The organism is Thalassospira sp. ABD4_177, assembly GCF_056160125.1.
On record NZ_JBSWWO010000003.1, the window covers coordinates 115343 to 173013 of the forward strand.

Below are 57671 nucleotides of genomic sequence, written 5' to 3' on the forward strand. Positions count from 1 at the left end.
GCATAACGTTGCCGTCGAAGGATCGTTCGATGATTGTCAGGATCTGGTCAAGGCGCTGTTTAATGATCATGGCTTCCGCGATGAAGTTGGTCTGTCGGCAGTGAATTCGATCAACTGGGCGCGCATCATGTGCCAGATCGCCTATTATTTCTGGGCGGGTGTGCAGCTTGGATCGCCGGAACGCGAAATATCCTTCTCTGTGCCGTCGGGCAACTTTGGCAATGTCTATGCCGGTTATGCGGCAATGCAGATGGGCCTTCCGATCAAACAGTTCGTGGTTGGCGCCAATCGCAATGACATTCTGGCCCGCTTCTTTGAGAGTGGCGTCATGAAGATGGAAGGCGTTGAGCCGTCTCTCAGCCCGTCGATGGATATTCAGGTCAGCTCAAACTTCGAGCGTCTGATGTTTGATCTTTATGACCGTGACGGTCTGGCAATTGCCGAGATGCTGACCAAATTCCGCGAGACGGGTGTTATGGAAATGTCGCAGGGCCAGTTTGGTCGCGCACGCGAACATTTTGATGGCTATCGCCTTGATGACGGAGAAACCAAAGCCGCGATCAAGGATGTATTGGCAACCAGTGGTGAACTGGTTGATCCGCATTCGGTGATTGGCATTGTGTCGGGGCGTCAATGCAACCGTGACAAATCGGTGCCGATGGTGGCGCTGGCAACCGCCCATCCGGCCAAGTTCCCGGATGCGGTCAAGCAGGCGTCGGGGATCTACCCGGACTTGCCGCCGCGTCTTTCCGATCTATATGACCGGCCTGAGAAGGTTGAACCCATGTCCAATGATGTGGCAGCCTTGATGGCGCATGTTCGTAAAAATCGACGTGCTGCCTGAGGCCCGCCATGGTTGGACCCGAAATACGAAACAGGAGTAATGCTATATGACAGTCGAGCTCACCCGGCTTGACAATGGAATGATTGTCGCGACCGACCGTCTGGATCACGTAGAGTCGGTTGCCTTGGGCACATGGGTTAATGTTGGGGCGCGTAATGAGTCGCCTGACATCAACGGCATTTCCCATATGCTTGAACATATGGCGTTCAAGGGCACGCGTCGGCGTTCGGCGCTTCAGATTTCCGAAGAAATCGAAGCGGTCGGTGGGCAGATGAATGCCTATACCTCGCGCGAGAACACGGCCTATTATTGCAAGGTCCTGCACGAAGATCAGGAACTGGCGATTGACGTGATTGCCGATATCCTGCAGCACTCGACACTTGATGCGAAGGAACTCGAACGCGAACGTCAGGTAATCCTGCAGGAAATCGGTCAGGCCAATGACACGCCCGACGACATCATTTTCGACTATTTCCAGGAGACCGCCCTGCCAAATCAGGCATTGGGGCGTTCGATCCTGGGGAGCCCGGAAAATGTATCGTCGCTGAGCCGCGATGATCTGTTCGATTTCATGTCGCGCCGCTATAGCCCGAAAAACATGGTGTTTTCGGCTTCCGGCAAAGTCGAACACGACCGTGTCGTCGATATGGTGTCGAAAAAGTTCGACAGCCTGCCCGCCCATGAAGAGCACGCGATCGAGCCCGCGAAATATGAAGGCGGCAGCCGGATCGAAAACCGCAAGCTTGAACAGGTCCATGTGATCATGGGGCTGCCGACGGTGTCCTACACCGATGACAGCTTCTATGACCTGCAGGTGTTTAACACACTGCTCGGTGGCGGTATGTCGTCGCGCCTGTTCCAGGAAATCCGCGAGAAACGCGGGCTGGTCTATTCGGTCTATAGCTTCTCGTCGCATTATGTGGATGGCGGCCTGTTTTCGATCTATGCCGGAACCGGGGCCAATGACATTGGCGAACTGATGCCGGTCATGTGCGATCAACTGGTACGCGCAACCGAAGACCTTTCGGAAGAAGAAGTCACCCGTGCGCGTGCACAGCTCAAGGCATCGGTGGTGATGGCGATGGAAAGCAATTCCGGTCGCTGCGAGACACTGGCACGTCAGATCCAGATTTTCGGCAAGCCGCAAAGCATGGAAGAAATCGTTGCCAAGATCGATGCGGTTGATCTTGAAAGCGTGCGTCGTTCCGGCAAGGCGTTGCTGGATGGCAAACCGACGATTACTGCCCTTGGTCCTGTGGATCAGATGCCGGGATATGACGATGTGGCGGCGCGCCTGCGCGGTTAATTTCCGACCCGTCGCCAAGAATTTGAACGGCACCTGCCAGCCCGGCAGGTGCCGTTTCTTTTTGCTGCGATCGTTTTGCTGGTGTATCCCGATAACAGGATGTTTAGGGAAAAGCACAGCATGCAATATGCCTTTGACATAGGTGGCTCGCATATCGAGTTCGGTGTTTTTGATGGGGATGGGGAAATGGTTCTTCATCGCAAGGTCGCGACACCGCGCGATGATCGGGATGGTTTTGTCAAAACGCTGGCCGCGTTTGTCCGGGAGGCCGATGCACAATACGGCCAATGTCCGGTGGGCATCAGTCTGGCGGGCGGGATAGACCCGAAAACCGGGGCGGTGATTTCGGCCAATATTCCCGCGATCCAGGGCTGGCCGCTCGCCGCCGGGCTTTCAGATATTCTGGATCGCACGGTTCTGGTCGAGAATGATGCCGATTGTTTTGCCCTGGCCGAGGCCACAACAGGTGCTGCCCAAAACGCCCGGACTGTCTTTGCCATCATCCTTGGCAGCGGGGTTGGCGGCGGCATCGTGTTTGATGGGCAGTTCGTCGGTGGCAACAGCGGTATTCGCGGGGAGTGGGGGCATGGCAATGATGTCAGTGGCGCGCTGATTCGCCATGGCCTCTCGTCTGTGGCCTGCGGCTGTGGACGGACAGGCTGCCTTGACAGTTGGGGCGGGGCGCGCGGGCTTGAGCGTATCTACTTGCAAATCCACGGCGCGGAGGCGGCCAGTCATGACATCACGACCGCATGGCAGGCGGGGGATGATCGGGCTGCGCGGGTCATCGATATTTATTGTGATCTGGTGGCCGGTGAATTGGCCCTGATGGTCAATGTTCTTGATCCGGATTGTATCCCGGTGGGCGGCGGGTTGGCATCCGAGGCAGCCTTGATCGCAGAAATCGACGCACGGATCCGGCACCAGGTTCTGGGGCGTTATGATGAACCATTGGTGGTGCCTGGTGCCTATGCCCGGGATGGTGGATTGCGCGGGGCAGCCTTGCTCCATCAGATGTCGGTGCGTGCGAAACCGGCTGATTGAATCCGGTCATATCAGAAAAATATTATCCAAGCAGAAGAATAGCCTATGCCTTGGTATGTGAAGGGTTTAGAATTTGCCTTTCGCGACCGAGGGTTTTAATTGTCGCAGTATAACAAGGCTTTATGACCGGATTTTCGTAGCAAAACCGTGCCGGTCAAATAATGGGAAACATCATGACGACCGAGTTTGAGACCGATCATCAGGCAGAAATGGCCAAAATGTTCGAACAGCGTGTTGAGGCAATCCTGAAGCTTGGCATCGAGCAGTTCGGTCTGCCTGTCGGAATTTTCAGCGCCATTGGCGAAGAGACCTATGAAATTCGCCAGGTCTTCCACCCGGAAAATGCCCTGACCCCGGGGATGGCGTTCGATGTGGATGATACGTTTTGCGCCCAGGTCATTGCCACCAAGGAAGTCCTTGCCGTGCATGATCTTGGTGAAACCGGATATAGCGAGCACCCGGCTGGCGAGAAATTTGGTTTTGCCGCCTATCTTGGTGCGCCGATCCTGGTAGAGGGCGAATGTATCGGTACTCTTGCCTTTGGCAGCGCATCACCGGTATCGGCTTTCCTTGCACATGATATCGAAATGGCCCAGCTTTTTGCTGACTCACTCGGTCAGGCGGTGGCGCATATCCATGATCTTAAGGAACTCGACAAGGTTCGCGCGGATCTGGAGCGATCAACAAACACGGATCCACTGACCGGTCTTTACAATCGTCGCTATATGGAAGGTTTGCTGCGTACCGAACTTGAGCGCGCAAACCGTTATGGCAATGCGGTTGTGGTCGGCATGGTCTTTTTCGACAATCTCAAGAAGCTGAATGAAAGCTTTGGCTACGATGCTGGCGATGCGGCGTTGCAGCTGTTTGGCGAAGTCGCATCCGAGATGATGCGCGAAACCGATGTAATCGCGCGCTGGAGTGATAAGGAATTCCTGATCCTGATGCCCGAAACCGGGGCCGCCGGGGCGCTTAATTACCTGCAGCGCCTGACGGAGCGTGTACGTGCGGAAGACTTCCATACTGGCAAGGAACAGCTTCACCTGACGCTTAGCGTTGGGCTGGGTATTGCGGAATCCGGTGATACGCTCGACAAGCTGGTATCTCGGGCCAGCATCGCGATGCACCAGTCAAAAGAAACCTGATCCAGTGTGGTTTGGTGGCACGTTTGCGTGCCACCTTTGTGCACCACCCTTGTGCACCCCTTTGGGCGCTATCAAACGCGTAAAAGAAAACCGCTTTGAGGAAAACCTCAAAGCGGTTTGTCTTGGCTGGGGCGGTAGGATTCGAACCTACGGTACACGATACCAAAAACCGATGCCTTACCACTTGGCCACGCCCCATCAGCGTGTGTGGCGCGGAAAATAGCGCCCTCATGCCAAGAGTGCAACCCTCTATTTGAAGGTTTTTTTATCCGGTCACGGCCCTGATGTTCAGTCGGGGAAGGCTGCACCGATTGTTGCCTGCTCGCGGGTCTTTTGCGTCAGGATATGCGTGGGCGAAATCCACCAGTCCGGGTTCTGCGCGGCAATGGCACGGGCTGCACGTTCGGCCTGATCATTTGTGTCGTAAATCCCAAAACACGTGGCGCCACTGCCCGACATTCGGGCAAGCAGGCAGCCTTCTTCGCGAGCCAGTGTATTGAGCACATCACAAATCTCGGGAAGGATACCGGTGGCAAGCAGGGTCAGGTCATTGCCGCAGTCCGAAAGGGCGTCTGCAAGGGCGGCACCACTTTGAAATGTCTGTTTGGGATCCCACGCGCCGGAGGGGCTGAAGCCTTCTTCAGCGCGGGCCTTGAAAATCTCGGGCGTTGAAACCGCCTTGCCCGGATTGATCAGGACCATCGGTACGGGGGGCAAATCGGGTAGTTCGGCGATTTCTTCGCCGATCCCCGACATCACACAGGTTTTGCCATGGACGCAAACCGGGACATCAGCGCCGAGCGACAGGGCGATGCGCGACAGGGTGTCTGGTTCAAGGTCAAGTTGCCACATCTCGCAGAGCAAGCGGATGGCTGCCGCCGCATCCGCCGATCCGCCGCCAATGCCCGAGGCAACCGGCAGGCGCTTATCGAGGATAAGGTCCGCACCCTGTTTGATCGAGCCTGCTTCCTGCAGCATCCGTGCGGCGCGCATGACAAGATTGTCGTCGGTGTTTTCGCCAGTGAGGGGGGCTGCCATCGGGCCGGTGATGGCAAGGGTGATCTTGTCATCATCACGTACTTCACCGGTCAGGACATCACCGGTCGCGGTAAAGCAGACCAGACTTTCAAGCAGGTGATAGCCGTCATCGCGTTTGCCGGTGACGTGTAAAAACAGGTTAACCTTGGCAGGTGCCTGCTGGCGATAGGTCGCAGACATGAACGTTTCTTCCCAAATGCGTCAGTTCACGACAATCGGGGCCACGCTTGGTACCTGGCCATTGATTTTGGCTTCTACAGTACTGCGCAGGTCTTCGGTCGGATTGAATGACAGGGCACGGTGCCACTGGAAGCGGGCTTCGTGATAGCGCCCGATCTGCCAATAGGCATCGCCGAGATGGTCATTGATTGTCGGATCGTCAGGTTTCAGTTCGACGGCCTTTTCAAGATGCTCGACTGCGTCTTCGAAACGCCCCAGCTTGTAATAAACCCAGCCCAAGCTATCGACGATATAGCCATCATCGGGCTGTAATTCGACGGCTCGTTTGAGCATGTCTTCGGCTTGATCGAAATTCATGCCCATATCCACCCAGCTATAGCCGAGATAGTTCAGCACATAAGGCTGTTCCGGTTCGATTTCGAGCGCCTGCAGGAAGTCGGCCTCGGCCCGGGCCCAATCACCGGCCCGTTCATGAGCAATGCCGCGACGATAAAGCAGGCGCCAGCCAACCTGGGTCTGGCCACCCAGGCGTTCGATGGCCTTGTCATAGGCATCGGCTGCCGGACCGTATTCCTGCTGAATGCGCAGGATATCACCCAACTGGATCAAGGCATCGGGACGATCGCGGCGTTCACTGACCATGTCTTCAAGGATATCAATCGCCTCATCGGCGCGACCGATTTGCTCCAAGCTGGATGCGATACGCAGCCGTGCGTTCCAGCTGTGCGGCGAAGAGACCGGAATGGCGCCGTAAACGTCAATGGCCGTTTCAAAGCGATCCTGGATTTCCATGACCTCGCCGACCAGAAGACGGGTAATATCATCATCCGGGCGCAGCGACATGGAATAGCGCGCCATCAGCAAGGATGGGTCAACGGCGTTTTCCTGACTGAGCAGGGTCGCAATATCAAGATAGGCTTCTGCCAGACCCTCGGCCGGGGTCAGCATGGTGGCAATCGGTGGTTCTTTGCGATCAAGGCGCGCCAAATGGAAAGGCATGGCAAGCGATTGCGGATGCCGGTCCATGTAGCTTTCATAAAGAAGCGATGCCTTTTGCACCTGTCCTTTGCGTTCATAAACTGCACCAAGAGCCTCGGCCGCGCGCAGCGGTGCATCGGCCGGATCGCCATAGGCACTGGCAAGGGCGCGTTCGGCGGCATCAAAATCGCTGAAATGCGCCAGGATCAATCCACGATGATATTCCGACAGCGGATTGAGCGACCCATTGCCCTGCATGCCATCAAGGGCGGTCATTGCCGGCGCTTTTTGATCCAGTCCGGTATAGAGCCATGCCTTTGCCAGGGGGGCAATCAGGGCATTGATGCCGCGTTCGGGCAGGCTTGAGACAATATCAAGCGCATCCTGATAGCGATCTTCGCGAATGGCGGCATCCATCACGGTCAGGGCCGCAAACAGGTCCTGATCATTTTCAGATTGCAGCTGGGTGGCAATACCGACCGCATCGCTGATGCGCCCGTCGCTGATCAGTGCGAGAAAGGCGCGACGGCGCAGTTCCGCATTGTCGGGATCAAGGTTATGGGCACGCAAAAGATATTGTGCGGCATAGTCCGACTGGCTTTCCATCTGTGCGGCTTTGCCAGCCAGGAAGTTACCCGAAAAACCGTTCGATTGCGGATACTCGAAAACGGCGTCATCACCATTCTGCGGCATGGTGCCACAGGCCGATAGTGCAATCGCCGTCATCGGGATGAGGAGGTGTAACAGTTTACGTTTCAAAGGCTTTTCCTGCGTCCGCAATTCGGGTTCGGAGATGCAAAGGTGCATGCATCGCCATAGTGAATTTCGGGTTTAGCCTACTCAGTCGGCAATTATAAGGCAAAGCATTTGCAACACGGAACCATGCGCAAAAGCCATCACAATAAAGTAATGAGCCGCAAAGCGCGGAAAGCAGCGGTCATGAGGCGCATTTAGGCTAGCAATAAAGCGGGCGCTTTGCCGGGACCTCAAGCTGTTTGCCAATGATTTCGCGGGCCTGCTTGGCATATTGCGAGCCTTGACCAACCGGCGCGACGGTCTCAAGGACCGCAATCGCCTTATCCAGGCCAACCGCCTTGGCAAGGAACCAGCCCGCAAGATAACTTGATGACAGGCAGCCGCCACTGGTGACGATATTGCCCTGTGCGACCAATGGGCGGTCTTCGATGACAGTATCGGTGCGCGCAATCAGCGGGCGGGTTTTGCTATCTGTTGTCACGGTCGCGGGCAGCAGCCCCATCCGATAAAGAAACAAAACGCCCGAGCATTGCGCCCCGATCAACTGGCGCGACGGATCAAGCGACAGGGGTTTCATGATATCCGGATCATTGATGTGATCGCGCGAATGAATGCCACTGCCCAGCAAGACCGCATCGGCATCCCGGGCAAAGGACAGGGGCTTTTGCACGGAAACGGAAACACCATTCATCGACGTGACGGTTTCGCCCGTGCCCGTGATTTCGGCATGGACACCATCGGCCTTGGCGCGGTTTAAAATCGACAGGGCGACGAAGCTGTCGAGTTCGTTGAAGCCATCGAGTGTCACGATTGCGATTTTCATGTCGATCTTGCCTGCGCGTTTAAAAGGGCCGGTATTGAACGCGCAGATTGAATTTGAAACAAGTAAAAACTGATATGCGGCTTTGGCGGGATAATAGCCAATCATCAGACCAAAAGAAAAAGGCCCGCATCAAGCGGGCCTTTTGTATGAGGAAAGCCGAAAGGCTTACATATTCGGGTAGTTGGGCCCGCCGCCACCTTCGGGCACGACCCAAACGATGTTCTGGGTCGGGTCCTTGATGTCGCAGGTTTTGCAATGCACGCAGTTCTGCGCGTTGATCTGCAGGCGGTTGCCACCGTTTTCTTCGTCTTCGACAAATTCATAAACACCGGCCGGGCAGAAGCGGGCTTCGGGCCCGTCATAAACGGCAAGGTTGGTGTTGACCGGAACGCTGTCATCTTTCAGCGTCAGGTGGATCGGCTGATCCTCACCATGGTTGGTGTTTGACAGGAAGACCGATGACAGCTTGTCGAAGCTGACTTTGCCATCCGGTTTCGGATAGTCGATCTTCGGCATGTCTTTTGCCGGTTTCAGGCAGGAATGGTCTTCGTGGTTTTTGAAGGTCCAAGGAGCCTTGCCACCGAACAGATAGGTATCAACCGCACTATAGGCCATGCCACCCCAGAAGCCCCATTTGGCGAAGCTCGGACGGATGTTACGCACCTTATGCAGTTCCGGATAGACCCAGCTGTCTTTGAGACGCTGCGGGTAGCTGTCCATCTGTGCCGGCGTTTCGTCCTTGGTCAGGGCTTCGAATGCGGCTTCGGCAGCCAGCATGCCGGTCTTCATTGCGGTGTGCGAACCCTTGATCTTCGGCACGTTCATGAAGCCGGCCGAACATCCGATCAGGCAACCACCCGGGAAGACAAGATCCGGGATCGACTGGAAGCCGCCTTCGTTGAGCGCACGTGCGCCGTACGAAATGCGACGACCGTTTTCAAAGATCTTGCGGATTTCCGGATGCGTCTTGAAACGCTGGAATTCATCAAACGGGCTGAGATGCGGGTTTTCGTAATCAAGACCGATCACGAAGCCGACCACCACCTGATTGTTATCGAGGTGATAGAGGAACGACCCGCCATAGGTGTCCTTGTTCAGCGGCCAGCCAACGGTGTGCTGAATAAGGCCTTCCTTGTGGACTTCGGGATCGACTTCCCAGAGTTCCTTGATACCGATGCCATAGGTCTGCGGATCGGAATTCTTGCGCAGATCAAATTTCTTGATCAGCTGTTCGGACAGTGAGCCACGGCACCCTTCGGCAAAGAAGGTGTATTTGGCGTGCAGTTCCATACCCGGTTCGTGGTTCGGGCCCGGCGTGCCATCACGCTGCAGGCCCATATCGCCAGTCGCGATGCCCTTGACCGAACCATCATCGTTGAACAGAACTTCGGCAGCAGCAAAGCCCGGGTAAACTTCAACACCGAGTGCTTCGGCCTGTTCGCCAAGCCAGCGGCAGACATTGCCGAGGCTGACGATATAGTTGCCCTTGTTGTGCATCTGCGGCGGGGTCGGCAGCTTTTTCGCAGCCGTCTCGCTCAGCATCAGGAACTGGTCTTCGCCTGCGGGCACATTCAGTGGTGCGCCACGTTCCTGCCAGTCCGGGAAAAGTTCATTGATCGAGCGCGGCTCCATCACGGCACCCGAAAGGGTATGTGCGCCGACCTCGGAACCTTTTTCAACCACACAGACGGTGATTTCTTTTTCCTGTTCCTGGGCGAGTTGCATCAGCTTGATGGCCGCTGACAGACCGGATACACCGGCGCCAACAACGACCACGTCAAATTCCATGGATTCCCGTTCCATTTGGCCTCTCTCCTTTGGCTGGCGACCGTATCGAACTGTTCCCGTTCGTTGGCCGTGAGCCGGTATTCACCGTTCAGGGTCTCGCCCAAGCCCTGAATTCTCAGATAATTCTTACTGGATAAAGCTATACCGATCATGGGATCGGTTGACAATCCATAGTCATGAACGGTGTCGCGTTTGTACTCTGGCACAAAGGACCCAAAATCGTATAAGGTCTTTCCAAGCAGTGCCCGCGATCCCGTTCGCGGTGCAACATACATCGCTTTTGTGTAGATGAGCAAACCAATTACAGACTTTGATGTAAATAATCTCGACCCGTTCGAGGCCCTTGTCTGGCAATTTGAAATGGGCGCGGACGAGGCCATCGCCGACGAGCCGCTTGACCGTTTCAAGGCGTCTGAAAGCCTGCGCCAGAACGCGGCCAACCGTCAGGGATTTGGCGCGAATGCGCGTCCGGGCGCACCGCGTCCGGCCGGTGGTCCAGCCCGTCCGGCACAGGCCGCAGGACCGGGGACGGCACCGATGCCAGCTGGTGCCGATGGCGGGTTTTTGTTGTCTGATACGCCGCACGAGGCCCGCCAATCCGCACGCGATGCGGCGGCTGCGGCAAACAGCCTTGACGAGCTCAAGGCCGCGATTGAAAAGTTTGAAGGCTGCGCGCTGAAGAAGTCAGCGAGCAATACGGTCTTTGGTACGGGCAATGTCGAAGCCAAGCTGGTCTTGGTTGGCGAAGCACCCGGGGCCGAAGAGGACCGTCAGGGCCTGCCTTTCGTCGGGCCGAGTGGGAAGCTTCTGGATGCGATGCTGCGTTCCATCGGGCTTGCGCGTGAAGGAGCCTATATCACCAATATTCTGCCCTGGCGCCCGCCGGGGAACCGCCAGCCGACCACGGCGGAAATCGCGGTGTGTGAGCCGTTCATTCGCCGTCATCTTGAGCTGATCGGGCCGAAGGTCGTTGTGTGCCTTGGCGGCAGTTCAGCCAAGACATTGATGGAAGAAGATCGCGGCATTACGCGTTTACGCGGCACATGGAAGGAAATTTCATTTGCCGATGGTAAAAATGCGGCCCTGACTGCGATGTTCCATCCGGCCTATCTTCTGCGGACACCGGAACAAAAACGCCTGGCCTGGCGTGATCTGCGCGCGATCTCGCACAAGCTTTAGATCTGCCCCTAAGGAATTGGCAATAAAGTCACTGTATGCATGGGAGACATGCATGCGTTTGGGCGGGTTTGTTTGGTTCGCGCCAAGTGATTGATTCCAGATAAATGATTTCGCGGTTTGGGTGTTTCCTGTTATAAGGAACGCCGTTGCACGAGGGGGAACACCGACGGCAACGGGTTGCGAGACCAAACTGCTTCGGGATAAACACGCGGCTTGAAAACAAGCCTCGTTGGGGAAACTGATTTTGATCGAAGCAATAAGAACACGCCTGCCGGGTGTCAAAAGCACCGTAAGGCAGGGACTCTTCTTCGCGTTTCTTGGCACCATGACGATTATGGGTGCCGCGTCACCTGCTGCTGCCAGCACGCAGGAACAGGCTGCGCTAAGCAATCCTGTGCTTGATGACGCGCTTTCGACGCTGATCCCAAAGCCGCTTTCCGAACGTGACGCCGAACTTTACGAACAGATTTTTGCTGTTCAGGAACAGGGCCGGTGGCAAGATGCCGACCGCCTGATTTCGCGCCTGTCCGATGATGTCCTGATGGGGCATGTGATGGCGCAGCGTTATCTGCATCCGACGGCGTATCGGTCGCGTTACAAGGAATTGAAGGGCTGGCTTGCCAAATATGCCGATCATCCGCAGGCACCGCGCATCTACAAACTTGCGCTGAAACGTCGTGGCACGGCCAACTATCCGAAAAAGCCGGTTGGCAGCTATGTTTCCGGTGCCGGATATGATTACGAGAACATCCGGCCTTATTATCACAAGTCGACCAAGAAGCTGTCGTCCAAGCAGCGTTCACGCGTCTCGACCCTGAAGCGTCGCATTCGCCATCGCATTGGCAATGGCTGGCCGACCGGGGCGCTTGAAGTTCTTAACAGCGACGAAGCACAGCGCATTTTTGACGCCTATGAGCAGGACTATGCCAAGGCGGCGATTGCATCGGGCTACTATTACTTTGGCAAACCGGACCTTGCGTTGAAATATGCCAGCGAAGCGGCCAAGCGTTCGGGCAAGCATCTGCCCCAAGCGCACTGGACAGCGGGCCTGACCGCGTGGCGCCTTGGCAAGATGGATGAGTCGCACGCCCATTTCGCAGCACTGAGCATCAACAAATACGCGTCAAGCTGGACCCGCACGGCGGGTGCGTTCTGGGCAGCGCGGATTGATCTGGCCGCAGGCCGGTTTGATGAAGCCGATGTCATGTTGAACCGGGCGGCGGAATATCCGCGCTCCTTCTATGGCCAGTTGGCAATGCGTGCGCTGGGGCGTGATGATGTCTTTGACTGGGACAGCCTTGAGCTTGATGAAAATCGTGCGAACAAGCTGAAACTTGATCCGCATGGGCGTCGGGCATTGTCGCTTATGCAGGTTGGTCAGCGCGATGAAGCCGAACGTGAACTGCGCAAGGCCGCGGCCAAGGATGACGATTCGCTGCGTCGGGCTGTTCTGGCCCTGACCGATACGGCAAACTTTGCGTCCCTTACCATGCGTCTTGGCAGCTATATCGCGCAAAAGACAGGCGATGTGTTCGTCAACGCGCTGTATCCGGTTCCGCCGTGGGCCCCGGAAGGTGGCTATGAAGTTGACCGTGCGGTGATCTATGCCTTCATGCGTCAGGAATCGGGTTTCAACACCGATGCACGCAGCCATGCCGGTGCACGCGGTTTGATGCAGCTGATGCCGGCTACGGCAAGCTATATCGGCAACACGCGCTATCGCGGTGCCAAACGCGCCGAGCTGTATCAGCCGGAAATCAACCTGTCGCTTGGACAGAAATATGTTGATCATCTGCTTGATCAGAATGGCGTTGATAACGGCTTCCTGCAGTTGATGGCGGCCTATAACGGGGGCATTGGCAATCTTGGTCGCTGGCAGAAGGCGCTCAAGGACAATGTCGATCCGCTTTATTTCATCGAAAGCATCCCGTCGCGTGAAACCCGTTTGTTCATCGAACGCGTGATGGCCAATCTTTGGATGTATCGTTCCCGGTTCGGTCAGGAAACGCCGTCGCTTGATCTTCTGGCAGCTGGCGAATGGCCAACCTATCAGCCCCAAGATCAGGACACGGACCGCGGCCTGACAGCGCAGCGCTAAGCGCAAGTCACCTGCGATGACAGCCCATAACGGCAATAGCCCGCAACAGCCCAAAACAGATCACAAGGACCGCGCCCCGGAACAGGGGACGGTCCTTGATCGTATCAAGATGCCACCCATGAGCGGCGAAGAAGCCCTGCGCCGGTTTGACGAGGGCCATGCATCCCAAACCGGTTCTGAAAACGCACGTCACACCGGGGAGCTTGAAAACCTGCATCCGGTCATGAAACTGGTCGCACTTGGCGGGACATTGTTGCTGATTGTGGGTGTGCTGCTTGGGGTGCTGTATCTGTTTTCGGCCTAAGAGCCGGGCTTCGACTTACTGCGCGCTGTCGTCACTGGATTGCAGGGCAGCGATTTCGCTTTTTGTGGCATTGCCCAGCGGATCGTCACTGGGCAGGTCGCGATAGAGGTCGCTGAGCACCCGCAGGGCTTGTTCCGGTTTGCCATTTTGTTTGAGCATCATGCCGTAATAGTAACGCGCCAACAGATGGTTGGGCATCTGGCCCAGGGCATGCAGGACCAGATCGCGCGATGTATTGTCGATCTTTCCGTCCTGGGCTGTGATGCGAGTATCGGCATATTCGATGGCAAGCAACGGGTTCTCACCTGACAGGGCATAGGCCTGGGCAAACGCGGCCACAGCCCGTTCAATATTTCCAAGACGTAGCGACCCTCGCGCAAGCGCTACCCAGCCCTGAAGGTTGCGTGGATTGACCTCAAGCGAGACGACAATCTGATTAAGCAATCGCCTGATCTGCTGATCGGTTTTGAAGTCGGGATCAGTGGCGTTATCGGCAACGGCGGCGGCCGCAGCCAGATTGCGTTCGCCCGCGCGATCAGCATAGGGGCGTGCGGGCAGGCTCGGGCTGCCCAGCATGGCATAAAGCCCCAATGCGGCAATGACCGGCAAGGCAGCAAACGACACGCGACGCGCACGTGATCCGTGGCCTGCTGATTTCGGCAGGCTTGCATAAAGGGCCGCACCCGCCAGAAGTGCCAGAACAGTCAAGCCGATCCAGATCACCGGAAACCTCCGATCGGATGGGGATATGTCAGGCGATCATGGTTCATCAGGCTTTGCCGTCGTCTTTGGAAGATCCAAGAAGCTCGTCCAGCCGATCCTGTTCATCCTTGGACAGGGATGCCGAGGCGGTTGATCCATCGCGTTGCTTGCGGCGGTAAAAGGTAAAAACAGCCAGAAGGGCGAGAACCACCAGAACGACCGGACTTGCCCACAGAATATAGGTTTCGGGTTTGAGCGGCGGGTTCAGCAGAACATAGTCGCCATAGCGCGCAACGATATAGTCGATGACTTCCTGATTTTCATCGCCAGCGACCAGCCGTTCGCGCACCAGCACGCGCAGATCACGCGCCAGTTCGGCATCGGAATCGTCAATCGACTGGTTCTGACACACAAGGCAACGCAGTTCCTTGCTGATTTCACGTGCGCGTTCTTCGAGAACCGGGTTGGACAGCATTTCTTCCGGATTGACAGCCAAGGCCGGGTTGGACGCAATCACCGGGACCAGCATGGCAAGGGCACCAAAAACAAGTTTGAAGCGTCTGATCATCCCTTTATCTCCCCGATTTTTGGCAGCAGGACTTTTTCAAGGACTTCGACCGTTACCGGACCGACATGCTTGTATCTGATTTGGCCATTGCCATCGATGATGAAGGTTTCTGGAACTCCATAAACGCCGAAATCGATCCCGGTGCGCCCGGAAATATCCATGCCAACAGCAGCATAAGGGTCGCCAAGCTCATCGAGCCATTTCACACCGTCTTCAGGGTCCTTTTCCTTGTAATTCAGGCCATAGACCGGAACGTTGGCTTCACGTGACAGGCGCTTGATCAGCGGGTGTTCTGCACGACATGGAATGCACCAGCTGGCAAAGACATTCAGAACCGAGACTTCACCCTGTGTCAGATCGGCACGTGACAGGCCATCTTCGCGTCCCGGCAGGGGCGGGAGCGAGAATGCCGGCGCCGGTTTGTCGATCAGCACCGATGGCACGACAGAGGCATCCTTGTCGATGTTTAACAAAAACACCCCGGCCAGTGCGGCAAATAAAACCAGCGGGATTATGGCGATCGAAAATCTCATGAAGCGGGAACTCCAAACTTCTTAAGGCGGAGGATTACGCGCGTGAGGATGCTGAAACATCCCCCGATCAACATCAATAGCATGCCACCCCAAACCCAGGGCATCATCGGCAAGTAATGCACGGTGACGGTACGGCCACCATCATTATCGCGGTCGCCGATGGAAACATGCAAATCACCATCCCGACCATGCCAGATGTCGGCTTCGCGGGTTTCGACACCACGGATCGGATAATAGCGAATTTCCGGGAAAAGCTCTGTGACCGGCAGGGAGTGACGATACAGGATAAAGGTCGCCTGACGGGTGGCGTAGTTTTCACCTGCCAAAAGCGAGACGCCTTCATATTGCAGGTTATAGGGGCCGGCCTGAATGCTTTGTCCGGCACGGGCTGAAACGACAACCTGTTCTTCCCAGATGCTACTCGCCGATCCGCCAGCGATCAGAACCGCCAGACCGATATGGGAAAGTGTCATGCTGACATAGCGGGGGCCAAGAAGCTGAAGGTTGCGATATTTGCTTTCGCCATGTTCCGGGTGGCGCCAAAGCCGTGCCCAAAGGTCACTGATCGATGCGGTAAGAACCCACCCGGCAAGGCCGATGCCGATCAGCGGGGCCGGGGACATGTCGATAAACCGGATCGAAACAAACAGAACCGTGATCAATGACAGGATGGCGGCAAGTTTCATGCGCCGCCCGATCATCCATACTTCATCCTGTCGCCAGCGCAGGGCCGGGGCAAAGGCCATCAGAAACAGCATGGGGACAACGATGGGGATCAGGACATCAACATAGAAAGGCGCGCCAACCGTGATCGGCTCGCCTGTGATCCATTTCAGGACCAGCGGATAGATCGTGCCAATCAGGACGACGGCCCCGATCAAGGACAACATGACACTGTTGAGGAACATCGCACTTTCGCGCGAAATCACCTCGAAACAGCGACCAACCCCCATCTGATCCACCGATCGCCAGAACAGGTAATAGGCAATCCCGAAGACCACACAGAACCCGACCAGAAGCCCGGTGCTGTCACTGGGCAAAAGTTGGGTTTCAGGCAAGGGGGCGAAAAGATCAGAACGGGTCAGATACACCCCGAACCAGCCAACTGCCAAGGCCGTGATCGCAAGAAATGCTGTCCAGCCCCGAAGGGCTTCGGTTTTTTCCAGAACCGCGCGGCAATGCAACAGGGCAGTGGCCAGCAACCATGGCAAAAGCAGGCTGTTTTCGGCCGTGTCCCAATACCACCAGCCCCCCCAAGCCTGCTCACTATAAGAGCGATAGGCGTTGATTGCGATCGCAGCACCCAGACAAACCCAGGATGCGATGGTCCAGGACCGCATGGTTTCGGCAAGCTTACGATCGATCCTGCGATCAAACAGCCCAGCCAATATCAGGGCAAAGACCCCGGAAAGGCCCGCAAGACCGAAATACAGAAACGGTTCGCGCAGAATTTTGAGCACGTCCTGGCTTTGCGGGTTCATGCCCCGCCCGTCAAGCGGTACCACGCCTGCTCGCAGGAACGGATTGGCATCAATCAGGGTGATAACACCCAGTATGGCAACCAGAAGCCCCACAATCGACAGCGCGTTGCGGCCAAATCGATCATCACCGGTTTCTGAGCGTTTGTGCAATTGAAATGCCAGCAGCAGGTTCACCAAAGACAACGCCACAAGCCACAGCAACATCGCCCCGCCATCAGGGGTGAATGCCGCCCCGATGCGATAGAGAAGCGGGGTGGATGAATGGCTGACATCGGTGACGATGGGCAGGGTGAAGTCGCTGACGATAAAGGCGTTCAGCAATGCGGCCTCGGCCAGAAGGCCAAGCAGAAGGATGGTTGCGGGCAGCAAGAACAGATTGGCGGGTCTTGCCACCGGGCCAAAGGCGGCGCCGTCATCACCATGTGAAATGTCGAGACTGCCAGCGGGGGTGGCCTTGGGCATTTTCGGGGTGAGCGTGCGCAGGGAGGCGTGCAGCCACAGCGGACTGAACAGGACAGCCTGTCCGATCCCGGTGACCACCATCAGAAGCAGGGCAAAATGTCCTAACTCTGCAAGCATGTGCGTCTAAGGCTTCCCCAATAAGTTCCCCTGCGATCTATTGCCTGATCTGTGGGGCACGGATCAAGGGGCAATGGTCGCGGCTATGTGCTTCTTGCGCGTATGGTCGGGCTTTATGGCGGCAGAATGTGGCTTAATTGCGCATCTCTTCGGCGTTTTTGGCTTCTATTTCTTCCCAATAGCCGCTTTTCTTAAGCGATTCGGCGACTTCGGGCGGCATGTAGTTTTCGTCATGCTTGGCCAGAACTTCAGACGCGATAAAGGTGCCTTCGCTGCTCATATGGCCTTCGGCAACCACGCCCTGACCTTCTCGAAACAGGTCCGGCAAAATGCCGCGATAGGAAACCGGCACGGTTTCCGCCATATCCGTGACAGCAAAGGCAATGGTTTGGCCGTCATCCTGCTTTGCAACCGATCCTTCGACGACAAGACCGCCAATGCGCAAACGCTGATCGGGATCGATGGGGGATTTTTCGGCGATTTCGGTCGGGCTGAAGAAAAATACGACCGAGTCTTCGAACGCGGTCAGCATCAGGGCCGCAGCACCCCCAACGGCGAGCAGGATGGCGCCGATGACATACATGCGTTGGCGTTTGCGGATTTTTGCGCGGGAAAGGGACACAGTCGTTCTCCGTCAGGATGCCTTTTGGGTCTTTTTGGTGCGGCGCGGGCGCCGTGCTTGCAAGACGGCTTCGAGCTGATCGCGTTCGATACGGCTGCTGCGCAGGCCACGCAGGGTAGCGATCAGCAAGACAATCATGGCCAGCGCTGTTAAGCCGTAACTTGCCCAGATATAGCTGCCATAGCCGCCCATTGAGAAGAATTCACTCATTGTTTGGCCTCCGCATTGTGACCGGCTTCATAGCTTTGATCCTTGGCCGGTTCCGGGGTGCTGCGTTCATCGAACATGCCCGACAGATGCAGGGCGCGAATGCGACGCTCATTGAGCTCAAGGCGCACACGCAGGATCAGAACAACGAAGTAGTAGCAGGTAAAACCAAGGATCATCAGGGCAAGTGGCAATTGCATGCTGGGATCAATCGCCGGACCATCCATGCGCACGATCGAGGCCGGCTGATGCAGCGTGTTCCACCAGTCGACCGAGAATTTGACGATGGGGACATTGACTGCCCCGACCAAGGCCAGGGCCGATCCCGCCTTTGATCCGCGTTCTGGATCGTCAAAGGCGTTTACCAGCGCCATGTAGCCCAGATAAAGGAACAACAGGATCAGCATCGATGTCAGGCGCGCATCCCACACCCACCAAGTGCCCCACATCGGTTCGCCCCAAAGCGACCCGGTAATCAGGCAAAGGGCAGTAAAGGTCGCGCCAACCGGTGCGGTGGCGCGCGCGCAAATATCGGCCAACGGGTGTTTCCAGATCAGGCTCATCGCGCCGCAGATCGCCATGCCGACATAACAAAACAGCCCCATCCATGCGGCTGGGACATGGATATACATGATCCGCACGGTGTGGCCCTGCTGGTAATCAACAGGCGACCCGATCAGGGAAAAATAAAGCCCGGCCGCGATCAGGATCACGGTCAGAACCGACAGCCACGGCAGGATCGGGGCTGTGAATTTCAAAAACACACTTGGTTTAGCAAAACGATGCATTTTTCTTATCCTTGGTGCGGAAATCCGCAAAGGGTCATCTTGTGTCGTCTTCTTGTTCTATTCCATGGCCTGGCGTACGGCATGGGCGGTCGCAAAAGGCGCTGCTGCCAATGTCAAAAGCAGGATCGCAGCCATGATCTGTAACTGTGCGGTGGCCGAAATTCCAAGCAGGGCGGCTTCAACGGCACCGGCCCCAAATATCAGTACTGGAATATATAGTGGTAAAACCAGAAGTGATACAAGGACACCGCCTCGTCGCGCGCCAAGTATCAGCGCTGCGCCAATCGCCCCGATCAGGCTGAGTGCCGGTGTTCCAAGTAACATGGCGACCATCAGAATGGCAAAACCGTCCTGATCCATATTAAGCATCACCGCCATAAGCGGGGCCGCAATGATCAGCGGAAGCCCGGTTGTCAGCCAATGTGCAAGAACCTTGCCCAAAATCAGAAGTTCGAGTGACACCGGCGACAGGGTCAGAAGTTCAAGCGACCCGTCTTCGTAGTCGGTCTGAAAAACGCGTTCAAGCGACAGCATGGCGGCCAGCAGTGCTGAGACCCAGATCACACCCGATGCAATGCGCGCCAGGATATTGACCTCTGGCCCGACGCCGAACGGAAACAGGGTCGTGGTGACAATAAAGAATGCCACGACCATGACGGAATCAGCCCCCTGTCGAAGGGCCAGGCTCAAGTCACGGCGCAGGATTGCGATAAAGCCGTTCATTGCGCGGCCTCCTGCGAGGAAGGGGGGCGCATGGCCTGCGCCATATCTTCGATATCGTCCTGCTCCGCCAGCCATTCGACCATCGGGATGGCGAAGTCATCAAGATCAAGAATGGTCGGGTTTTCGACATCCAGATCGATATGGGTCGAATAGACGACAATGCCACCATTGCCGCGAAACGCGGCGATCAGTTGCGCCAGTTCGGCACAGCTTTCGCGATCAAGGCCCACGGTCGGCTCATCGAGAAGCCAAAGATGACTTTCACCGATCAGGATGCGGGCAAGGGCGGTACGCCTTTTCTGGCCACTTGAAAGGTAGCGACCGGTAATGCGCGACAGGTGGTGGATCTGAAGTGCATCGAGCGCGTGGTCAATGGCGGCATCAAGATCACGCACCCCGCGCAGCTGACCCCAAAGGCGCAAATTGTCGCGCACGGTCAGGACGGGTTTGATGGCATCCTGATGGCCCAGATAATGGGTGCGGGCATGATGGGCGGCGCGATCATCAGAAATGTTTTCGCCGTTCCAAAAAAGGCCACCGCAACGCGGTGCGAGAAGACCCGCCATCAGGCGCAACAGGCTTGATTTCCCGGCGCCATTTCGACCACGTAGCATCACGGCATCACCGGATTTGGCCGAAAAGGACAGACCGCCAAATACCAGTCTCTCGCCGCGCAGGCAGGTCAGATCAGAACCGCTAAAATCAGCCATATAACCCGTTAGATTGTCTGAAATTCATTCTGCAACACGTCATGATATAACGCGTTCCAGCGGATTATTCATGCAATAACCGACAATCGTCTGGTTGGCATTGTTTCAAATCAATCCAAATTCACTATCAAGTGGGGATTCAGTCTGAGAAACGTACCATGGCTGCGCCACTGATCGGGCCGCCACGGCCATTCTGGATCAAAACGGCGATCCCGCCGTCATAGGCATCTGCCATGGCAAAGGGGATCTTCTGCTGACTGCTGCCATCCCATTGGCCGAGGCTGACCATTTCACGCACGACATTGGCATTGACCAACCGCTTGCCGGCATTTTCCCCGGACAACACGTCGCGTTGATGTTCGCGATCAAAGCCGATCAACCAGACCTGCGCGATTTGGCCGGGCGAAGATCTGCCGGTAGCATGGAGCGAAATGGTGCCTTTGGCTGGCAGCGTTTCGTCCGTGGTGCTCAGGTGGATGTTGGCAATGTCGTCCAGAGGCGCGACGGTCGTGCTTGTGGTTTCGATCTGTTGTCTGGCGGTGGCGCGCACCACGTGATCGCCATTGATGATGACCTGCGGGGTATAGACGTAGCGTTCGCGCATGCGATTGGCGTAGTCGCGCTGACGTGCGCTATAGCGGGCATCGGAAAACGGATCTTCCCAACCAAGATAGTTCCAGTAATCCACATGATAGGACAGCAACAACAGGTCATCATGCTGATCTGCCATGTCATGCAGAACCTGATCGGCGGGCGGGCAGGAGTTGCATCCTTGGGATGTGTAAAGTTCGACCACCGCGCGGGGCAAAACGCTTTCGCGCGCGCCTGCCGGTGCGGATACAGTCATGAGCAACAGTGCAAGCGCACTTAAAAGGGGGCGAGGGTTTTTCATGCCCCTGATCATGCCTGAAAAGCACCATCACCGACCAATCACAAGGCGTTGAAAGCCAGGCGAGGTGTCAGAATGCGATGATCTTGTTGTGCTTTTTTAGGGTCAGGACCTATGACGCGGCAGCGATTTTGGTCTTGGCCAGTTCGGAAACCTGTTCTGCGGGCATCGGGTGCCCCAGAAGGTATCCCTGAATAAGATCACAACCGGCGTGGCGCAGCACTTCAAGCTGATGTTCGTTCTCGACACCTTCGGCAACACAGGTTTTGCCAAGGTTCTGCGCCATATTGATGATGGTGATTGGCAAGGTTTCGCCATCCGGTCCGTCTTCGATGTCCCAGACAAAGCTGCGGTCAAGCTTGATGACGTCAAAGGGCAAGGTGCGCAAATAGCTGAGGCTGGAAAAACCCGTGCCGAAATCATCAAGCGCAATCCGCACACCAAGATCGCGCAGGCGCTGCAGCTTGGTACGCATATCGTCGATATTGCGCATGAAAAGACTTTCGGTGACTTCGATTTCCAGCCGGTCGGCGGCGACGCCCTTGTCGACGATGATGGCGCGCAGCTGTTCGGCAAAATCCATCGACCCATAGAACTGCTGTACGGACACATTCACCGCAAGGCGCAAATTATGCAGGCCTTCCTGACGCCACGTGATCAACTGATTGCATGCGGTGCGGATAACCCAGCGCCCCAGTTCGCCGATGACGCCCATTTCCTCGGCAATCGGGATGAAGGTTGAGGGCGGAATGGTTTTGCCATCCGCCGTCGTCCAGCGCAGCAGGGCCTCGACCCCGGCGATCTCGCCGGTTTTGGCGTCAAATTGCGGCTGGTAAACAAGGTGGAGTTCCTCGTTATCAATCGCGCGGCGCAAGGCGGTTTCAAGGGCCAGGTCCGCCCCCTTCTGGCTGTGCAGATTAACACTGTAAAGCCCGACGCGGTTGCGCCCCTGTTCCTTGGCCTGAACCATTGCGAGTTCAGCACAGCGGATGATGTTGCTGGTGTCGTTGGCGTCTTCCGGGAAGGAGGCAATACCAATGCTTGCTGAAAGATAGACATCCTCGCCCTTGCGCGTCATGTGGGCTTCGCCGAGGCGCCCGAGAAGTTTTTCTGCAATCTCGAAGGCTTCTTGTTCGGTATTCACATGCGGCAGGATCGCGGCAAATTCGTCAGCACCGACGCGTGCGACAACTGCATCATGGCCGAGTTCCCGACTGATACGGCGCGATACTTCGACCAGAACATCATCCCCGATATTGTGGCCAAGGGCGTTATTTACACGCTGGAAGTTGTCGAGATCCAGCATGGCGATGGTCAATGGGCGGCCAATCCGGCGCGCCCGCCCGATATGCAGCGACAGAAGTTCCGAAAACCGGCGGCGGTTGGGCATGCCGGTCAGTTCATCGGTAAAGGCAATGCGCAGCACATCTTCGCGGTTTTTTTCACGACCGCTGATATCGGTAAAGATCGATGCGTAATGCGTAACAGTGCCTTCGCCGTCGCGCACAGCCATGATCGACAGCCATTCGGCATAGATCTCGCCCGATTTGCGGCGGTTCCAGATTTCGCCTTCCCATTTTCCCGTGCGGGTCAGGTCCGACCACAGCTTGTCATAGAATGCCTTGTTCTGACGCCCGGATTTCAGAATGGCCGGTGTTTTGCCAATGACTTCTTCGGCCTGATAGCCGGTCACGCGCGTGAAGGCGGGGTTGACGGCCTCGATCTCGGATTGGGCATTGCAGATCATCACGCAGTCGGGCGAATTTTCGATCAGCTTGTTGGCAAGCGCCAGTGACTGACGGGCCTTGGTCAGTTCGCTGCCGCTGTCTTCGGCGAGGCTGCTCAGATGGATCAGGTAATCCTGTTCGATGAATTCAAGCAGGTCGGCAAAGGACAAAACACCGATGGTCTCGCCATGGTGGTTGTGAACCACAAGATGACGGAAATTGTCGCGCATCATCATTTTGCGCGCGTCATCAAGGTTCATGTCCTGTTGAATAAACGTCACCGGACGGGTGGCAATGTCGCCAGCGGTCAGGTTTTCGTGTTCATCGGCCAGATGGCGCAGGATGTCGCGTTCGGTAATGATGCCGGTTTGCATTTCTGGCGGTTGATTGTCCGAGAAGCCGGAAATGATCGCGCTGTCGCATTTTTCCGCGTGCATGCGCTGGCGCAGTTCCCATACGCGAATGTCCTTGTCGGCAAACACGGTTGATTGGCGAACGGCATCGGCAACGTCATTGGCAACGAATGGCTTTTTGTCACCGACATGGCGGATCAGGTCGGTCTGGCTGACGATCCCGACAAGGCAACCATCTGCGTCAATGGTAACCAGATGACGCACACCGCGGTCGCGCATGCGCACAATGGCCGATTGCGCCGTGGCATGGACCGAAATGGTATGAACCGGTTCTGACATGCGCGTCGAAACCGGTTCGGAAAATGCAGCGGATGTTGTGGACGGCAGCGAGAGAAAATCATGCTCGGTGACAATCCCCACAGGCTTGTTTGATACAACCACAATAATGGAACTGCTGTTGGCATGACGCATCTTTGCAACCGCTTCGCCAAGGGTTGCTTGCGGGTTACAGCTTAAGACCGTTCCGGGTGAGAGTGTACCGACCGTCAGACCAAACGGGCGTCCGTCTGAGGATGTGGGGCGTATCATGTCTTTGCTCTGTCAGACTCTGTTTTTGTTCGCTTTGTTCTTAAGAGGGTGTTGCATGGCGGCAATACCTATCAGGTTCGGCTCTTTTGAGAATTGTTCTGGATCAAGTGTGCGGGTTTTAACCGACGCGCGGTCAGTTTTTTAGTTAGACAAAACAAAAAACACCCCACCGGAAAACCGGTGGGGTGTCAACAGGTCGGCCTGAGATTTCAATAAGGAAATCAGGCAGCTTTCATCATGTTACGCAGAACGAACTGCAAGATGCCGCCGTTCTGGTAGTAGAGAACCTCGTTCTCGGTATCGATACGGCAGGTGGCGATGCACTCTTCGGTGCTGCCATCCTTGCGCGTGATGCGAACCGTGACATCCTGCTGCGGTTCAATACCGTCAGCGATGCTCAGAACATCAAAGGTTTCCGAGCCGTCCAGCTTGTAGGTCGCACGACCTTCGCCGTCCTTGAACTGCAGCGGCAGAACGCCCATGCAGACCAGGTTGGTACGGTGGATACGCTCGAAGCTTTCCGCCAGAACAGCTTTGACGCCAAGCAGGTTGGTGCCTTTGGCTGCCCAGTCACGCGAAGAACCGGTGCCGTATTCCTTACCGGCCACGACGACAAGCGGGGTGCCTTCGGCCTGATAACGCATTGCAACGTCATAGACCCAGCCCTGTTCGCCCGACGGATAATGAACCGAAACACCACCTTCGGTGCCCGGTGCCATTTCGTTACGGATACGAATGTTGGCAAAGGTACCGCGCATCATGACTTCGTGGTTACCACGACGTGCGCCATAGGAGTTGAAGTCACGAACTGCAACGCCGTTCGCCTTGAGGTATTCACCTGCCGGGCTTTCTTCCTTGATCGAACCGGCCGGGGAAATGTGGTCGGTGGTGACAGAGTCACCCAGGATCAGGAGCGGACGTGCACCATGGACTTCAGAGAAGTCACCCGGTTCTTTCGCCATGTTGACGAAGTAAGGCGGGTTCTGAACATAGGTGGACTTGCCATCCCATGCGAAGGTTTCGCCTTCGGTGACTTCGATGGCCTGCCACGGTTTCGGGCCTGAAAAGATGTTGTCATAACGATCTTTGTACATCGCAGCCGAGATCGAGGACGCAATGGTGTCAGCGATCTCTTTGTTGGACGGCCAGATGTCTTTCATGAAGACGTCTTTGCCATCTTTGTCGGTGCCGATCGGATCCTTGTCGAGATCGATCTTCAGGTTACCGGCAAGGGCATAGGCAACAACCAGCGGCGGGGAGGCAAGGTAGTTTGCCTTCACGTGCGGGCTGATACGGCCTTCGAAGTTACGGTTACCAGACAGAACAGCCGTGACCAGCATGTCCTTGTCTTCGATGGCACCGGCAATCGGACCTGCTAGCGGGCCAGAGTTACCAATACAGGTGGTGCAACCGAAACCGGCAACGTTAAAGCCGAGCTGATCCAGGTAATCCTGAAGACCGGCTTTTTCGAGATAGTCGGCAACAACCAGCGAGCCCGGTGCGAGCGAGGTTTTCACCCACGGCTTGCTCTGCAGGCCAAGTTCGACAGCTTTTTTCGCCAGAAGACCTGCTGCAATCAAAACACTCGGGTTCGAGGTGTTGGTGCAAGAGGTGATCGCGGCGATCACGACGTTACCGTCTTTCATTTCGAAGTTTTCATTTGAAACCGGGACGGAGCGGTCGGTGTCAACACCCGGTGCCATTTCGGCAAAGGTTTTGTTGAAGCTCGAAACGGCGTCTTTAAGCGGAACACGGTCCTGCGGACGCTTCGGACCTGAAAGGGCTGGCTCGACGGTGGAAATGTCAAGTTCAAGCGTTGCGGTGTATTCTGCTTCGAAGCCCGGCTCGCGCCACATGCCCTGTTCTTTGGCATATGCTTCAACCAGGGCAATCTGGTCTTCGTCACGGCCGGTCGAACGCATGTAGTTGAGCGTTTCGTCATCGATCGGGAAGAAGCCACAGGTCGCACCATATTCCGGTGCCATGTTACCGATGGTCGCACGGTCCGGCAGGCTCATGTGGTCAAGCGCATCGCCATAGAATTCGACGAATTTGCCAACAACGCCTTTTTCACGCAGCATCTGAACGACGCGCAGAACAAGGTCGGTTGCGGTGATGCCTTCTTTCATGGAGCCGGTCAGCTTGAAGCCGACGACTTCCGGGATCAGCATCGAGATCGGCTGACCAAGCATTGCGGCTTCGGCTTCCAGACCGCCAACACCCCAACCCAGAACAGCAAGGCCGTTCACCATGGTGGTGTGGGAGTCGGTACCAACCAGCGTGTCCGGGTAAGCAACGGTTTTGCCGTCTGCGTCTTCGCCGGTCCAGACGACCTTTGCAAGATGCTCGACATTCACCTGGTGGCAGATACCTGCGCCCGGCGGAACAATGCGGAAGTTGTTGAAAGCGTTCTGGCCCCAACGCAGGAAGCCATAACGTTCGCCGTTACGTTCGAACTCGACTTCCATGTTTTTGTCGAGTGCGTCGTCGGTGCCGAAGAAGTCGATCATGACCGAGTGGTCAATGACGAGGTCAACCGGGGACAGCGGGTTCACCTTCTGGGCGTCGCCACCCATGTTGACGACGGCATCGCGCATTGCGGCAAGGTCAACGACGGCGGGAACGCCGGTGAAGTCCTGCATCAGAACGCGGGCCGGACGATAGTTGATCTCGTGGCTGCTCTTGTGCTCTTTGAGCCAGTCAACAACAGCTTTGACATCGTCGGTTTTAACGGTGAAATCGTCTTCGTAACGCAGAAGGTTCTCAAGAACGACTTTCAGCGTGAAGGGAAGTTTTGAAACGTCGCCGAATTTCTCGGAAGCAACTTTGAGGCTGTAATAGTCGACGGACTTGTCCCCGACTTTCAGCGTGCGGCGCGTTTTCAGGTTGTCTTTGCCACAAATGGACATCAGACCCTCCTCAAGGTGGTTAAAAGGGCTTGTCGTGACAAGACACCCCGACCGTCGGAGCGCCGAGCGGTGGGCTATCTGTGTTGCGTGACGCGGGTCACGGCTACATATCTATGTGCAACGGGGTTACACCACAATTCCCCGTGAAAGTCCAGACCCCGAAAAGGGGTATTGGGGAAAACCCGTTGATCACAGCATATTGGCAAAGTCCAACAAGCGATAAAAAACCTCTAGTCGATATGTGCTGTGACCTTCGGCCTTTCAATGGGATGGGGGTGGGTCGGAGTCTGTTTTTCCGTGACATGTTTATGATCGTAGATCGACAGCCTGTCGGGTGCTGTTGATTTGGCCGCCAGTTGCCCCGACTCCGCTATCGAGTCGGGGTGTCGCCCCGCGAAGTGTTTGCGCCGGGGCGGGATTGCCGGGCCACAGATTGTGCGGTGCATGATTGCGAATAATTTTTGCAATGCGGCGATTGTGCAAGGCGCTGAATTGGTTAGCGCGCCAGATAACGTTACGTAATCAAGGGTAGAGTGGGGGGTGTTCTCTGCTCGCAAATAATTGTGCGGTGCGAATTTGTAGAAAACTCCCAACTCCTTGAGAATCATTGCATTGACGCGATATGCTGAAATTGGTACTTAAATGCTTATTAAATGTGTCACGCCCGGTTTCCGTAAGGTCAGGGTCATAAAATAAACCGACACATCATCAGGGAAACTGAACAGCGGTTTGCAAATTTATACGCGTGAGAACCGGAAATGCGGTTCTGCGGCATTTGTGGCCCAAGTCAGGGAGGAATGCGACGGCATGACGTCACAGAGTCCTATTCTACAGATTAGCGACGTGTCGCTTGTGTTTGGCGGTGTGCGTGCGCTGAGTGATGTCAGCTTTTCCGTTCAGCCGGGCGAGCTTTTTTCGATTATCGGTCCGAACGGTGCCGGCAAGACATCCATGTTGAACTGCGTATCGGGGCGTTACACCCCGACCATGGGAACGGTATCCTTCAAAGGTCAGGATGTTACCGGGCTCAAGCCCAATGACCGTGCCGAACTTGGCATTGGTCGTACATTCCAGAACCTCGCGCTTTTCGGGCACATGAATGTGCTTGATAACATCATGGTCGGTCGTCACCACCTGCTGAAGAACAACTTCCTTAATGGACCGCTTTACTGGCTTGGCGGGGCGCAGAAGGAAGAGCTGGAACATCGTCGCTTTTGCGAAGACGTTATTGATTTTCTTGAAATTTCCCACATCCGCAAGGCAACGGCCGGCACGCTTTCCTATGGGTTGCGCAAACGTGTTGAGCTGGCGCGTGCGGTGGCGCTGCGCCCGGATCTGATCCTGCTTGATGAGCCGATGGCGGGCATGAACCTCGAAGAAAAAGAGGACATGGCGCGCTTTATCATCGACCTCAACGAAGAGTGGGGCATGACCGTTGTCATGATCGAACATGACATGGGCGTGGTGATGGATATCTCCAACCGGGTAATGGTTCTTGATTTCGGTCGCAAGATTGCCGAAGGCCTGCCCGATGAAGTGATGGCCAACAAGCATGTGAAGAAAGCCTATCTCGGCGAAGAAGACGACGAAACGGACGAAGACGAGCAGGTGGCCTGAGCATGAGCAGCAATATCCCGGAATATGCCGACACCAAGTCGCTGGATACTTTCCCGAAAGTGCTGGCCTACAACGCGCGCAACTGGCCCAAAGAAGTCGCCATGCGCGAAAAGGAATTCGGCATCTGGCAGGAATTCACCTGGCAGGATTATAACGACCGCGTCAAATGGATGACGCTTGGCATGCGCGCCCTTGGCCTTGGTCAGGGTGATGTTGTCGGCATCATCGGTGAAAACCGCCCGGAATGGGTCTGGGCCGAAATCGCCGCCCATGCGCTGCGCGGTATGTCGGTTGGTCTGTATCAGGACAGCTTGCACGAAGAAGTCGCCTATCTGATTACCTATTCAGGGGCGCGGATCCTGATCGCCGAAGACGAAGAACAGTGCGACAAACTGATCGAGCTTGGCGATGATATCCCGACCGTCGAGCACATTGTTTATTGTGACCCGCGCGGGATGCGTAAATATGACGATCCGCGTTTGATGGATGTCGAAAAGCTTTATGAGCTTGGCCGCACGTTCGAGGAACAGAACGCGGGGTCCTATGACCAGATGATCGCCGATACCCGCGGAGATGAATGTGCCATTCTCTGCACCACGTCGGGGACGACGTCCAAGCCGAAAATGGCGATGCTCAATTCCGGTGATTTCCTTGATCACTGTGCAGCCTATCTTCGGGCTGACCCGAAATATCCCGGCGATAATTATGTCTCGGTCCTGCCGCTGCCATGGATCATGGAGCAGGTCTATGTCGTGGGTCAGTCGCTGATCAGCCGCCAGATCGTCAATTTCGTCGAAGAGCAGGAAACCATGATGGCCGACCTGCGCGAAATTGGCCCGAACTTCGTTCTGCTCGCACCGCGCGTTTGGGAAACCATTGCGGCTGATGTTCGCGCACGGATGATGGATTCAACGCCCTTCAAACAAAAGATGTTTGATTTCGGTATGGCATTGGCGCGTACCGCCATGGACAGCGGTGGTTATTCAAAAATTGCCGATGTGATACTGATGAATGCGCTGAAAGACCGGCTTGGTTTTTCCAATTTACGATCGGCTGCCACCGGTGGTGCGGCAATCGGCCCGGAAACCTTCAAGTTCTTCCATGCGATGGGGGTTCCGCTGCGTCAGCTTTATGGTCAGACCGAGCTGTGTGGCGCCTATACCATCCATCAGCCAGAAGACATTGATTTCGATACGGTCGGTGTTGCGTTCGATAATTCCGAGATCAAGGTGATCAACACCGACGAAAACGGTGTTGGCGAAATCGTCGCACGCACATCGGGCATGTTTACCGGATACTACAAAAACCAGGACGCCTATGACGAGGATGTCCGGGATGGCTGGATGCATACCGGCGATGCCGGCTACTTCAAGGATGAGAACAAGCACCTTGTGGTGATCGACCGTATGAAGGATCTGGCGGAAACATCCACCGGGGTGCGCTATTCGCCGCAGTTTATTGAAAATAAACTGAAATTCTCCCCTTTCATTGCCGAGGCCGTGATCCTTGGTAAGGATTTGCCGTTCCTGTCGACCATGATCTGCATTCGTTATTCGATCATGGCGAAATGGGCCGAGCAGCGCGGGATTGCCTTTACCAACTATACCAACCTGTCAGCGCAGCCGCAGGTCTATGACATGATCACCGAGGAAATCCGCGAAGTGAACAAAACGCTTCCGGAAGCCCAGCGGATCAAGCGGTTCCTGCTGCTTTACAAGGAATTGGATGCCGATGACGGCGAACTGACGCGGACGCGCAAAGTGCGCCGTGGTGTGGTTGCCGAAAAATACGCCGACATCATTGATGCGGTTTATGCCGGCAATGACAAGGTTGATATCGACACCATGATCACCTTCCAGGACGGGTCGAAAACCCGCATCCAGACGAGTGTGAAGGTTGTTGATCTTGAAAATGACAAGGTCGCACAGACGGCCCCGAAAGCCGCCGAATAAGGCAGCAGCATAACTGTGACCCCGGCCGGGAAACATCCGGCACGCGGGCCGCCATTACAGGGATGGCAACATGAATTTCGAACTTCTGTTCCAGCTTCTGCTGAACGGTTTGATTGTCGGGACACTCTATGGCGTTGTCGCCATGTGCTTTGTCCTGATCTACAAATCGACCCAGATCGTCAACTTTGCCCAGGGTGAGTTCCTGCTGATCGGGGCATGGGTGTGTTATGCATTCCTTGTCGAAATGCAAATGCCCTTCTGGCTGGGTTTCCTGTTTACCTTGCTGTTCATGATGGCGTTTGGCGTCGTCCTGCAGATGGTCGTGTTGCGACCGATGATTGGCGAGCCGATCATTTCGGTGATCATGGTGACCATCGGGCTTTCGATCTTTTTCCAGGCAGCGACCAAATGGATCTTCGGGGCGACGACCGCGACCTATCCGCAGGTGTTTGAAACCCGATCGGTCAACCTTTTGGGGATGCAGATCGAGACGGCCTATATCATGAGCTTCGTGATCTCGTTGTTCATCATGGCCGGGTTCTATTGGTTCTTTAAATATTCCAAGCTTGGCCTGGCCATGCGCGCAACCGCCTTTGATCAGCAGGTTGCCCAAAGTCTTGGTATTTCCGTCAAAACCGTATTTGCGATGTCCTGGGCGATCTCGGCCCTTGTATCGGGTGTCGCCGGGATCGTGATCGGCATGGTCAATGGCGTGTCCTCGGCCCTGTCGGTGATCGGCATCAAGGTGTTCCCGGCGGTGATCCTGGGCGGGCTTGATTCGATTGTTGGCGCGATTGTCGGCGGCGTGATCATCGGTCTTCTGGAAAACACCGCAGAGTTTGTCGATGGCCAGTATCTGCACTGGGGCAACCTGTTCTCGATCGCGCCATTCTACGTGCTGGTCATTATCCTGTGCATCAAGCCGTACGGCCTGTTTGGCACCAAAGACATCGAACGTATCTAAGGGACGAGGAAAAGTACTATGGCTGGATTTTCGCTACGTCCTTGCGGTGACTTCCGTACGACCTATCGTCAGGATACCCGCATCTTTGATACGACCTATATCCGCAACGCCGCGATTCTTGGCATCTTTGCCGTTGCCATGATCCCGTTTGTGCTGGATGGCTATTACGTCAACCTGTTCATTCAGATCTCGTATTTCGCGATTGCAGCCCTTGGTCTGAACATTCTGGTTGGCTTTACCGGGCAGATTTCGCTGGGCCATGCCGCGTTCTTTGGCTTTGGCGCATTTGCCTCGGCCTGGATTAACAACACAACCGGCATTCCGGTTTTGCTGTCGATCCCGTTGGCCGGTCTGATGACGGCGGCTGTCGGCATGCTGTTTGGTTTGCCTGCTGCACGGATCAAGGGGCTTTATCTGGCGATTGCGACACTGGCCGCCCAGTTCATCCTTGAAGATTTCTTTGCCCGTGCCGAGTGGTTTACCGGCGGTTCTTACGGTGCGGCAGCCAACCCGGTGAGTGTGTTTGGTTATGAAATCTATGATGATTTCAGTTTCTTTTATGTGTGCCTGTTCTTCCTGGTGGTGATGTATCTGCTGGGCACCAACCTGATGCGGACCCGTGATGGCCGTGCCTTTGTGGCGGTGCGTGACCATTACCTTTCGGCTGAAATCATGGGCATCAACCTCACGAAATATCGCCTGATGAGCTTTGCGATTTCGTCTTTCTATGCCGGTGTCGGCGGGGCGATGTATGGCCACTATCTTGGCTTTGTCTCGGCCGAGGGCTTTACCATTCTGCTGTCGATCCAGTTCCTAGGCATGATCATTATCGGGGGTCTTGGCTCGGTCAAAGGGACGCTGATGGGCACGGTGTTTATGGTGCTTCTGCCCGAAGTTATGGAAAGCGGTGTCAGCGCGCTTAGCGTATTCGAATGGGCCAGTTCAACGGCTGTGACTGACGGGCTGGCTTACATCAAGGAGATGGCAATTGGTCTGGCCATCATCCTTTTCCTGATCTTTGAACCGGATGGGCTTGCCCATCGCTGGCAGCAGATCAGGGCGTACTGGAAGCTTTATCCCTTCTCGTACTGATTAAAACCCCGAACCCGGCCCGCTTCTAAAAAACAAAAGGGCCGGGATCAAAACGGGGCGACCGGGAGGCTTACTTTTGTGAAAACGTCCAAGGGAGACGTCGTGATGAAAAGATTGATTGCCGCAACCGCGATGGTTGCAACCGGACTGTCATTCTCGGTAGCGCAAGCAGATGACGATATGGTCTTTGTCGGCCATCTGATGGATATCACCGGCCCGACCGGCTTCATCGGCAAATTCTATGCCGATGGTGTGCGCGATGCCCTGTCATACATCAACACCCATGGCGGTATTGATGGCACGGTGATGGATTCAGAATCGATTGACTATGCCTATAAGGTTCCGCAAGCGATTGCCAACTACAAGAAATGGCGTTCGCGCAATGAGATGGTTGCAATGCAAGGCTGGGGTACGGGCGACACCGAAGCCCTGATCAGCTTTGTCGCCAAGGATAAAGTCCCGGTCTATTCCGCGTCCTATTCCGGTCATTTGACCGACCCGACCGGCAAAAACCCGAAAACCGCCAAGCCGGCACCTTATAACTTCTTCTATGGCGCATCCTATTCCGATGCATGTCGTGCGCTGGTTCAGTGGGCGGCTGAGGACTGGAAAGAGTCCGGTGGTTCCGGCAAGCCGATCTTCTCGCATATCGGCGATAACCACCCGTATCCAAACGCCCCGAAAGAAGCCTGCGCAGAATATGCCACCGAGCTTGGCTTTGAGGTGACCGCACCGGTCGTTGTTTCGATGAAGCCGGGTGACTTCAAGGCGCAGTGCCTGACCCTGAAAGAAGCCGGGACCAACTATGGTTACCTTGGCAACCTGGGCCCGTCGGTGGTGTCGCTGGTGAAGTCCTGCGACACGGTTGGTGCGACCCCGAAATGGCTCGCCAACATCTGGGCGGGTGACTACGAGACGCTGAAAACCATCGGCGACGTTGAAAACTACGTCTTCCCGGCGATGACAAGCTTCTGGACCGATGAAGGTGTTCCGGGCATGAATCTGGTGCGTGAAGTCTCGAAAATGTCGGACAGCTCCGGCGAAGAGTTCCGCACCCACCACTATATCCGTGGCATTTGCTCAGCCTACTACATGAAAGAAGCCATGGAATGGGCAAAGGCGAACGGCGGCATTACCGGTGAAAACATCAAGGCCGGCATGTATGCCCGCCAGAACTGGGTACCTGCTGGTCTGGAAGGCGTGTGCATGGAAGCAACCTGGACCGCCGAGGACCATCGCGGCATCAACACCGTCAACATCTATAACGGCAGCGCCAAAGGTGGCGATGCAACGGTCGAAAAAGTAACGACTGTAACGCTGCCGCGCCGCGACGACTGGCTTGGTTACTAAGACCATCCAGTAAGACGAATGTCTCCCAGACTGTTCGGAGGCCGGGCACAAGACGCAAGATGCCCTGTCTCCGGCAGCTGGAGATCACAAGACGAACATTCGAAAGGGACACCATGGCAGAGCCCGCCCGCAAAATAGAAACCGCTGAACCAATGCTGTCGGTCAATAACATCGAAGTCGTCTATGACGAGGTGATTCTGGTCCTGCGTGGCGTCTCGCTTGAGGTTCCGCAAGGCAAGATCGTGACCTTGCTCGGCCCGAACGGTGCTGGCAAATCCACGACGCTAAAAGCGATTTCGGGGTTGCTTAAAACCGAAGACGGCGAAGTCACCCGCGGTGACATCAATTTCATGGGCAACCAGATTGCCAATGGCAACCCCGAGGATATCGTGCGCTCCGGCCTGTTTCAGGTCATGGAAGGTCGCCGTATCATCGAGGACATGACCTGTATCGAAAACCTGCGTCTGGGGGCCTATACGCGCAAGGACAACAAGGTCAAAGACGATATCGAGATGGTCTTTGAATATTTCCCGCGCCTTAAGGAACGCACCGGTCTTGCCGGTTACCTTTCAGGTGGGGAGCAGCAGATGCTTGCCATTGGCCGTGCATTGATGGCGCGTCCCAAGATGATCCTGCTGGATGAACCGTCGATGGGCCTGTCGCCGCTTCTGGTCAAGGAAGTGTTCGGGATCATTGAAAAGATCAATCGCGAGCAGGGCATCACCATGCTCATCGTTGAACAGAACGCCAACTTTGCGCTGAAAGTTGCCGACTATGGTTACATCATGGAAAGCGGTAAGGTTGTTCTGGATGGCACCCGTGACGAGCTTCTCAATAACGAGGACGTCAAGGAGTTCTATCTCGGCGGCGGTTCTGAAGAACGCAAAAGCTTCAAGAACATCAAGTCCTATAAACGCCGTAAACGTTGGCTTTAGGGTGAATACGCCAACCACATCCATGTCTGTGGCTGGCGCCTTTGAATGAAAGACGGGTATGATGCTGAAGACTTATTTTGACGAACGCGAAACGCGCACCCAGGAAAGCCGCGAGGCCGGGTTGATGGCCGCCTTGCCGCGTATTTTGCATCATGCCAAATCACAGTCGGCAGCCTATGGCCGGTTGCTTGCCGACGTCGATCCGCAAACCATCACCACGCGCGAAGCATTGGAAAAACTGCCTTTGACGCGGAAATCCGATCTGATTGATGCGCAGGCCAAGGAGTCGCCATTGGCGGGTCTCAATGCAACGCCGATCCCGGCGATGGCGCGCCTGTTCCAAAGCCCCGGTCCGATTTATGACCCGCAGGGCAAGGGCGATGACTGGTGGCGGATGGGCCGCGCGTTCTTTGCTGCGGGCTTCCGCCCGGGCGATATCGTGCATAACTGCCTGTCCTATCACCTGACACCGGGTGGGTTCATTTTTGACAGTGGCGCACGTGCGTGCGGCTGTGTCGTGGTTCCGGCCGGTGTTGGCCAAAGCGAAGCCCAGGTCAAGGCGATCAGCGACCTTAAGCCAGCGGGCTATAGCGGCACGCCATCCTTCCTGAAAATCCTGATTGAAAAGGCCGAGGAACTTGGTGCCGATATCACCTCGATCAAGCGCGCGCTGGTATCGGGTGAAGCGCTGCCGGAAAGTCTACGGGCTTGGTTTGCCGAGCGCGATATTGCCATGCTGCAATGCTATGCCAGTGCTGACCTTGGCCTGATTGCCTATGAAAGTGATGCCAAGAACGGGATGATTGTTGCCGAGGACATTATTCTTGAAATCGTTCGTCCGGGCACCGGTGAGCCGGTCGCAGAGGGCGAGGTCGGTGAAGTCGTTGTGACCACCCTTAACATGGACTATCCCCTGATCCGGTTTGCGACCGGCGATCTGTCGGCGATTGCGCCGGGTGAAAGCACCTGTGGACGCACCAATCATCGCATCAAGGGCTGGATGGGGCGTGCCGATCAAACCACCAAGATCAAGGGCATGTTTGTCCATCCGCAACAGGTTGCGGAAATCGTCAAACGCCATGGCGGGATCACCAAGGCCCGCCTTGTGGTCACGCGCGAAAACGACAATGACACCATGACGCTCAGCTGCGAGGGCGTTGATGCCAGCCAGATTGATGCGATTGCCGAAACACTCGCCTGTGTCTGCAAGCTGCGTGGTGCTGTTGTTGCCGCAGAAACCGGCAGCCTGCCCAATGACGGCAAGGTGATTGATGATCAGCGCGATCATAATTGATTAAGTTAACTGACTTAAATTTTATTCCCGCTCGGGAAACTTGATGCCGTCCGGTTCCGACCGGCGGCATTTCTTTTTGTTTTGAAGGTTTTCAAACAGTCGTGGGATTCCGGTACGGGTTGGTTATGATGGGGCTTTCAACAGGGCAAGAATACGACCAATGACCGGGGAGACAGCGGTGCGTAGGGGCAAGATATTTGCCGTTTCCATGATCACGATTTGCCAGTTGATGGCGCTTGCCTTGTGGTTTTCGGCCACGGCAGTGCTGCCGCAATTGCGCAGTGAGTTTGGCATTGGCGCGCTGCAATCTTCGTTGTTTACCAGTGCGGTTTTACTGGGTTTTGTCCTTGGAACTGTTTCCAGTGCGGTGCTGGGTCTGGCAGATCGTATCGAACCAAGGCGTTTTTGGGCGGTATCGGCAATGATTGCGGCGACCGCCAATCTGCTGATACTTGTCGTGCCAATAGACGGTATTGTCGTGATCCTGTTGCGTCTCATCACGGGTATTTGCATGGCGGGTATTTACCCCGTCGGCATGAAGATGGTGGCAACCTGGTCACGCGGTGATACCGGGTTTCTGGTCGGTCTTTTGGTCGGGGCGCTGACCATGGGGTCGGCCATGCCGCATCTGTTTGCGGTGGCCGTACCGCTTGATTGGCGCTACGTGATCATTACGGCCAGTGTGACAGCCTATCTTGCCGCGATTGCGGTCTTGTTCGTCCATCTGGGCGGTGCGCCGGGACGATCACCACGCTTTGATCCGAAAATGGTTGGCAAAATATGGTCAAACAAGGCATTGCGCCATGCCTGCTATGGTTATTTCGGTCATATGTGGGAATTGTATGCCATGTGGGGCTGGATCGGTTTGTTCCTGTTTGGCGCCTTTTCCGATCGGCTGGTTGACAATCCCGGTGTCTGGTCGGCGCTTTCTACCTTTGCGATTGTCGGGGTCGGTGCGTTCGGTTCCTTGGCCGGTGGCTATTATGCTGATCGGATCGGGCGCACGACGGTGACAATTTTCGCCATGTTGGTCAGTGGCGGCTGTGCGCTGATTGCGGGTGGTTTGGCCGATGCACCGGTGATCCTGCTTTTTGCTGTCTGTCTTGTCTGGGGTGTTTCGGTGGTTGCTGACTCGGCGCAATTTTCATCCTGTGTCATTGAACTGGCTGACCCCCATCAGGTCGGAACGGCATTGACCCTGCAAAATGCCATCGGGTTCCTTATTGCGCTTGTTTCGATCCATCTTGTGCCGGTGATTGCCGATCATACCGGCTGGTGGGGGGCATTTGCCATGCTGGCGGTCGGTCCGGTTTTGGGCACAGTTGCAATGATCCGCTTGCGCATGATGCCAGAAGCAATGCAACTTTCCGGCGGCAGAAAGTGATGTTTTGACGGTACAAGGTTGAAACCGGGGGTGATCGTCTTCACTTGACAGCAAGAAGGTAAAAAGCTGCCCTGTTTGGGTTTTCTTGACCATTTTCTGAACAAATACTACTTTCTGGCGGAATTTTCTTGCTGCCTCGCGTTGGGGGCGATGTGGCGAATATCCAAAAATAAGGGTCTTTCATGAGTCTCACCCTCATTGTTTTGCTTCCCTTCATTGGGGCGGTCTTACCCGCCATAATGATCAGGGCCGGGCGCAACGCATGTGCGACAGCGACCGGTTCTGTCACGTTGCTCGCCCTGATCCTGCTGATGGCAAAGGCCCCGGCGGTCATTGCCGGCGAGGTCTTTCAAGTCAGTTATAGTTGGTTGCCGGAACTGGGTCTGAATGTGACCTTCTTCCTTGATGGGCTGGGTTTGCTGTTTGCGACCCTGATCCTTGGCATCGGCTTGCTGATTATCATTTATGCGCGGTTCTATCTTTCCAAGGACGATCCGATGGGCAGGTTCTATGTGTTCCTGCTTCTGTTCCAGGGGGCCATGGTCGGCATCGTTCTGTCTGATAACATCCTGCTGCTGCTGATTTTCTGGGAACTGACGTCGCTGTCCTCGTTCCTTTTGATCGGTTATTGGAAACATCTTCCGGCTGGTCGTCAGGGCGCGCGCATGGCGCTTGCCGTCACAGGGGCCGGTGGCTTGGCGATGATTGCCGGGATGCTGATCCTTGGCGATATTGTCGGGTCGTATGATCTGACCGTCATTCTGCAGAACGCCGATCTGATCCAGGCATCGCCGATGTATCTGCCGGCCTTGATCCTGATCCTGCTGGGCTGCTTTACCAAATCCGCGCAGTTCCCGTTCCATTTCTGGCTGCCGCATGCGATGGCAGCCCCGACACCGGTTTCGGCCTATCTGCACTCGGCCACAATGGTGAAGGCGGGCATCTTCCTGATGGCTCGCATGTGGCCGGTTCTTTCGGGAACGCCGGAATGGTTCTATATCGTTGCGACGGCCGGTCTGGTGACCATGGTGCTGGGCGCATGGATTGCGATCTTCAAGCATGATCTTAAAGGGCTTCTGGCCTTCTCAACGGTCAGTCATCTTGGTCTTGTAACCATGCTGCTTGGTTTTGGAACGCCGATGGCCGCGGTTGCCGGTGTCTTCCACATCATCAACCATGCGACCTTCAAGGCCGCGCTGTTTATGACGGCCGGTATCATTGATCATGAAACCGGGACCCGTGATATTCGCCGCTTTGGCGGTTTGTTGAACCTGATGCCGATTGCCGGCACCATCGGAATTATCACCGCAGCCTCGATGGCCGGTGTCATTCCGTTCAACGGGTTCATTTCCAAGGAAATGATGCTTGAAGAAGCATGGCACACCATGTGGTTCGATCAGAACTGGGTACTGCCGCTTCTGGCAACTGTTGGTGCGTTGTTCTCGGTTGCGTATTCCTTCCGGTTTATCTTCCATGTCTGGCTGGGCAAGCCGCGTGATGAAAACCTTCCGCATCATCCGCATGACCCGCCGTTTGGCATGTGGGCACCGCCCGCATTGCTGACGATCCTGGTGGTTCTGATCGGTCTGTTCCCGGCCACCATCGCAGGGCCGCTGGTGGCGGCGACTGCGGGTGCTGTTACCGGGGGTGAGTTGCCGGAATATCATCTGTCACTTTGGCATGGCCTGACACCGGCGCTTGGCATGAGTGTGATTGCGCTGATTGGTGGTTCGCTGTTGCTGATGCGCCATGGTGGCCTGATGTCGGCAACCGCCAACCTGTCGCGTCCGGATGCCAAGGCAATGTTTGATTGCGCGATCGCCAAATCCGTCGCAGTAAGCCGACTGGTATCGGACAATCTGCATAACGGATCGCTGCAGCGCTATCTTGCGATTATGGTGATCGGTTCGATTGGCATCGGGCTTTCGGGATTCTTTGCCAAGCCGGACTTCCAGTCGGGTACGCGTGAACTTCTTGAAGTTTCTCCACCGGCGGCGATTGGCTGGTTGTTGCTGGTCGTGACCTGTGTGGCGGCCGTCTTCATGCATCACAACCGTTTGCTGACATTGCTTCTTGTGGGTGTGGTCGGCCTGATCGTATCGCTTGGCTTTATCTATCTTTCCGCACCGGACCTTGCGCTGACGCAGATTTCGGTCGAGGTAGTTACCGTCATTCTGATGTTGCTCGCCCTTAACATCCTGCCAAAGGAAACGCCGAAGGAAAGCCTGCCGGGGCGCAAGATGCGCGACGGTATTGTTTCGATTGCGGCTGGTCTTGGTATTGGCGGGGCGATCTGGGCGATCATGACACGTGATCTGCCCAATACGATTTCGTCCTATCATCTGGCGAATTCGAAAACCGAAGGCGGTGGGACCAACGTTGTGAACGTCATCCTCGTTGACTTCCGTGGCTTTGATACCTTTGGCGAGATCATTGTTCTGGGTATTGCCGCGCTTTCGATCTTTGCGCTGGTTGAAACGGTCACCAAGGGCGATGCCGCACGGCGTCTGGCCGATTGGGTGGTTGAACGTCGCCGGTCGCCGAACCGCCATCCGATGATGATGGTTGTTGCGACGCGTGTGATGTTGCCGCTTTCACTGATGGTGGGTGTTTACATCTTCCTGCGGGGGCATAACGAGCCGGGCGGTGGCTTTATCGCCGGTCTGGTCGTGTCAGTAGCGCTTATCATGCAGTATATGGCATCCGGCTTTGGCTGGGCCCAGAACCGCATGAAGGTTCATTATCACGGCATGATCGGCCTTGGTGTGATTGCCGCGGCCATCACCGGGGCGTCGGCCTGGGTTGCGGGGCTTCCGTTCCTGACCAGTGGCTTTACCCATGTTCATCTGCCGATTGTTGGCGAGTTTGAGCTGGCATCGGCCATGGGCTTTGACCTTGGTGTGTTCCTGACCGTGGTCGGGGCTGTGATGCTGGCACTGGCCAAGCTTTCACAGATCGAACGCATGGCAGAACATGTCGACATAAATGCCGAGCCGATGGATCACGATCCCTCTGCACCGGTGGCAACGCCGGAAAAGGAGGCCTGATATGGAATTTCTTGTCGCAAGTAGTATCGGGCTTCTGACAACGTGTGGCACTTATCTGTTGCTGCGCGGGCGGACCTTCCCGGCGGTGATCGGGTTGGCTTTGTTGTCCTATGCCGTGAACGTTTTCCTTTTCGCGATGGGCCGTTTGACCATCAACATGCCGCCGATCCTTCGTGATGGTGTGACCGAATATACCGATCCGTTGCCCCAGGCCCTTGTCCTGACGGCGATTGTGATTTCATTCGGCATGACCGCCTTGATCGTGGTTCTTGCGATCAGGGCTTATCTTGAAATCGGCAATGACCATGTTGACGGTCGCCCGGTTGGTGAGCCATCCGAAGCAGGAGATAAAAACTGATGGGTGACTGGATTGTTGTTCCCATAGTGCTGCCCGCCGTGATGGCCGCCCTGATTGTTCTGGCGGTACGCCACGACATTATCCTGCAGCGCGTATTTTCGATTACAGCGACGGTTGCCCTTGTGGCGGTCACGCTTTCGCTTTTGATCTTTGCCAGCGACAATGGCCCGGAAATGTATGCGTTGTCGAATTGGCCGGCACCATTTGGCATTGTGCTGGTGCTTGATCGACTGTCAGCGATGATGGTGTTCCTGACATCGCTGCTCGGTCTTGGTGTTGTCCTGTTTGCATCGAGCGAATGGGATCAGCGCGGCAAGCATTTCCATGCCCTTTTCCAGTTCCAGCTGATGGGGGTCAATGGTGCATTCCTGACCGGTGACGTCTTTAACCTGTTTGTCTTCTTTGAAGTTCTGCTGATCGCGTCTTATGGCTTGATGCTGCATGGCGCGGGGGCGGATCGACTGAAGGCGGGCATGCAATATGTCGTCATTAACCTGACGGGGTCATCCCTGTTCCTGGTTGGTGTCGGTATGATCTATTCCGTTACCGGCACGCTGAACATGGCCGACCTTGCCATTCAGGTGACCAATGTCGCGTCTGGTGATGCGGCCCTGCTGCGCGCAGGTGCGCTGATCCTGCTTCTGGTATTCTGTGTGAAGGCGGCTTTGGTTCCGGTTCACTTCTGGTTGCCGGGAACCTATGCCAATGCACCGGCACCGGTGGCAGCGCTGTTTGCGATCATGACCAAGGTCGGGGCCTATTCGGTTCTGCGTGTCTATTCGCTGGCCTTTGGGGATACCGCTGGTGATATGGCCTGGCTTGCACAACCCTATATCCTGCCCGCGGCCCTGATTACGTTGGTGCTGGGCATGACCGGGGTTTTGGCGGCAAAGCGCCTTAACAGTCTGATTGCCTTCTCCGTGATCGGATCGATGGGGACCTTGTTGATCGCCATCGGGCTGTTCACGCCTGAAAGCATTTCGGCGGGTCTTTATTATTTGCTGCATTCGACCTTCTCGGCGGCTGCTCTGTTCCTGATTGCCGATCTTGTGGTGTCACGCCGTGGCCAGTATGGCGACAGCCTGCATACCGCACCGAAGTTCCATCAGTTGGGCTTCCTTGCGGTGCTGTTCTTTGTCGGTGCGATCGGGATGGCCGGGATGCCGCCGCTCAGTGGCTTTATCGGTAAGTTGCAGATCCTTGATGCGGCGCGCGACAGCGATGCCATGGTCTGGATCTGGTCGATTATCCTGGTGACGTCGCTTATGTGTATCGTCGGCTTTGGCCGCGCGGGTAGCGTCCTGTTCTGGAAGAGTGCCTCGGTCGATGGCGAGATCACAGTTGAAGGTGCCAAATGGCCGGTTCTGCCGATTGCGGCCAGCTGCGGCATGTTGTCAGCCTTGATTGCGCTTACGATCTTTGCCGGGCCGATCAGCGACTATATGCAAGGTGTATCGGCACAATTGTTCGATACGTCGCAATATATCGAAGCGGTGCTGGGCGAAAATGCCTTTGCACAGATTGGCCAGTAAGGGGAAGGACAGGATCATCATGATGAAACGTTATCTGCCTCATCCGCTTCTGACACTTTCGCTTCTGGTCGTCTGGGTCTTTCTGGTGAATGAGATTTCGGCCGGTGCCGTGATCTTTGGCCTGCTTCTCGCGATTGTCATTCCGTTGATCACATCGAGTTTCTGGCCGGGCCGCCCGCGTATTCGCAATGTCTATGCGATTTGCGAGTATTTGCTGATTGTGCTTTGGGACATTCTTGTTGCCAACGTTATCGTTGCCGGCCTGATCCTGTTCCGCAAAACCGAAAGCCTTGAGTCCAAGTGCGTTGTTGTCCCGCTTGACCTGACCTCGAGCGAGGCAATCACGACCCTTGCCGGTACGATTACCATGACGCCCGGCACGGTGACGATTGACCTCAGTGCCGATGCCAAAAGTCTTTTGGTTCATTGCCTGCATGCGCCCGATGCGCAGGGCGTGGTTGATGACATCAAGGACCGTTATGAACGCCGTCTGAAGGAGATCTTCGAATGATCGAATATGCACTGAATTTCGGCTTCATCTGTGTCGGACTTGCACTGCTGATGAACCTGTATCGCCTGACGGCGGGGCCGACGACAGCTGACCGGGTTCTGGCAGTGGACACGATGGCGATCAATGCCATTGCGCTTCTGGTGCTTTACGGGATCGGACAGGGAACAGCGATGTATTTCGAAGGCGCGTTGCTGTTTGCGATGTTTGGCTTTGTTTCAACCGTGGCCTATTGCAAGTTCGTCTTGCGTGGCGACATCATCGAATAAGGGAGCGATAAGATGCCGTTTGTTGTTGAACTCATCGTCTCGCTTCTGATCGTGATCAGCGGGGTGTTTCTGTTGGTCGGATCGTTCGGGATGATCAAGCTGCGTGATCTTCTGACACGCCTGCATGCGCCGACCAAGGCCAGCACCGTCGGGCTTGGTGGGGCGCTGATTGCCTCGATGCTGTTTTTCTGGGTGGAACGCGGAAGCTTCACCATCCATGAATTGCTGATCACGCTGTTCATTTTCCTGACAGCGCCGATCACAGCCAACCTGATTGCCAAGGCCTATATGCTGCTGAATGTGGATCCGAATACGGAACTGCCGCCCAGCAATCAGGATGAAGGATGGTCGACATTCGATCCGATCGGGGCCGAAGGATATGACCCAAGCGAGGAATATCAGGAAAAGGAAACCTGAAAGGGCAACGACCTTTGAGGTCTACCTTTTGAGATTTATGAGCGGCACCGGGAAACCGGTGCCGTTTTTTGTTAGGATGTCGATACTCCAACCGTGGTGATCCCGCAAAGTGATGATATTTGAAACCAAACGTCTCGTTTTGCGTCCGAGAACAATGGACGATTTGGATGCCTGTCTTGCGATGGACAGGGCGCCGGGCGTTGTCGACTTTATTCGTGGCCCATGGGACGATCAAATTCAGCACAAGGCCTTTATCAAGGTCCGCATCGCGCAAGATTATGGAAAGGGGCTTGGCTATTGGTCGATCTTTGACAAGACCCGGCCCGATCAGTTTCTGGGGTGGGTATTGTTGATCCCCGAGGACGGCACAGGGCCAGAGATCGAAATTGGCTGGCGCTTGCATCCCGATCACTGGGGGCAGGGCATTGCAACCGAAGCAGCATCAGTCATTCTGGATCATGGCTTTTCCAGTCTCGCGCTGCCCTGCATTGTTGCTGATATCGATGCAGACAACAGAGCTTCGCGAAAGCTTGCCGAAAAACTGGGTATGACGGCTGATCAGATGGTCGACGGTTATTTGCGTCACGTGCTGATGCGTGAAGCGTATCAGGCGCAGCAAGCTTGTCGTGAAATTCCTGACTAGAGGGCAAGCTCGTTTATTGTCCGACGCCCCTTGGCTTGCTATGACCAATAGCAGAAAGGGATACCAAACAGAATGCCAGACTTTGCCATTGAAGATCAGTATCACGGCCGGATTGCCGGGATCGACGAGGTCGGTCGCGGGCCCTTGGCGGGGCCGGTGGTTGCTGCGGCTGTTATCCTGCCCCGCGATGATCGGTTGCCGGTGGAGCTTGTGGCCGAGCTCAATGATTCCAAAAAGCTGTCTGCCAAGAAACGTGACCGGCTCCATGACATCATCATGAGCTGTGCCGAGGTTGGTATTGGCGCGGCATCGGTGCGCGAGATTGACCAGATCAATATCCTGCAGGCGACCTATGTTGCCATGCGCCGTGCGGTGGATCGTCTTGATAATGTGCCGGATCAGGCGCTGGTTGATGGCAACCGTGATCCCGGTTTGCCCTGTGCGGTGGAGACGGTCGTTAAGGGGGACAGTAAGTCACTGTCGATTGCCGCGGCATCCATTGTGGCGAAGGTGGTGCGTGACCGTGCCATGGCGCGTCTTGCCGTGCGCTATCCCTTCTTTGGCTGGGAAGGCAATGCAGGATATGGCGTTAAAAAACATATGGCCGGTTTGGGCGAGGTTGGCCCCACGGCACACCACCGCAAAAGCTTCAAGCCGATTGCTGATCTGTTTGAAGCGATGATGGCTGGACGCTGAGCCTAAGCCACGGCCGTCTGGTTAACCGGCACGATATGGGCCCGCACCAGATCGGTGCCGTCTTCCTCGCGGGTGATGGCGGCAAAGCCATCCTTGTGGCGAATGGCAACCCGTTCATGGACACGGCATTCGGTGCGGAATTGGATATCCAGACTTTCGGGATGGAAATCCGGCTGACCGTCCGGGCCGGCAACACCCATAACCCACTGCATCAAGCGCACATTATTGACATGCCCATAAAGGTCCTGATCAGACGGGCGAGCCTTGATGTTATCGACCGTGGGCAAAGGATCCTTGGTAAAGGCCGGTCGCAAAGCAGGTTCGATCAATTTGGGGCCGGGCGGATCGGGCAGGCGTTCCTCTATCCAGTCGGGCCATTGGGCTGCGCGGCGGGTGGTCAGGTCAAACATCACCCAGAAACTTTGCGCGACACCGATCACCTCGCCCTTGCTGTTGGTCAGGCGAAAGTCACGCGTTGCGACCCGACGCGAAACACCCGACGGCCAGGTTTCAACCAGAATATCCTCGCCATTGCCGGGATAGTCGCGCATGTGAATGACCATGCGTGCCAGCACCCAGGCAATCCCCTTATCAACCGTGTCGTCATAGGCCAATTTCAGGATACGTGCGCCCCATCCCGCCGCATCCTGCATGTAATCGGCCAGTGCCGACATCATGACCTTGCCATTGTCACTGATTTCGGAATAGCGCACACGATAGCTGCCCTTCCATCCGCAATTGGCGGGAAGTTCGGCTTCTGAAATATGGTTCCAGTCAATGGTCATGGCGGGGCCTATGTGTGGGGGAGACCGGCGGTGGTGGTGGGGCGTGTCAGTATGACGGCTTCTGGCGCATCTTTTTGGTGTCGCCGCGCTTCTTTTTGGAATCGACGCGTTTGCGTTTGGCTGACAGGCTGGGCCGGGTTTTGACGCGGTATTTCTTGCGTTCAGCTGCCTTGCGCAGCAGGGCGAGAAACCGTTCGACTGCATCCTGCTTGTTGCGTTCCTGGGTGCGATGGCGCTGGGCGTCAAAGATGATTTCGCCGTCATTGGTCAGTTTGCTGCCAGCGAGTTCGCGCAGGCGATTGCGCACGCGTTGTGGCAGTTCGGTCAAATCATCAATGCGCACACGCATCTGAACGGCACTGGATACCTTATTGACGTTCTGCCCGCCCGGGCCAGAGGCACGGACAAACTGAAAGGTCAGATGGCGTTCATCCAGATAAAGGCCATTTTCAATTTCAAGCATGGCAAACCGAGTGGATTCTTGATGCGTTTCAAGATGATGACTTAACTGAGCGCAATGGTTGGCTATTGATTGAATTTGCGAATTTCTATGCCTACATTACGCAGAGCCCGTAGCAATAGGCTCTCATCTAACCTGTCAGGGGCGGGGCCGAGTGTAAACAGGAAATCAATGCTGCGCCTTTCGCATATCTATCTGGCCCTTGGATGGCTTTCTGTTGGTCTTGGCGTGATTGGCATTTTCCTGCCGCTTCTGCCAACCACACCCTTCATGTTGCTGGCGGCCTGGCTTTTTGCCAAGGGATCACCGCGTTTGCATGACTGGATATGCAATCATCCGCGTTTTGGAACATCGATCCGCCAGTGGAACGAATATGGCGTGATCAACCGTCGTGCCAAGGCGCTTGCCATGGTGGCGTTTCTGGTGGTGATTACGGCATCGCTGGTGTTGATTGAAAACCGCTGGGTCGCGTTTATTCAGCTTCTCGTCGCGATACCGGTGAGTTGTTTTATTCTGTCACGCCCATCGGAAGCCCGTCTGGCCAAGGTGCAAAACCCGACCAATCCGGGGGCTTAACCGGCCTTTTTGCGTGACAGTTCTTCCTGACAGGTCTCTTCGAGCTTATCGAGTTCATCAAGCGTCGCGTCAATGTCTTCGCGCTGCTTTCGCAGGGTTTCGCGCCGTTCATTGACCTTGTCGACCAGGGTAGTCAGCTGGGTGATCTCGCTGCGATCCCCGTCATACAGATCCAGAAGATCGCGAATTTCCTTGAGTGAAAATCCAAGCCGCTTGCCCCGCATGATCAGGCGCAGGCGCACTCGGTCACGCTGGCTATAGATGCGGGTCTGACCTTGCCGTTCGGGCGAGATCAGTTCCTGATCCTCGTAAAACCGGATGGTTCGGGTGGTGACTTCGAATTCGCGGGCAAGGTCGGTGATGGTGTAGCTGTCGTTCATGGTGGCTCAATCATCTTTACGCTTACGTAAACTGAAAGCTACATGCTTTCGCCAGTCGCGACAATCGCCAATTCTTTTGGCAGCTCAACACAGAAGGTGCTGCCTTCACCGGGTTTGCTGGTGACATCAATGCTGCCGCCATGCCGATCGACAATCTTTTTGCAGATCGCAAGACCAATACCGGTACCGGCATAATCGCCATATCCGTGCAGGCGTTTAAAGATCTCGAAGATGGTTTCGTGATATTGCGGATCGATGCCGATCCCGTTATCGGCAACAAAAATCCGGTAACTGTCGGGCGTTTCCGACGCAAAAATCCGGACCTGTCCATCTTTTGGGTCACTGTATTTAAGCCCGTTTGACACCAGGTTCTGAAACAGCAGCAGCAATTGGCTGGCATCGCCCATCACGGTTGGCAGCACGCCGTCGCGGATGATGTTGCCTTCGGGCGCCGAGCCGGCACGTCTGAAGTTGGTGACAATGGCATCAAACAGGCTATCAAGCGGTACGGGATTGAACGGTTTGCCATGGCGGCCAACGCGCGACAGGGTCAAAAGGTCGTCGATCATGCGCTGCATGCGTTGGGTGCCATCAACCGCGTAGTGGATGAACTCGTCAGCTGTGTCATCCAGCTGCCCCTCATAACGCCGCGCCAATAACTGGGTATAACTCGAAACCATGCGCAGCGGTTCCTGCAGGTCATGCGAGGCAGCATAGGCGAATTGCTCAAGCTCCGCGTTGGAACGCTCAAGCTCCTGCATGGTGCGCTGGATTTCCTTTTCATGGCGTTTGCGTTGGGAAATGTCACGCAGCGTGATGATGTAGTGATAGCGCTGATCAGCCGAAAAATGGCTGATCGCGACTTCAAGGGGCACGTTGCGGCCACTGAGCGTGGATGCCAGTACCTCGATCACACCGGTGCCGAGATCGGTCAGAAGCCGGTTGGGCGGCGGCGGGGTCAGCGGGGTGTGCTCGCTATCGGGCAGCAGGAAACGAATGATATTGCGCAGTTCCGAATCGCCGGTCGCACCACAAAGCTCCTGCGCGCGGGCATTGAGCGGTTCGATGCTGCCATCATCCGATGCGACAAGAATGGCATCGATGGTGTTTTGCAGGATGGCGCGTGTGCGGCCTTCGCTGCGTTTGGACTGGGTGACAAGGTCGGCGAGTTCCGAAGCCTGTTGGCGCAAAAGTCGGTCGCGCTGCACAGCCAGCGTCACATCGCGAATGATCAACGAGCATAAGGTGCCATTGCGTTTGGTCCTGATCGGATGCACGCGGATGGATTGTTCCATCCGCTCGAAACTGGCTGCAAATTGCGGCAGGGGGCGCAAGGGCAAGGCGCCCTGATTGAGCGAGGGCGAAATCACCGCGGGCATGCCAAATTTCAAACAGTCCTCGATCGCCAGACTGACACGGCCAAGCTTGGTGTCGGGGAAAACGTCGTGCAATGCCTTGCCCATCACCTGATCGGCATCCTTGCCTGACCGGCTTTGCATCCATTGGTTCCAATGACAAATCGTGCCATCCGGCGCAAGCGCAATCAGCCCGGTATCTGCCGTATCAAGCAGGGCTGCGAAAAGATCGGCAGCATCGCTGTCACGGTTCAGATCAAAGGACTGGGGTTGTGCCCCTTTATCGGATTGCGGTTTTGTCATTCACCTCACCGGTTACCCAAAGGAGTTGGCCAGGAAACGGCGGACCAGTTCGCGCAACATCTGGATGGATTCAAGGTCCATGACGAACAGCACATAGCCATCAATATCGTTCTGACGCAGCATGAATTGTACATGCAAAATCATCAGAACGGGATTTGTGCCAGCGCTGCCTTCTGTCGCATCGTCGTCGAGCAAGGCATGCGTCTCACGTTTGCGAAATGACGGCATGGAGCAATTGATCGGCTCGCCCAGCACATTCGAAATACTGCCAAGGCAGGCATTCAAAATGATATTGCCGACCTCCATCAGGGCTTCCTGCTCAAGATCTGTTAGCGTATCAAGTGGCACGTCGACTTTAAGCAGGCTGCGCACAAGCTCCAGGCTTCTTACTTCCGGGAAGACCAGCATGGCTTCGCCGGTGAACGGTCCGTGGAAACTTTGACTGACAGCAGAAACAACTTCGGTCGGGGCGTTGGCCAATTCACTGTCAGAGAACCGTTCAACAAAGGATATCGCCGGGACTGTCAGTTCGACGGGTTGCTCAACCATTTCCGAAAGCGAAGACGCAGCACGCCCAACACCAATATTGATCAGTTCACTGATGGTATCATGTTCAAGTTCGGTGAGTTCGATCATTGGGCAGCTTCCCGCGACGTGATGTAGTCGCGAATTTTCTCTTCGGTTGGGGGTTTCGGAATGAAATCAAGTCCAAGGCTTTCGGCCTTGTTCTGGATTTCCTGTTGAATATTGGCAGTCAGAAGCGCAATTACAGCCCCGGGAAAACGGTCACGCAGCTTTTCGCCCAGTTCAAGGCCGTCCATGCCGGGCATGTTGAAATCAACCAGCATGTAGTCATAGGTCTTGGCATCGACCATTTCGAGCGCCTTGCTTGCGTCTTCGGCCTCGTCAATTTGCCAATCTGTAAAGTTGCTGGAAATGAAGGCCTTGACCAGAAGGCGGGCGAACTTGCTGTCATCAACGAGCAAAACGGATTTGGTATCTGGCATTTTCTTCTCGATTGTGCGGGGCTGAGCCGAAGCCATATCAATGTGGTATGCTTGGCGGGTTAGAGTTCGGTTGTGATATCGACGGAAGGGCGTCGAACATACTCGACAACCTCACCGGGCGGCAGGGGTGTGGCAATCAGGAAGCCCTGAACTTCGTCACAATTGCATTCCCGAAGGAACTGCATTTGTTCATTTGTTTCGACGCCTTCAGCCACGACCTTGAGGCCAAGGTTATGGCCCATTGCGATGATGGTGCGCGTGATGGCGGCATCGTCAGTATCAACCGTGACATCGCGGACAAAGGATCGATCAATCTTGATGGTGTTGATCGGCAGGCGCTTGAGATAAGCAAGCGACGAATAACCCGTACCGAAATCATCAACCGCGATCTTCAAACCAAGATGACGCAGCTCTTCAAGGATGGTCGTGGACTTTTTGATTTCCTGCATCATCGCGGTTTCGGTGACCTCAAGCACGATCCGTGCGGCCGGTGTACCGGTTTCGGCAAGGATGCGCGAAATGGTCTCGGTGATGCGGCCTTCGATCAACTGGCGTGGTGACAGGTTGATGGCAATCGGCGTTGCCGGAATGGATTGTTCATCCCATTGCGAAATCTGACGGCAGACTTCACGGAAAACCCATTCCCCGATCTTGCCAATCAGGCCGGTTTCCTCGGCAACGGGAATAAACTGCATGGGCGAGATATATCCCCGTCCGGGCTGTTTCCAACGGATCAGCGCTTCGAGGCCGCAGACCTTGTTGGTGCGCAAATCGACCTTGGGCTGGTAATGGAGTTCGAACTCATCCTTTTCCAGGGCTTCACGCAGATCATTCTCGATCACAAGCCGCGCCATCGCGCTTTCGTTCATGGTCTTGGTAAAGAAGTGATAGGTGCCGCCACCACTGGATTTGGCGCTATACATTGCGGTATCGGCATTGCGCATCAGGGCAGGGACGTTCTCGCCATCCGACGGATAAAGCGCAATCCCGATGGACGGCGTGACAAACAGAACGCGCCCCTTGATGTCAAAGGCCGGGGTCAGTGCATCCAGCACGGCCTGTGACAGGATTGCCGCATCCTGCGTTTCCTTGAGGTCGGGGATTATGATCAGGAATTCATCCCCGCCCAAACGGCCGACAACTTCCTGACGACCGATGACCTTTTGCAGTCTGAGCGCAACCGCCTTGAGCAACAGGTCCCCGACATCATGACCTAGGCTGTCATTGATCAGTTTGAAACGATCAAGGTCAATGAACAGGATCGCGGTGGCACCGCTGCGCACGGCTTCATTGTCTTTGTGGGTTTGCAGCGCATCTGACAGGCTGTGTTCGAGCATGCTGCGGTTGGGCAGGTTGGTCAGCGTGTCATGGTTTGCCATATAGACCAGCTGCTCCTCATAGCGCTTGCGCACCGTGATATCATTGAGCACTGCTGTCATCAGTTGGGTGTCGCTGTCGGGGATCAGGCGAAGCGCAATCGAAACATCAATTTCCTTTTTGTCCGCACGGACGATGGGTAGGGTGAAGCGCTTTTCGACGGTTTCCCCGCCCGGTGCATGTTCGGCCAGCTCTTCAAGACTGTGTTCAAGAAGTGGTACCGCGCGGGGCAGCAGGAATTCATGAAGTGTGCGACCCTTTGGGGTTTCATCGCGCATCATGCCAAGGATCTCTTTGGTCGCGGCATTGTATTCGACAATGCGACCGTTTGGCGTGATGGTCAGAATGCCATCTGCGACGTTCTGGACGATGGCACTGAGACGGCTTTCGCGATCGCGGACTTTTTGCTGACTTTCAAGCAATCTGTCGAGGGTTGAAGTAACGCGTTCCATCAGACCACGGGTGGTCTGAAGGATCATGCCCAGTTCGTTCCTGGCATGGTGGGCCGGAATGTCGATGGCCGTAGAGTCGGGCTTTTCGGGATCAATTTTGCGCAGTTGGGCTGCAATCCCCAGAAGCGGTTTGGTCAGGGTGGTATAGAAAAATGCCACCAAAACCAGACCAAGCAACAGGTTGCGCACGATGCCCGATAACAGAATGCGCGATGCACGGTTTAAAAAGCCATCTGCAATCAGGTCGGTATCAATCTTGACACTGAGATGTCCGACCAGGCCGTTTGGCCCGTCTGTTTGAAGCGGGATTTCATATTCCTGGTTTTCCCCAAACATGATCTGGGTCAGGAAGGTCCGGTTCGAGCTGATCGGTTGTTCGGATTTGCGCGCCAGGACATTGTTGAAATTGTCGCGCAGCTCTGCCTCATAGACCGGTTCATATTCGAAAATGCCCGAAACGACCCGGGCCGCCAGTGTTTCGTCGAGCCCGTAGGCCGCCTGGGTGGCTGATTCGCGCAAGGTCGCCAGAACCTGGTTCACAGTGCGGTCAATCAGGTTTTGCTCTTCACGCAGGTCCCAAACAATCTGGATACCACTGAACAGCAGACCAATCAGCAAAGTAAGCCCGACCGCAATTCTTGCCTGTTTGACAGACAAGCGGTCGCGCCATCTAAGCCTTTGTTGATCATGGCCTTTTTCTGGCAATCCGATCCCCACAGTTTCTTGTGTTGTTATCCCGTGGCAGCAGATTATGGCTTTGTCCATTCAAAAGCAATTGTCCGCAGGATTTAGGAACTGGAAAAGCGGCAAGAAATCTGTATGGTCTGCGCTGCGTTGCGGCGTGCACGGACCCGATACGTCAGGGCTCGGACAAGCTGTCGGTGCGCCATAAAGAATATACTACGCAAAAAAATAGGGTTTTATTGGAGTTGCACACAACTGCTGTGCGTGATAACCCAATTCCCGAGAGAGAACATGGCCGAAAGCGGGTGCAGCCGCAATCTGGCCCCGCAACCTGTACGGAGTTACACCATGACCTATGTGGTGACGGAAAACTGCATCAAGTGTAAGTATCAGGACTGCGTCGAGGTTTGCCCCGTCGATTGCTTCTATGAAGGTGAAAACTTCCTCGTAATTCACCCTGATGAATGCATTGATTGCGGTGTCTGCGAACCGGAATGCCCCGCTGAAGCGATTATTCCCGATACCGAGCCGAATCTGGATAACTGGTTGGAAATCAACCGGAAATTTGCAGAAGTCTGGCCAAATATTACCCGCAAAGGCGACGCACCAGCGGACGCTGATGAATGGAACGGCAAAACCGGCAAGACCGAAATGCTGTCCGAAGCGCCGGGTGAAGGCGACTGATTTTCGGACTAACTCCCGAAATTCTATGCGATTTTCGACCCACTGGCTCCTGCCAGTGGGTTTTGCGCATGGCAGCATTGAGCAGGGTGTCGGGAAAATACCTGTAAACTGATGACGTGTTGTGTTATTGTTCACAATTCGCGCTAAGGGCTCGACAGGCTCATTCCGAATTGTCGGATTTCCGTATTTGAAATTCCTGTCTGAACCGCGACTTTGCCAAAAAGCTTGGTCGCGTGCAGCTCTTTGCGTCGCTGGTTCTGTAGTGTTGCAGTTGAATGACCAGGCCTGATTGGGCCGGAAGGATGCTTGATGTCGGATAAGTTGCCGTTTGCTGTTGGCGATTACGTTGTTTACCCCGCGCATGGTGTTGGCTGTGTTGATGGCCTGGAAACCCAGGAAATCGCGGGGCAGGAATTACGCCTTTATGTGATTACCTTTGACTCTAGCCGCATGACCTTGCGCGTGCCGGTGAACAAGGTTGGCAACTCTGGTCTGCGCAAGCTGTCTTCGAAAAAGCAGATGGATTCCGCGCTCGTGACCCTTAAGGGTCGTGCACGTGTCAAACGCACCATGTGGTCGCGCCGTGCGCAGGAATATGAAGCGAAAATCAATTCCGGTGACCCGGTTTCGATTGCCGAAGTTGTCCGCGATCTGCATCGCAGCGCGACCCAGCCGGAACAGTCTTTCTCCGAGCGTCAGATTTACGAAGCTGCGTTTGAGCGCCTTGTAGACGAGCTTGCTGCGATTGAAAAAATCGACAAGGACAAGGCGTCTGGCAAACTTGAAAAGCTTTTGCAGAAGGCTGCCTGATTGCGAAGGCCCCTTCAGACAACTATTTATAAAAACCGGCCCGCGATATACGCTTGGGCCGGTTTTGTTTTTGTTTTGGGCAGGTTACAGCGATGAGTACAGTTCTGGCGCCGATCAAACCGGCAGAGAGAATCTGGGTCGTCGGCGCAATCAATGGTGATCATGGCGCGTTGCGCGATGTTCATCAGAAACTTGCGCAACGCGTAAAGCCGGGCGACAGGCTTGTCTATCTCGGGAACTATTGGGGCGATGGCACAGCCGAAAACGTGGTTGCCACCATCAATGAGCTGTTGCTGTTCCGCCGTTTCTTCATCGCTCTGGATGGTGTCGATATCTCCGATATCGCGTTTCTGCGCGGTGCGGCCGAAGAGATGCTGTCCAAACTGCAACAGATCCAGTTTGCCCCGAATCCGGGTGAGGTCTTTGACTGGATGCTGACCCGTGGCATTGCCGGAACCGTGCGTGCCTATGGCTTTGATCCGGCCAGTGTGCAAAAGACCATGCATCAGGGTGCACATGCGATTTCACAATGGACATCGACATTCGGCGACGCGGTGCGACGCCATAGCGGCCATAACGCATTGCTGTCCGATCTCAAGCATGCGGCCTATTCAACGGACGGTCGCCTGATCTTTGTTCATACCGGACTTGATGGATCTCGTCCGCTGACCGCCCAGACCGATACCTTCTGGTGGGGTGGGTCGATGTTTGAAGCCATCACCGAACGCTATTACGACTGTGCCCGCATTGTCCGCGGTGCGTCCCAAGGACAGGTTGGTTTGCAGGAACGCGAATTTACCCTGTCGCTGGATGGCGGGGCCGGTCGCGGCGGGCATCTGATTGCGGTGGCCCTTGATGGTCAGGGCGCCATCACCGAGCAACTAACCAGCAGCTAAACAGCGCCAAGCAGGTTTAAAAATACAAAAGGCAGCATATTGATGCTGCCTTTTGTCGTTTGGGTATCAGTTCTGAGTTTGGCGTCAGTGTTTCACCACTTTCACCAGCGACCCGACCGCTGGCGGCTGGCCACTGCCAAGACCGTTAATCGTGGCAAACACATCTGCCGGTGCCTTGTCGACGTCCATGTCATCAATGAAGGTCTGCAGGCTGTATTCCGGGTTGACCGCGCGCACCTTGATGCGAAGCGGGGTATAGATCTGCTTTTCCCGGTCGGTCAGCGGACGGAAGCTATAGGTCGTGCGACGCAGCGGCAGGTTATAGCTATCGGCCTGATCAAGCGGGGTGACAAACAGGAACTGATAGGCCGAGCTGCCATGACGGATTACCACCACCCGCAGGCGCGCCGGACCGGATTGCAATGAAATATCGGCACTGCCGGTTGCGGCTTCCTGCCCTTCGATATCGAGCATCTCGATATTGCGAATGGCGATCTGTTTGGAGAAGCCATTCTGCAAATAGTGATCAAGGCGGATGTCCTTGGCCCCCGGTGCGCCTTCAAAAATGATCTGCGCCCCTTTGCCATCGCGCGCGATGACGGCGGTTGGTTGGTTGGTCATGGTAAAGCCATCGGGCACTTCAAAGCGGAAATTCAGCGGCACATGGACAAATTCCTGTCCACGGACATAGCCCTGATCCGGGCCATCACCATAAAGGATGCCGTCAATAGCTGTCATGTAACGCACAGTGCCAATTTCCGGGTTGGCAACCGCTGTGATATTTGCGCTTTGGCGTGCCTGCTCGATGCGGTCGAGGGTGCGCGGATGGGTTGCCATGAAGTCATACTGGTCAACATCATCTGGCGAACGCCCCGCGAGTTTTGCCTGCAAACGTGAATGTGCCCGCAATTTCTTGAGGAAGGATGCCATGGCCTTTGGGGCATATCCGGCCTTGGTCATATAGCGAATGCCAAGCATGTCGGCTTCAAATTCGTGCTCGCGCGAGAAGGCCTTGAGATAGGCATTTGCCCCTTGGCCAATCAGATCGCCGGCCCCGTTTCCGATTGCAACGGCCAGTCCTCCTGCGAGAAGTTGTGTCAGAACACCGCGGCTGTATCGCTGGGCAGAGTGGCGGGCGACCACATGGCCGATTTCATGGGCAACAACGCCGGCCAATTCCGCCTCGTTGGTTGCAAGGGCGGCCAGACCACGGGTGATATAGACATACCCGCCTGGCAGGGCGAAGGCGTTGACAACCGGGGAATCAAGAACCGTAAATGTGAACTTTTCGTTCGGAGTTTCCGAAACCGCGACCAGCTTTTCGCCGACTTTGGTCACATAGCTCTGCAGGTCCTTTTCGGTGTATTGGCCACCGAATTCCTTGACCATTTTCGGATGTTCTTGCGAGCCGATCTGTTTTTCCTGCTCGGGTGACATGAAGGCGGTGAAGCTGTCCTCACCCGTTGCCCGGTTGGTCGAACATCCGGCGACCGCAGTGCTCAGCGCAATTGCAGCAAGCACACCGGCAAGATGTTTATGTGATCGGAAATTCAGCCAGCCCATTGTTATCTTTCCTCGTGTCGTTTGGCCGCGTAAGCTGCCAAGCATCGTTCCAGCGAAACCAACCGGGAATTGGTAACGCGTGTTTTCTGATCATTCAATCTTTTCGCACGTTACGATCAAGCCTCTAAAATGGGGAGATTTTTGGGCCTTCGTGCCATCGGTAGGCGCAATTGCGCTGTGGCTGATCCTTATCGGGCTTGGCGCTACTGCAAGCCTGTCGGTAAAGGCCGCTGAATGGCGATGCGGAGAAGATATCATTGGGGTCGCAGGCGCAGCAGTATCCGAACCTGCTCAAGTCTGGCGAGACGTGCGTCTTCGCATTGATGAAATTGATGCGTCCAGCACGCCAGAAGCCCCGAACAGATTGTTTCGGCTGGCAGATGTCGCCTTTGTCCCGGAATATGAGGCTGCGGCAAAGGCAAGGCTGTCAACACTGAGCGCACAAAATGTCACTGTCACAGCCCTTTCCGGTCAGCCTGATTTTCTCGGCCGCACGCAGGTACGCATTGAAGGTGCCGACGGCCGGCCATGGCGTACCATTCTTCTCGAAGATGGACTGGCAATGCTTTTGCCGGAGCTGGGCCAGGATATTGATGATCTGATCCGTCTTGAGGATCTGGCAATCAATGACAGGGTCGGGATGTGGTCGGACCGTGATCCGGATACAAGTTATTATGTGCGCGCCAACCATGGAAAATCAGAAACCATTCCGTCGGCCAAAGATGCCATTGGCAGGTTTGCTGTGATCGACGGTGAAATCAGAAGCATCGAGCATCAGGAATGGCGCAGTTACCTGAACTTCGGGTCCAACTGGCGCGAAGATTTTACCATCGCGCTCGATACAACGATGCGCGATGTTTTCAGTCAAGACGGCAACGTCCAAGCCGCGATGCAGGACTGGATTGGCCGAAAGGTCCGGGTGCGGGGCGTGATTGAAAACCGCGGTGGGCCATACATCGCGCTGCACGACCCATCCTGGCTGTGTATGACCCGCTAGACGGTGGCAAGAAGGACGCCTTTAATAATGCTTGTTCTTTTTGTCTGGTTTATAAGACTTCTTGTCTGCGCCATCACCGGCCACGTTGAGTTAATGCTATCAAAACAAAGAGGTCCATCGCGTGCTCTATCCCGAAATTTCGCCCCATCAATCAGGTTGGCTGTCGCGTGACGATAGTCACGAACTCTATTGGGAAGAAGTCGGCAATCCGGCAGGTATTCCTGTCATTTTCCTGCATGGCGGTCCGGGGGCCGGCATTTCACCGAACAGCCGCCGCTTCTTTGATCCGGAAAAATACCGCGTCATTCTGTTTGATCAGCGCGGGGCGGGGAAATCACGCCCGTTCGGCAGTCTTGAAAACAACACCACCGACCATTTGATTGGCGATATAGAAGCGCTGCGTGAAGAACGCGGTATTGAGC

Annotated in this window: 53 protein-coding genes and 1 tRNA gene (2 of these 54 running past the window's edge); 29 read left to right on the forward strand and 25 right to left on the reverse strand. The window is 55.5% G+C overall.

The window, feature by feature from the left end; genetic code table 11:
• From thrC to ACXAF0_RS16510, 4 genes are all read left to right on the forward strand, one after another.
• A protein-coding gene (thrC, locus tag ACXAF0_RS16495) for a threonine synthase (RefSeq protein ID WP_475346929.1) crosses the window boundary here: on the forward strand, positions 1-844 show its 3' portion. Its footprint begins 554 nt before the window's first position; the window shows 844 of its 1398 coding nt (coding positions 555-1398); its start codon lies beyond the left edge, outside the window; its stop codon occupies positions 842-844.
• 46 nt (positions 845-890) lie between these two features.
• On the forward strand, positions 891-2150 hold the full coding sequence (locus ACXAF0_RS16500; RefSeq protein ID WP_475346930.1) for a M16 family metallopeptidase: 1260 nt from the start codon (positions 891-893) through the stop codon (positions 2148-2150).
• 120 nt (positions 2151-2270) lie between these two features.
• Positions 2271-3194: an ROK family protein gene (locus tag ACXAF0_RS16505; RefSeq protein ID WP_475346931.1), complete on the forward strand. Its 924-nt coding sequence runs from the start codon at positions 2271-2273 to the stop codon at positions 3192-3194.
• A gap of 173 nt (positions 3195-3367) precedes the next feature.
• The gene (locus ACXAF0_RS16510) at positions 3368-4339 is read left to right on the forward strand and encodes a sensor domain-containing diguanylate cyclase (protein ID WP_475346932.1); all 972 of its coding nucleotides are present in this window, start codon (positions 3368-3370) and stop codon (positions 4337-4339) included.
• 123 nt (positions 4340-4462) lie between these two features.
• Here ACXAF0_RS16510 and ACXAF0_RS16515 read toward each other — a convergent pair.
• The 5 genes from ACXAF0_RS16515 to ACXAF0_RS16535 form a co-directional block, all read right to left on the reverse strand.
• Positions 4463-4537 (reverse strand) — tRNA-Gln (locus ACXAF0_RS16515).
• A gap of 90 nt (positions 4538-4627) precedes the next feature.
• Positions 4628-5557, reverse strand: coding sequence for a 4-(cytidine 5'-diphospho)-2-C-methyl-D-erythritol kinase (locus ACXAF0_RS16520; protein WP_475346933.1), 930 nt, complete (start codon positions 5555-5557; stop codon positions 4628-4630).
• Positions 5558-5578: 21 nt separating this feature from the next.
• A complete protein-coding gene (locus tag ACXAF0_RS16525; RefSeq protein WP_475346934.1) occupies positions 5579-7294 on the reverse strand; it encodes a tetratricopeptide repeat protein in 1716 nt (571 codons plus the stop codon).
• Positions 7295-7490: 196 nt separating this feature from the next.
• Positions 7491-8114, reverse strand: a complete 624-nt coding sequence (locus ACXAF0_RS16530) for a DJ-1/PfpI family protein (RefSeq protein ID WP_475346935.1) — start codon at positions 8112-8114, stop codon at positions 7491-7493.
• A 165-nt stretch (positions 8115-8279) separates the two neighbouring features.
• Positions 8280-9917 carry an electron transfer flavoprotein-ubiquinone oxidoreductase gene (locus ACXAF0_RS16535; protein WP_475346936.1) on the reverse strand — a complete coding sequence of 546 codons (1638 nt, stop codon included), beginning with the start codon at positions 9915-9917 and terminating at the stop codon, positions 8280-8282.
• A 273-nt stretch (positions 9918-10190) separates the two neighbouring features.
• Here ACXAF0_RS16535 and ACXAF0_RS16540 point away from each other — a divergent pair, with 273 nt between their 5' ends.
• From ACXAF0_RS16540 to ACXAF0_RS16550, 3 genes are all read left to right on the forward strand, one after another.
• Positions 10191-11081: a uracil-DNA glycosylase gene (locus ACXAF0_RS16540; RefSeq protein ID WP_475346937.1), complete on the forward strand. Its 891-nt coding sequence runs from the start codon at positions 10191-10193 to the stop codon at positions 11079-11081.
• Between the two features lie 244 nt (positions 11082-11325).
• Complete coding sequence (locus ACXAF0_RS16545; protein ID WP_475346938.1) at positions 11326-13179, forward strand: lytic transglycosylase domain-containing protein; 1854 nt, start codon at positions 11326-11328, stop codon at positions 13177-13179.
• Between the two features lie 16 nt (positions 13180-13195).
• Complete coding sequence (locus ACXAF0_RS16550; protein ID WP_475346939.1) at positions 13196-13483, forward strand: hypothetical protein; 288 nt, start codon at positions 13196-13198, stop codon at positions 13481-13483.
• Positions 13484-13498: 15 nt separating this feature from the next.
• Here the strand turns inward: ACXAF0_RS16550 and ACXAF0_RS16555 are convergent, their stop codons facing one another.
• From ACXAF0_RS16555 to acnA, 12 genes are all read right to left on the reverse strand, one after another.
• Entirely contained in the window at positions 13499-14206 is a 708-nt protein-coding gene (locus tag ACXAF0_RS16555; RefSeq protein ID WP_475346940.1) for a tetratricopeptide repeat protein, read from the reverse strand.
• 46 nt (positions 14207-14252) lie between these two features.
• Positions 14253-14753, reverse strand: a complete 501-nt coding sequence (locus ACXAF0_RS16560; protein WP_475346941.1) for a cytochrome c-type biogenesis protein — start codon at positions 14751-14753, stop codon at positions 14253-14255.
• A complete protein-coding gene (locus ACXAF0_RS16565; RefSeq protein ID WP_475346942.1) occupies positions 14750-15286 on the reverse strand; it encodes a DsbE family thiol:disulfide interchange protein in 537 nt (178 codons plus the stop codon). The genes ACXAF0_RS16560 and ACXAF0_RS16565 overlap by 4 nt, the downstream gene beginning before the upstream one ends.
• The gene (locus ACXAF0_RS16570) at positions 15283-17346 is read right to left on the reverse strand and encodes a heme lyase CcmF/NrfE family subunit (protein WP_475346943.1); all 2064 of its coding nucleotides are present in this window, start codon (positions 17344-17346) and stop codon (positions 15283-15285) included. The genes ACXAF0_RS16565 and ACXAF0_RS16570 overlap by 4 nt, the downstream gene beginning before the upstream one ends.
• 133 nt (positions 17347-17479) lie before the next feature.
• Positions 17480-17968, reverse strand: coding sequence for a cytochrome c maturation protein CcmE (gene ccmE / locus ACXAF0_RS16575; protein WP_475346944.1), 489 nt, complete (start codon positions 17966-17968; stop codon positions 17480-17482).
• A 12-nt stretch (positions 17969-17980) separates the two neighbouring features.
• The gene (gene ccmD, locus ACXAF0_RS16580) at positions 17981-18178 is read right to left on the reverse strand and encodes a heme exporter protein CcmD (RefSeq protein ID WP_475346945.1); all 198 of its coding nucleotides are present in this window, start codon (positions 18176-18178) and stop codon (positions 17981-17983) included.
• Entirely contained in the window at positions 18175-18963 is a 789-nt protein-coding gene (locus ACXAF0_RS16585) for a heme ABC transporter permease (RefSeq protein ID WP_475346946.1), read from the reverse strand. The genes ccmD and ACXAF0_RS16585 overlap by 4 nt, the downstream gene beginning before the upstream one ends.
• A 57-nt stretch (positions 18964-19020) precedes the next feature.
• Positions 19021-19686, reverse strand: a complete 666-nt coding sequence (gene ccmB, locus ACXAF0_RS16590) for a heme exporter protein CcmB (protein ID WP_475346947.1) — start codon at positions 19684-19686, stop codon at positions 19021-19023.
• On the reverse strand, positions 19683-20396 hold the full coding sequence (gene ccmA, locus ACXAF0_RS16595; RefSeq protein ID WP_475346948.1) for a heme ABC exporter ATP-binding protein CcmA: 714 nt from the start codon (positions 20394-20396) through the stop codon (positions 19683-19685). Before ccmA ends, ccmB begins: the two co-directional genes overlap by 4 nt.
• A 139-nt stretch (positions 20397-20535) precedes the next feature.
• Positions 20536-21288 carry a DUF1223 domain-containing protein gene (locus tag ACXAF0_RS16600; RefSeq protein ID WP_475346949.1) on the reverse strand — a complete coding sequence of 251 codons (753 nt, stop codon included), beginning with the start codon at positions 21286-21288 and terminating at the stop codon, positions 20536-20538.
• A 109-nt stretch (positions 21289-21397) separates the two neighbouring features.
• Positions 21398-23953, reverse strand: coding sequence for an EAL domain-containing protein (locus tag ACXAF0_RS16605; RefSeq protein ID WP_475346950.1), 2556 nt, complete (start codon positions 23951-23953; stop codon positions 21398-21400).
• A gap of 221 nt (positions 23954-24174) precedes the next feature.
• Entirely contained in the window at positions 24175-26862 is a 2688-nt protein-coding gene (gene acnA, locus ACXAF0_RS16610) for an aconitate hydratase AcnA (RefSeq protein WP_475346951.1), read from the reverse strand.
• Between the two features lie 807 nt (positions 26863-27669).
• On the opposite strand from acnA, the gene ACXAF0_RS16615 reads away from it, so the two are divergent.
• The 16 genes from ACXAF0_RS16615 (at position 27670) to ACXAF0_RS16690 (ending at position 44920) form a co-directional block, all read left to right on the forward strand.
• Positions 27670-28479 carry an ABC transporter ATP-binding protein gene (locus ACXAF0_RS16615; protein ID WP_064787476.1) on the forward strand — a complete coding sequence of 270 codons (810 nt, stop codon included), beginning with the start codon at positions 27670-27672 and terminating at the stop codon, positions 28477-28479.
• A 2-nt stretch (positions 28480-28481) separates the two neighbouring features.
• Entirely contained in the window at positions 28482-30431 is a 1950-nt protein-coding gene (locus ACXAF0_RS16620; protein ID WP_475346952.1) for an AMP-binding protein, read from the forward strand.
• A gap of 70 nt (positions 30432-30501) precedes the next feature.
• A complete protein-coding gene (locus ACXAF0_RS16625) occupies positions 30502-31395 on the forward strand; it encodes a branched-chain amino acid ABC transporter permease (RefSeq protein WP_475346953.1) in 894 nt (297 codons plus the stop codon).
• An 18-nt stretch (positions 31396-31413) separates the two neighbouring features.
• Positions 31414-32487, forward strand: coding sequence for a branched-chain amino acid ABC transporter permease (locus ACXAF0_RS16630; protein WP_475346954.1), 1074 nt, complete (start codon positions 31414-31416; stop codon positions 32485-32487).
• Between the two features lie 105 nt (positions 32488-32592).
• Entirely contained in the window at positions 32593-33837 is a 1245-nt protein-coding gene (locus ACXAF0_RS16635) for an ABC transporter substrate-binding protein (RefSeq protein WP_475346955.1), read from the forward strand.
• Positions 33838-33989: 152 nt separating this feature from the next.
• Positions 33990-34772, forward strand: coding sequence for an ABC transporter ATP-binding protein (locus tag ACXAF0_RS16640; protein WP_363928342.1), 783 nt, complete (start codon positions 33990-33992; stop codon positions 34770-34772).
• A 58-nt stretch (positions 34773-34830) separates the two neighbouring features.
• Positions 34831-36066: a phenylacetate--CoA ligase family protein gene (locus ACXAF0_RS16645; RefSeq protein ID WP_475346956.1), complete on the forward strand. Its 1236-nt coding sequence runs from the start codon at positions 34831-34833 to the stop codon at positions 36064-36066.
• Between the two features lie 160 nt (positions 36067-36226).
• Positions 36227-37450, forward strand: coding sequence for an MFS transporter (locus tag ACXAF0_RS16650; protein ID WP_475346957.1), 1224 nt, complete (start codon positions 36227-36229; stop codon positions 37448-37450).
• A 182-nt stretch (positions 37451-37632) separates the two neighbouring features.
• Positions 37633-40497: a monovalent cation/H+ antiporter subunit A gene (locus tag ACXAF0_RS16655; RefSeq protein ID WP_475346958.1), complete on the forward strand. Its 2865-nt coding sequence runs from the start codon at positions 37633-37635 to the stop codon at positions 40495-40497.
• Between the two features lies 1 nt (position 40498).
• On the forward strand, positions 40499-40855 hold the full coding sequence (locus tag ACXAF0_RS16660; RefSeq protein WP_044827705.1) for a Na+/H+ antiporter subunit C: 357 nt from the start codon (positions 40499-40501) through the stop codon (positions 40853-40855).
• Complete coding sequence (locus ACXAF0_RS16665; RefSeq protein ID WP_475346959.1) at positions 40855-42387, forward strand: monovalent cation/H+ antiporter subunit D; 1533 nt, start codon at positions 40855-40857, stop codon at positions 42385-42387. Before ACXAF0_RS16660 ends, ACXAF0_RS16665 begins: the two co-directional genes overlap by 1 nt.
• 19 nt (positions 42388-42406) lie before the next feature.
• The gene (locus ACXAF0_RS16670) at positions 42407-42898 is read left to right on the forward strand and encodes a Na+/H+ antiporter subunit E (RefSeq protein WP_475346960.1); all 492 of its coding nucleotides are present in this window, start codon (positions 42407-42409) and stop codon (positions 42896-42898) included.
• A complete protein-coding gene (locus ACXAF0_RS16675; RefSeq protein ID WP_475346961.1) occupies positions 42895-43164 on the forward strand; it encodes a K+/H+ antiporter subunit F in 270 nt (89 codons plus the stop codon). Before ACXAF0_RS16670 ends, ACXAF0_RS16675 begins: the two co-directional genes overlap by 4 nt.
• 12 nt (positions 43165-43176) lie before the next feature.
• Positions 43177-43581, forward strand: coding sequence for a Na+/H+ antiporter subunit G (locus tag ACXAF0_RS16680; protein ID WP_475346962.1), 405 nt, complete (start codon positions 43177-43179; stop codon positions 43579-43581).
• A 112-nt stretch (positions 43582-43693) separates the two neighbouring features.
• Positions 43694-44224, forward strand: a complete 531-nt coding sequence (locus tag ACXAF0_RS16685; RefSeq protein WP_475347193.1) for a GNAT family N-acetyltransferase — start codon at positions 43694-43696, stop codon at positions 44222-44224.
• A 72-nt stretch (positions 44225-44296) separates the two neighbouring features.
• Positions 44297-44920: a ribonuclease HII gene (locus ACXAF0_RS16690; protein WP_475346963.1), complete on the forward strand. Its 624-nt coding sequence runs from the start codon at positions 44297-44299 to the stop codon at positions 44918-44920.
• Between the two features lie 2 nt (positions 44921-44922).
• On the opposite strand, the gene ACXAF0_RS16695 is transcribed toward ACXAF0_RS16690, so the two are convergent.
• On the reverse strand, positions 44923-45705 hold the full coding sequence (locus tag ACXAF0_RS16695; RefSeq protein ID WP_475346964.1) for an acyl-[acyl-carrier-protein] thioesterase: 783 nt from the start codon (positions 45703-45705) through the stop codon (positions 44923-44925).
• Between the two features lie 46 nt (positions 45706-45751).
• The gene (gene arfB, locus ACXAF0_RS16700) at positions 45752-46168 is read right to left on the reverse strand and encodes an alternative ribosome rescue aminoacyl-tRNA hydrolase ArfB (protein WP_475346965.1); all 417 of its coding nucleotides are present in this window, start codon (positions 46166-46168) and stop codon (positions 45752-45754) included.
• 168 nt (positions 46169-46336) lie between these two features.
• Between arfB and ACXAF0_RS16705 the strand changes: the two genes are divergently transcribed.
• Positions 46337-46741, forward strand: a complete 405-nt coding sequence (locus ACXAF0_RS16705) for a YbaN family protein (protein ID WP_475346966.1) — start codon at positions 46337-46339, stop codon at positions 46739-46741.
• Here ACXAF0_RS16705 and ACXAF0_RS16710 read toward each other — a convergent pair.
• The 5 genes from ACXAF0_RS16710 to ACXAF0_RS16730 are packed head-to-tail and all read right to left on the reverse strand — an operon-like array spanning position 46738 to position 52272.
• Positions 46738-47121: a MerR family transcriptional regulator gene (locus ACXAF0_RS16710; RefSeq protein ID WP_475346967.1), complete on the reverse strand. Its 384-nt coding sequence runs from the start codon at positions 47119-47121 to the stop codon at positions 46738-46740. The two genes, ACXAF0_RS16705 and ACXAF0_RS16710, sit on opposite strands and share 4 nt — an antisense overlap.
• A gap of 38 nt (positions 47122-47159) precedes the next feature.
• Positions 47160-48779 (reverse strand): ATP-binding protein, encoded by a 1620-nt coding sequence (locus tag ACXAF0_RS16715; protein ID WP_475346968.1) that lies wholly within the window; start codon positions 48777-48779, stop codon positions 47160-47162.
• A 12-nt stretch (positions 48780-48791) separates the two neighbouring features.
• On the reverse strand, positions 48792-49415 hold the full coding sequence (locus ACXAF0_RS16720) for a chemotaxis protein CheC (protein ID WP_475346969.1): 624 nt from the start codon (positions 49413-49415) through the stop codon (positions 48792-48794).
• Positions 49412-49786 (reverse strand): response regulator transcription factor, encoded by a 375-nt coding sequence (locus ACXAF0_RS16725; RefSeq protein ID WP_475346970.1) that lies wholly within the window; start codon positions 49784-49786, stop codon positions 49412-49414. The genes ACXAF0_RS16720 and ACXAF0_RS16725 overlap by 4 nt, the downstream gene beginning before the upstream one ends.
• Positions 49787-49845: 59 nt before the next feature.
• Entirely contained in the window at positions 49846-52272 is a 2427-nt protein-coding gene (locus ACXAF0_RS16730) for a putative bifunctional diguanylate cyclase/phosphodiesterase (protein ID WP_475346971.1), read from the reverse strand.
• 375 nt (positions 52273-52647) lie between these two features.
• Between ACXAF0_RS16730 and fdxA the strand changes: the two genes are divergently transcribed.
• The 3 genes from fdxA to ACXAF0_RS16745 all read left to right on the forward strand — a co-directional run bounded on the left by fdxA (position 52648) and on the right by ACXAF0_RS16745 (position 54689).
• Positions 52648-52983, forward strand: coding sequence for a ferredoxin FdxA (fdxA, locus tag ACXAF0_RS16735; protein ID WP_033067773.1), 336 nt, complete (start codon positions 52648-52650; stop codon positions 52981-52983).
• Between the two features lie 309 nt (positions 52984-53292).
• Complete coding sequence (locus tag ACXAF0_RS16740) at positions 53293-53793, forward strand: CarD family transcriptional regulator (RefSeq protein WP_475346972.1); 501 nt, start codon at positions 53293-53295, stop codon at positions 53791-53793.
• A gap of 92 nt (positions 53794-53885) precedes the next feature.
• Complete coding sequence (locus tag ACXAF0_RS16745; RefSeq protein WP_475346973.1) at positions 53886-54689, forward strand: hypothetical protein; 804 nt, start codon at positions 53886-53888, stop codon at positions 54687-54689.
• An 84-nt stretch (positions 54690-54773) separates the two neighbouring features.
• Here ACXAF0_RS16745 and ACXAF0_RS16750 read toward each other — a convergent pair whose 3' ends face one another.
• On the reverse strand, positions 54774-56252 hold the full coding sequence (locus ACXAF0_RS16750) for a M48 family metalloprotease (RefSeq protein ID WP_475346974.1): 1479 nt from the start codon (positions 56250-56252) through the stop codon (positions 54774-54776).
• 151 nt (positions 56253-56403) lie between these two features.
• Here ACXAF0_RS16750 and ACXAF0_RS16755 point away from each other — a divergent pair, with 151 nt between their 5' ends.
• Positions 56404-57249, forward strand: a complete 846-nt coding sequence (locus ACXAF0_RS16755; protein ID WP_475346975.1) for a hypothetical protein — start codon at positions 56404-56406, stop codon at positions 57247-57249.
• 121 nt (positions 57250-57370) lie between these two features.
• Positions 57371-57671, forward strand: partial view of a prolyl aminopeptidase gene (gene pip, locus ACXAF0_RS16760; RefSeq protein WP_475346976.1) — the 5' end (the start) only. The gene runs 656 nt beyond the window's last position; the window shows 301 of its 957 coding nt (coding positions 1-301); the start codon lies at positions 57371-57373; the stop codon falls past the right edge of the window.

What these genes read in the sequence shown, in the direction of transcription:
- ACXAF0_RS16585 (WP_475346946.1), bottom strand. Translation starts at nt 18,963, where the DNA reads ATGCATCGTTTTGCTAAACCAAGTGTGTTTTTGAAATTCACAGCCCCG.
- ACXAF0_RS16725 (WP_475346970.1), bottom strand. Translation starts at nt 49,786, where the DNA reads ATGCCAGATACCAAATCCGTTTTGCTCGTTGATGACAGCAAGTTCGCC.
- ACXAF0_RS16660 (WP_044827705.1), top strand. Translation starts at nt 40,499, where the DNA reads ATGGAATTTCTTGTCGCAAGTAGTATCGGGCTTCTGACAACGTGTGGC.
- ACXAF0_RS16675 (WP_475346961.1), top strand. Translation starts at nt 42,895, where the DNA reads ATGATCGAATATGCACTGAATTTCGGCTTCATCTGTGTCGGACTTGCA.
- ACXAF0_RS16615 (WP_064787476.1), top strand. Translation starts at nt 27,670, where the DNA reads ATGACGTCACAGAGTCCTATTCTACAGATTAGCGACGTGTCGCTTGTG.
- ACXAF0_RS16680 (WP_475346962.1), top strand. Translation starts at nt 43,177, where the DNA reads ATGCCGTTTGTTGTTGAACTCATCGTCTCGCTTCTGATCGTGATCAGC.
- ACXAF0_RS16505 (WP_475346931.1), top strand. Translation starts at nt 2,271, where the DNA reads ATGCAATATGCCTTTGACATAGGTGGCTCGCATATCGAGTTCGGTGTT.
- ACXAF0_RS16530 (WP_475346935.1), bottom strand. Translation starts at nt 8,114, where the DNA reads ATGAAAATCGCAATCGTGACACTCGATGGCTTCAACGAACTCGACAGC.
- ACXAF0_RS16685 (WP_475347193.1), top strand. Translation starts at nt 43,694, where the DNA reads ATGATATTTGAAACCAAACGTCTCGTTTTGCGTCCGAGAACAATGGAC.
- ACXAF0_RS16625 (WP_475346953.1), top strand. Translation starts at nt 30,502, where the DNA reads ATGAATTTCGAACTTCTGTTCCAGCTTCTGCTGAACGGTTTGATTGTC.
- ACXAF0_RS16645 (WP_475346956.1), top strand. Translation starts at nt 34,831, where the DNA reads ATGATGCTGAAGACTTATTTTGACGAACGCGAAACGCGCACCCAGGAA.
- ACXAF0_RS16535 (WP_475346936.1), bottom strand. Translation starts at nt 9,917, where the DNA reads ATGGAACGGGAATCCATGGAATTTGACGTGGTCGTTGTTGGCGCCGGT.
- ACXAF0_RS16570 (WP_475346943.1), bottom strand. Translation starts at nt 17,346, where the DNA reads ATGCTTGCAGAGTTAGGACATTTTGCCCTGCTTCTGATGGTGGTCACC.
- ACXAF0_RS16550 (WP_475346939.1), top strand. Translation starts at nt 13,196, where the DNA reads ATGACAGCCCATAACGGCAATAGCCCGCAACAGCCCAAAACAGATCAC.
- ACXAF0_RS16740 (WP_475346972.1), top strand. Translation starts at nt 53,293, where the DNA reads ATGTCGGATAAGTTGCCGTTTGCTGTTGGCGATTACGTTGTTTACCCC.
- ACXAF0_RS16720 (WP_475346969.1), bottom strand. Translation starts at nt 49,415, where the DNA reads ATGATCGAACTCACCGAACTTGAACATGATACCATCAGTGAACTGATC.
- ACXAF0_RS16510 (WP_475346932.1), top strand. Translation starts at nt 3,368, where the DNA reads ATGACGACCGAGTTTGAGACCGATCATCAGGCAGAAATGGCCAAAATG.
- ACXAF0_RS16690 (WP_475346963.1), top strand. Translation starts at nt 44,297, where the DNA reads ATGCCAGACTTTGCCATTGAAGATCAGTATCACGGCCGGATTGCCGGG.
- ACXAF0_RS16715 (WP_475346968.1), bottom strand. Translation starts at nt 48,779, where the DNA reads ATGACAAAACCGCAATCCGATAAAGGGGCACAACCCCAGTCCTTTGAT.
- ACXAF0_RS16605 (WP_475346950.1), bottom strand. Translation starts at nt 23,953, where the DNA reads ATGATACGCCCCACATCCTCAGACGGACGCCCGTTTGGTCTGACGGTC.
- ACXAF0_RS16750 (WP_475346974.1), bottom strand. Translation starts at nt 56,252, where the DNA reads ATGGGCTGGCTGAATTTCCGATCACATAAACATCTTGCCGGTGTGCTT.
- arfB (WP_475346965.1), bottom strand. Translation starts at nt 46,168, where the DNA reads ATGCTTGAAATTGAAAATGGCCTTTATCTGGATGAACGCCATCTGACC.
- ACXAF0_RS16650 (WP_475346957.1), top strand. Translation starts at nt 36,227, where the DNA reads ATGACCGGGGAGACAGCGGTGCGTAGGGGCAAGATATTTGCCGTTTCC.
- ccmD (WP_475346945.1), bottom strand. Translation starts at nt 18,178, where the DNA reads ATGAGTGAATTCTTCTCAATGGGCGGCTATGGCAGCTATATCTGGGCA.
- ACXAF0_RS16500 (WP_475346930.1), top strand. Translation starts at nt 891, where the DNA reads ATGACAGTCGAGCTCACCCGGCTTGACAATGGAATGATTGTCGCGACC.
- acnA (WP_475346951.1), bottom strand. Translation starts at nt 26,862, where the DNA reads ATGTCCATTTGTGGCAAAGACAACCTGAAAACGCGCCGCACGCTGAAA.
- ACXAF0_RS16670 (WP_475346960.1), top strand. Translation starts at nt 42,407, where the DNA reads ATGATGAAACGTTATCTGCCTCATCCGCTTCTGACACTTTCGCTTCTG.
- ACXAF0_RS16540 (WP_475346937.1), top strand. Translation starts at nt 10,191, where the DNA reads ATGAGCAAACCAATTACAGACTTTGATGTAAATAATCTCGACCCGTTC.
- ACXAF0_RS16665 (WP_475346959.1), top strand. Translation starts at nt 40,855, where the DNA reads ATGGGTGACTGGATTGTTGTTCCCATAGTGCTGCCCGCCGTGATGGCC.
- fdxA (WP_033067773.1), top strand. Translation starts at nt 52,648, where the DNA reads ATGACCTATGTGGTGACGGAAAACTGCATCAAGTGTAAGTATCAGGAC.
- ACXAF0_RS16705 (WP_475346966.1), top strand. Translation starts at nt 46,337, where the DNA reads ATGCTGCGCCTTTCGCATATCTATCTGGCCCTTGGATGGCTTTCTGTT.
- ACXAF0_RS16640 (WP_363928342.1), top strand. Translation starts at nt 33,990, where the DNA reads ATGCTGTCGGTCAATAACATCGAAGTCGTCTATGACGAGGTGATTCTG.
- ccmB (WP_475346947.1), bottom strand. Translation starts at nt 19,686, where the DNA reads ATGAACGGCTTTATCGCAATCCTGCGCCGTGACTTGAGCCTGGCCCTT.
- ACXAF0_RS16655 (WP_475346958.1), top strand. Translation starts at nt 37,633, where the DNA reads ATGAGTCTCACCCTCATTGTTTTGCTTCCCTTCATTGGGGCGGTCTTA.
- ACXAF0_RS16745 (WP_475346973.1), top strand. Translation starts at nt 53,886, where the DNA reads ATGAGTACAGTTCTGGCGCCGATCAAACCGGCAGAGAGAATCTGGGTC.
- ACXAF0_RS16630 (WP_475346954.1), top strand. Translation starts at nt 31,414, where the DNA reads ATGGCTGGATTTTCGCTACGTCCTTGCGGTGACTTCCGTACGACCTAT.
- ACXAF0_RS16710 (WP_475346967.1), bottom strand. Translation starts at nt 47,121, where the DNA reads ATGAACGACAGCTACACCATCACCGACCTTGCCCGCGAATTCGAAGTC.
- ACXAF0_RS16600 (WP_475346949.1), bottom strand. Translation starts at nt 21,288, where the DNA reads ATGAAAAACCCTCGCCCCCTTTTAAGTGCGCTTGCACTGTTGCTCATG.
- ccmA (WP_475346948.1), bottom strand. Translation starts at nt 20,396, where the DNA reads ATGGCTGATTTTAGCGGTTCTGATCTGACCTGCCTGCGCGGCGAGAGA.
- ACXAF0_RS16560 (WP_475346941.1), bottom strand. Translation starts at nt 14,753, where the DNA reads ATGATCAGACGCTTCAAACTTGTTTTTGGTGCCCTTGCCATGCTGGTC.
- ACXAF0_RS16635 (WP_475346955.1), top strand. Translation starts at nt 32,593, where the DNA reads ATGAAAAGATTGATTGCCGCAACCGCGATGGTTGCAACCGGACTGTCA.
- ACXAF0_RS16695 (WP_475346964.1), bottom strand. Translation starts at nt 45,705, where the DNA reads ATGACCATTGACTGGAACCATATTTCAGAAGCCGAACTTCCCGCCAAT.
- ACXAF0_RS16565 (WP_475346942.1), bottom strand. Translation starts at nt 15,286, where the DNA reads ATGAGATTTTCGATCGCCATAATCCCGCTGGTTTTATTTGCCGCACTG.
- ACXAF0_RS16520 (WP_475346933.1), bottom strand. Translation starts at nt 5,557, where the DNA reads ATGTCTGCGACCTATCGCCAGCAGGCACCTGCCAAGGTTAACCTGTTT.
- ACXAF0_RS16620 (WP_475346952.1), top strand. Translation starts at nt 28,482, where the DNA reads ATGAGCAGCAATATCCCGGAATATGCCGACACCAAGTCGCTGGATACT.